A 56,440-nucleotide genomic window follows, 5' to 3' on the forward strand; every position below is an offset into this window, starting at 1 on the left:
ACTTCGCCGGGTGGCTCAGTGCCGCGGCGAGCAGCTCGTGGGTGGGGAAATACCGGTGCTGCACCTGTTCGAAATCCTGAAGTCCCAGGTACTCGGTGTAGTTCGGCAGCCCGCTGGTGTGCTGCAGGAGGTGCCGGATGGTGATCTTGGTGGCGTCGATGCCCTCTCCGCGCACGATCCCGGGCAGGTACTTCTCGATCGGCGCGTCCAGTTCGACCTTGCCCTCGGCCACCAGTTGCAGGACCGCGACCGCCGTGAACGTCTTGGTGTTGCTGCCCGCGCGCACCCTGCCGTCACGCGGGACCGGGACCTGGCGGTCGATCCGTGACGAGCCCGCGACCAGCGACGTCGTCCGCCTGCCGTCGGACACGGCGGCCAGCGCGGCGGGGAATTTCTCCTGACGCACCAACGAGTCGAGGCTCTTCCGCAGCTCCGCGCCCTTGGCAGGAGCCGCGTCCGCCGCCGTCGTCCACGCGGCGCCCATCAGCCCCGCCACTGTCAGGACCACCACACCCTTGCGTACCGTCATTCGCACTCCCTCTCCGACGAAATCGACACTGACAACATTGGCCGATGCGGAGGCGAAGATCAGCAGTGCAGGCTCCCGAATCCGGGGTGGTGCTGGCGCTACCCCACGAAAATTTTCGACCCGAATTCGTCCCACCATTGTCCGCGCGGGACGTGGCTGGGCTAAGGTCAGTCCGGTAAGTGGACTAGACCACCCGAGGCCGGGAGGCGACGATGCCCCTCGACGAACAGCAGACCTGGGCACTACTGCGAGAGCTGGACGAACCCGGCCACTGGGAGGTGCCGCACGACTTCGACGGACCGGCAGCACGGGCCCGGTTCGAGCGGCTGGCCGAACGATTCGAGCGACTGTTCGACTGTTCCTGTGAAGTCGACCGCCATGTCCAGGACGCCAGCCACCTCGGCCGGATCGTGATCCCGGCGGACGCGACCGCCGCGCTGGACCAGGTGACCGTGACGGTCAGCAACTTCGGCGGTCTCGTCGCGGTGACACTGGGAAACCCGGGCAGCTACGACGAAGACGAGGAACGCGAGTTCTTCCCGGCACAGGTGCGAAGACAGGTCGAAGACGAGCTGGAAGCGCTCGGCTACCTGCCCGTCTCCGAACACCCGCTGTGGACCAAGTACACCGGGATCAGCGGATTCGACGCGCTTTATCCGCCGGATAGGCCACCTTCCTGGTGGGACCGGTTCTTCGACTACCTCTAGACGAGCACGCCGACGAGATCCGCCGCGTTCGGCGCGCTGACGAGCACCTCGTCGAAGGGGAGCCCGGCGACCGCGCGATCGATCTCGATCCGCAGCCCCGGCACACCCCGGCGAGCCGCCACCAGCTGACGCGTCCCTGTCCCCAGCCCCCAGTAACCCACCTTCAGCACTCCGCTGATCAGCACCCCGGCCCGTCCCCCGCGCGTCCGTCGCACGGGCTCTTCGACGAGCTCGACGGCCTTGATCGCCGACGACGGCACGACCACTTCGTCACGCCATACGGCCAGCCGCTCCCAGGACGAGAACCTCACCCGCACTCCGCCATCGGCGATGTCGATCGTCGCCATCATGACCACCTTCCCCTGCATAGCCAGCTGATGTAGTTGTTATAGTAACTGTATAGCAGATATCCTGACCGGGTGTTGCTGACTCTCGACCTCGACAGCGAGGTTCCGATCTACCAGCAGATCCGCGATCGGATCGTCGAAGCCGTCGCCGACGGCACGCTCGCCGAGGGCAGCGCCCTGCCCTCCACCCGTCAGCTCGGCGCCGACCTGGCGATCAACTTCCACACCGTCAACAAGGCCTACGACCTGCTGCGGACGCAGGGGTTCATCCGCATCAACCGCAAGACCGGCGCGGTCGTCCGGCGGGACGCGACCTCCGGTCCGGCGGAGGACGGTTACGCGGACGAGTGGCAGGAGCGCCTGCGCACCCTGCTCGCCGAGGCCGTCGCTCTCGGCGTGGGCCCGCGCGAAGTGACAAGCCGCTGCGAAACGGTGTTGGACTCCTTCGCGGTGAGCGCGCGGCGATGACCTGGCTGTACTTGGCCTTGATCGCGTTCACCGCGGCGGCCTTCGCCTCCGCGCCCGCGCTCGCCCGGCCGACACTCCCCTTCGGCGTCCGGATCCCTGCCCGGCGTTCCGGCGAGGCCGTCGTCCTCCTCGCCCGGCGTCGCTACAACCGGGGTATCGGCACGGGAGCGATCGTGGCCTGCGTCGCGATTCTCTTCGATTGGCTCACGCCCGAGGTCGTCCTGCTCGTTCTCGCCGGCATCTACTCCCTGCTCGGCTGCCTGGCCCACCGCTCGATCGCCACCGCGAAACGCGAGGAAGGCTGGTATTCCGGCACGCGGCAGGCAGTCGGCACCGACACCTCGCTGCGCTCGGATCCGGTCCGTCCACAGTGGATCCTTCTGACGCCCGCCGTCGTGCTCGCCGTCGCCACCGTGGCCGGCGGATGGTTCACCGGGGCGACGGACTTCTCGACGGTCTTCGCGCAGATCCTGGTCATCGTGCTGACCTCGCTCATGACCGTCGCGATCTCACGGGCCAGGCCGGAGATCGACGCCGCGCAGCCGTCGGTGTCGGCGTCGCGGTACCGGGAGTATCTGCACGGCGTGCTCGCACTCCTGCTGATCTCGGCGGGCTGCGTCAACGCGACCCTGCTCGTCGTCTCGCTTCAGCTGTGGGGTGTCGTCGATACGACGGTGCCGGTGACGATCGTGGCGTACCTTCCCCTCGCCGCCGCGTTCATCGCGTGGATCGGTTTCACCGTGCGGGCGGGCGACGCCGGGCACCGGTTGCCGCGCGCCGGCGACGAACCGGAGACCCGCTACGAACAACGCGACGACGACCGCCACTGGTACGCGGCCGGGATGGTCTACCTGAACCGGAACGATCCGGCGCTGCTGGTGCACCGGCGGGTCGGGACGTACTGGACGCTCAACCTCGGGCATCCGATCGCGTGGGTCGTCCTCGCCGCGGTCGCCGTGGCCGCGGTGCTCACCGGATTCGGCGTCGTGACCCTCCCGGCGAAGGGCGGCTGACGGTACCCTGGCCGTGGGTGAGGGACCGTGGCCGTTGTGCCGGACTTCGTGGGAAAGCAGGCGCTCGACGCCTGGCTGTCCGGGCACGACGCGGGACTGTCGCTGCAGGGCCCCGATCCGGACAGCCCGCATCCCCTCCTGAACGGTCTCGTCGTCGCGCAGGTGCCCGCCGCCGGGACACGACTGCCGCGGTGGAGCGTGGTGACCGTCTGGATCACCGGCGGCGGTGACCCGTCCGGCGTCCGCGAGCCGCGGCGCCCACTGCCGAACCTTCTGGAAGACCAGGCCGAGGGCTGATCACCGGGTGTGATCGGTGGTGCCGGGGCCGCTCGTTACCCTGAAGCAATGACGTCGCAGAAAACCCCTCAAACGATGAAGCCCGCGACAGCGGCGAAGAAGCTGGGTGTGTACCTGGAGGCAACCCCGGCGGCGTTCCAGGAGGGTGTCGTCTCCCGCGACGAGCTGAACGCACTGCAGACCGAGCCGCCCGAGTGGCTGCGGGACCTGCGCCGCAACGGTCCGCATCCGCGTCCGGTCATCGCGGCGAAGCTGGGCGTCTCGATCAGCGGTCTGGCGCGCGGCGGGATCACCGGCGCCCTCACCACCGAGGAGATCGACGCGGTCAAGTCCGAAAACCCCGACTGGCTGCAGCGGGAGCGCGAGACCCAGGCCGAGGTCCGCAAGGAGGAGGCGCGGCTCAAGGCCGCCCGCACCGAAAGCTAGCCGCGACGACGGGGCTTGCCGAGCCGGCAGGGGTTGCGAAAGCCACTTTCGCAACGTTGAAGGTTGCGAAAGTGGCTTTCGCAACCTCTTCTTCGGTCGGCCCCGCTAGTTCGGCGATCGCGTCGCGAAAGCCACTTTCGCGACGTCTGATGTCCCGAAAGTGGCTTTCGCGACACCCTCCGTGACCCGGCGCGGGCGGAGGCTAGCCGCGACGACGGGGCTTGCCGCGTTTCCCGCCCTGGGGAGCGCGGCGATTCCCCGACTGCGGCTTCCGGCCGCCGGCCTGGGGACGGTTGCCCTTGACCGGGGCCTTCTTCGCCGGCGCTTGCTTTTCCTGGGCCTGCTGCCGACCGCGCGTGCTGTTGACCGTCCGGCCGCGGACGATCCCGATGAACTGCTCCATCAGGTCGGTGGTCTCGTCGTCCGGCCAGGACAGCGCGACCCCGGATTCCGGAGTGCCGGAGATCGGACGGTAGGTCAGGTCACGCCGATGGTGCAGCCGCGCGAGCGACTGCGGGACGATCAGGAGCCCGACCCCGGCGGCGACCAGCTCGATGGCGTCCGCGGTGGTGGCCGGCCGCTCCAGCGCGGGCTTCCCCGGCGGCGTGTCCCAGTCCAGCGTGTCGTCGAGCGGGTGCAGCACGATTTCGTCGGCGATGTCGTCCACGGAGACCTCGTCCGCGGCGGCGACCAGGTGGTCTTTCGGGACCACTACGACCGTCGTCTCGGTGTAGAGCGGGATCGCGTGCAGGCCCTCACGGTCGATCGGGAGCCGCAGCAGGACGGCGTCCACCTCACGCTCCCGGACGAGCCCGACCGCCTCGGCGGCCGTCGTCTGGACGAGCTCGAGCGGGACGTCGGGTGACCGCTCGTCCCAGATCCGGACCCACTTCGAGGGCGTCACGCCGGGGACGTACGCGAGCTTGAAGGAGGCGGGGGTGTCCGGGCCGGTCATGGAGGCAAGGTTACCGAGGGTTGGGCACCTGAAGTACATGAAGGCCCCCTTCCTTGCGCTAGACGCAGTGAAGGGGGCCTTCATGTACTTGGAGAGGTAGTCAAGGCCTCCTTGGGAAACCCGTATTTGCTGACCCGCTGGTGTGGCCGCGGCCAAGTGTGGAGGATTCGGGACGTTGTGCGTCCTGAATCCTCCACAGTCGACCCCGTTGGTGAGGGAGACGGGGCAGTGAAGCTAGTGCCGGCTGTCGTCTTGGGCGAGTGGGGAAGATTCCGGCCGTCCAACGTCCAGGATCTTCCCCACTCGGTCGTCCACCCCGGGGCGTAACCGGCACGATCAAGGGTTCAAGACCAGGACGGCCACCGCCACGATGAAGGAATCGGGACACTCAACGTCCAAATTCCTTCATCGTCATCCCACGACAACCGGACTCTCGCTCCCACGCAGGTCGGACGTAAGTACACAAATGCTGGTTCGCCTTCACTACCTTCAGGGTAGGCAAGGAGGCCTTCACGGACCCCGACCCGCGATCAGCCACAGCCAAATGTCCAGTAAGTACTTAAGGGTGGCACCGCACTCACGTGATCGAAGACGGAACTCGCGTGATCAGAGGCGGAACACCCCGAGTGCGGCCTCCAAACACGCGAGTCACGTCTCTGATCACGTGAGTCACGCCTCCGCTCACGCCGCGCCTATGTGTCCAGTCCGTGAAGGCCTCCTTGAGGGACCTAGAGTCCCTCAAGGAGGCCTTCACGGACTTCGGACCAGCGAAAGAGGACGCGGTGGCGCTAACCGTCTGCGCCACGCACGAGACCCACTACGGAGCCCAGGGCGCGGAGACCGCCCACGTGACGTCCTGGTCGTACGAGACCGGGTTGTCGAACGGGTGGCCGCCGCCGCTGGTGGCGACGTAGACCTCCTCGGCGTAGTGCCGCATGTTCGTCCCCAGTTCGTTCACCGACGCCAGCCGCACGCCGCCGGCGCCGGGCTGGGCGCAGAACGTCGCGTCCTTCCGGAACAGGTCGGTGTTGTCGTTCCCGTTCAGCCGCACCCGGAAGTCCGCGTGCCGCAGGAAATTGCCCGGATAGTTGCGCGCCTCCAGCGAGTAGCACGACGGATCCGCGAGACCGCGCCGTACGACGAACGTCGCGTCCGCCTTCAGCAGAGCCGCGCTCCCCGCGTTCACCACGTCCGTCCGCGCGAGGCCGTCACGATGCCGCAGGAAGCGGTCCGTGAAGCCGGGTGTGGTCACCTTGAACGAGCGTGCCTGGTCCAGCGGCAGATCGGCGCCACTACGCCAGAGCGGGATCGTCGCCGCCCACGTCGTGTCCGCGGCGAAGCTCGACGGCGTGTCCCACGGGTTCGGCCCGCCGCTGCGCGCGAGATAGACGGTCGCGGCGTAGTGGCGGATGAAGGCACCGGGCTGGTTGAACGACTCCAGTGCTGTTCCCCCGGCGCCTTCCCTCGCGCAGAACGTCGCGTCCCCGGCGAACTGCGCCGAACCGTCGTTCGCGTCCTTGCGGATCCGCGACGACGCGTGGCGCAGGAAGTGCCCGGGGTAGTTCCGCGACTCGAACGACAGGCACGACGCGTCGGCCAGTCCCTGCCGGGCCCAGAACGTCGCGTCCTTCTTCCCGAGGTCCGCGCTGCCTTCACCGAGGACGTCCGTGCGGACGAAGTCGTCCTGATGCCGCAGATAGCGATCCGTGTATCCGGCCGTCGTGACCCGAAGCGACAAGAGTTCGCTCCGGCCGACCTCGGTGCCCTTGGCGATGGCGAGCACCTTCTGGTTGATCTCGCGCACCCGCGCTTCGGTCATCTTCAGCACACGGCGGTCGTAGGTGTAGAAGCCGTTGACCTCGTTCTCGACGTCGTACGGTTCGGTGTAGACCGACGCGGAAAGCCCCCGTCCGTGCACGAACCGCCCGACCTGTTTGGTGATCTCGACGTACCGGTTCGTCAGCGACGTCTCGTCCGGATACAGCGCGCCGTACGCGAAACCCTTGCCCGGTTCCCATTCGTGCCCGGTGACGCGTCGCCCGAGGCCGCCGTACTCCCCCAGCACCGCGATCCTTCGCGCGTCGGGTTGCCTCGTGCCGGTGGAGACCTGGTACGCGTGGTCGTCGATCACGTCGCCGTTGCCCGGATCCGGATCGGACACACAGCAGTTCGACCCGGAGTTGTGGTTGATCAGCCGGGTGTCGTCGATCGAGCGCACCAGATCCACGATGCGGCCGGCGTCGTATTCGCCCCAGCCCTCGTTGAACGGCACCCACTGCACGATCGAGGTGATGCCCTTGTGCTGCTCGATCATCCGCCGCAGCTCGGATTCGTAGCTCACGTGCCCGTTCGGGACTTCGTCGATCGAGTCGAGCGACGGCATGTCCTGCCAGACCATCAGCCCCAGTTTGTCGGCGTGGTAGAACCATCGCGCCGGCTCGACCTTGATGTGCTTGCGGACCATGTTGAAGCCCAAGGCCTTCTGGCGTTCGAGGTCGAACCGCAATGCCTCGTCGGTCGGCGCGGTGTAGATGCCGTCCGGCCAGTAGCCCTGGTCGAGCGTGCCCAGCTGGAAGACGAACTTGCCGTTGAGCAGCGGCCGCATCACGCCTCCGACCATCGCCTTGCCCAGCGAACGCATGCCGAAGTATCCGGTGACGACGTCGCCACCCGGCAGCCGCACGCGCAGGTCGTAGAGGAACGGGTCGTCGGGCGACCACAGCCGCGCGTTCGGCACCGGGACCCGCAGATGAGACCCGACGGCACCGGTCGCGGTGCCGACCACTTGGCCGCCTGAAAGCACTTCGGCGGTCGCTTGCTGCCCGGGAGTGCCCTGGACGACGAGGGCGAGCGCGCCGCCGGGGACGTCGGGAGTGGTGTCGAGCCGCGTGATGTGCTCGGTCCGGACCGGTTCCAGCCAGACGGTCTGCCAGATCCCCGACGCCGCCGTGTAGAAGATGCCGCTGGGCGACTTGCGCTGCTTCCCCACCGGGTACCGGCTGCCGTCGACCGGCGACGCGACGCCGACGACGATCTCGTTCTCCCCCGCCTTCAGCGCCGGGGTGATGTCGAAGGAGAAGGCGTCGAAACCACCGGTGTGGCTCCCGATCGACGTCCCGTTGACCCACACCTTGGTCTCCCAGGTGACGGCGCCGAAGTTGAGCTTCACCCGGCGACCGTCCCAAGTGGACGGAACGGTGAACGTCCGCCGGTAGAACATGTTGTCCTCATGCCGTTTGATCCCCGAAAGCATCGACTCGATCGGGTAAGGCACGAGTACGTTTTCGCTCAACGGCCTGCCGATCGGCGGCGAATTCAGATTCTGCGCGCCGGTGAAACCCCAGGTTCCGTTGAGGTTGAGCCATTCCGAGCGCACCAGCTGCGGGCGCGGGTACTCGGGCAGCGCGTTCGACGGCGAGACCTGGTCCGTCCACGGGGTCGGTAGCGGTACGGGAGCGGCTTGAGCGACGGGAACGAGTGTCGTCGCGGCGGCCAGCAGACCGGCCACGACGCTCAGTGCGCGCGCGGTTCTTCGGTGCATGCGATCTCCCCTATCTCCTGGCGGTCGTGCGCGCCAGTGACCGCTGCAGAACAACGACCACCAGCAGGAACGCACCGCTGACCACCGACTGGTAGTTGCTGTCGAGAGTTCCTATCTGGTTGATGACGTTCTGGATGACCGTTCGGATGCCCACGCCGATGACCGTTCCGAGAATCGTGCCCATCCCGCCGGTCAGCAGGGTGCCGCCGATGACGACGACGGAGATGGCGTCCAGTTCGAGGCCGACGCCGATCACCGTGACACCGGATTGCAGGTAGGCCGCGGTCAGCGCGCCCGCGAGCCCGGAAAGCACCCCACTCATCACGTAGACGGTGACCTTGGTGCGCGCCACCGGCAGCCCCATCAGCTTCGCGGACTGCTCCGAGCCGCCGGTCGCGAACACCGCTTGCCCGAACCGGGTCCGCCGCAGCAGGAGCCCGCCGATCAGGCACAGCGCCGCCGCGATGAACACCGGATAGCCGAACCCGAACAGCGTGCCGCGCCCGAGTTCGACGAACGCCTCGCCCTCCGGGATCTTGTACGTCGTCGCACCCTCCGTGGTGATCGCGAGCAGCAGCCCGCGGGCGAACAGCAGCGATGCGAGCGTGACGATGAACGGCGCCATCCCGGTCTTCGCGACGAGCAACCCGTTGATCAGGCCGATCAGCCCGCACACCGCCAGAGGCAGCAGCAACGCGACGAGGAAACCCCATTGCGACCCGTAAGCCGCGAGGACCCCGCCGAGCGCGTAGACCGACCCCACCGAGAGGTCGATCCCGCCGGTGATGATCACGAACGTCATCCCGAGCGCGATGATCGCGAGGAACGAGCTCTGCAACGCGATGTCGCGCAGGTTGTCCAGGCTGCCGAAACGCGGGAACAGCAGCCACGCGACGGCGACCATGAGCACCAGCGCGATCGCCGCGCCCTGTTTCTGCAGGACCCCGGTCATGAGCTCGCGCCGGGTGGAGTCCTGGGCGGCCATCGTGGGCGCCGCGGTCATCGGCTGCTCCGTTCCCGTGCGACGTACACCGCGCCGACGATGATCGCGGCCTGGATCATCTGCGCGGTCGAATCCGGCAGGTTGTGCTTGATGAGCGTGGCGCGGACGAGCTGCATGAGCAGGACACCCATCACCGTGCCGAGGATGCGGACACGGCCGCCGGTCAGCGGGGTGCCGCCGACCACGACCGCGGTGATCGCGGACAGTTCCATCAGCAATCCGGCGTCCGCGGGGTCGCCGGCGCCGAGCCTGGCGGTGGAAAGCACCCCGGCCAACGCCGCCAGCAAGCCGCAGATGGCGTAGACGCCGATGAGGACCCGGTTGACCGGCAGCCCGGCGAGCACGCTGGCCCGCCGGTTGCCGCCGATGGCGACGAGCCGCCTGCCGAACGCCGTCTTCCCGACCAGTGCCGCCACCAGCACGGCCAGTACGGCCGCGATGAGCACGCTCACCGGGATCCCGAGCACCTCGCCGTTGCCGAGCGCGAGGAAATCCGGATCGTGCAACTGGATCAGCTGACCGTCGGCGAGGACGAGCGCGAGCCCGCGCCCGCCGACGAGCAAGGCGAGTGTCGCCACGATCGGCTGGATCCCGACTTTGGCGACGAGCACCCCGTTCAGCGTCCCCGCGGCCAGCCCCGCCGCGAGCGCGACCGCCACCGCCGGCAGGGTCCCGGCGCCGAGGTACAGCGGGACGAGCGCGGCCGAGAGCGCCATCACCGCGCCCACCGACAGGTCGACGCCTTCGGTGCCGATCACCAGCGCCATCCCGAGCGCGACCACCAGTACCGGCGCGGCCTGGATGAGCTGGGTGCGGAAGTTGCCGACGGTCAGGAAGTTCGCCGTGAACGCGATGTTGAACAGCACGAGCGCGACGACGGCGACGTAGACGCCGTACTCCTGCAGCCACCGCGCCACCCGGGTCCGGTCCACCGTTTTCGCCGTGTCCGTCATGGTGGGTCCCGGTTCCTCCGTTCTCCGCTGGGTACTGGTCATTCCGCGCCACCTGAAGCGATCGCGGCCAGTACGTGGTCCTGCGTCAGCTGCTCCCCCGCGAGTTCCCCGACCACCGCACCGTCCTTGAGCACGACCAGCCGGTCCGCTCCGTCGAGGAGCTCTTCCATCTCCGACGAGATCAGCAGGACGGCGAGCCCTTCTTTCGCGAGTTCGTCGATGAGCGCCTGCACCTCGGCCTTCGCGCCGACGTCGATACCCCGGGTCGGCTCGTCGAGCAGCAGCACCTTCGGCTCGGTGCAGAGCCAGCGGGCCAGCAGTACCTTCTGCTGGTTGCCGCCGGAAAGTTCGGCGACCTTCTGGTCCGGGCTCGACACCTTGATCCGCAGGCGTTTCACGAACGTGTCGACGATCCTGTCCTGCCGGGCCCGGCTGACCAGACCGAAACGGGACAGCTTCGGCAACGCGGCGAGCACGATGTTCTCCCGCACGGACAGATGCGGGATGATGCCTTCGGTCTTGCGGTCCTCGGCGAGCATGCTGACGCCCGCGCGCATCGCGGCCGCCACATTCCCTTGCGGCACTTGCTTTCCGCCGACGAGCACCGTGCCGCCCGAGAGTGGCAGATCGCCGACGATCGCCCGCGCGGTCTCCGTGCGGCCGGAGCCGAGCAGCCCCGCGAGACCGACGATCTCGCCGGGTTTGATCTCCACCGAGACACCGCCCAGCCGGTTGCCGCTGGTGAGGTTCTCCGCGCGCAGCACCGGTTCCCGGCCCGCCTCATGGTCGCCCTCGAAGGCCGTCGCGCCGTGCGAGCGGATGTCGCCGACGCTGCGGCCGAGCATCATCGACACCAGTTCCAGCCGCGGCAGGTCGGCGAGCGGTCCGGTGTGGACTCGCCTGCCGTCCCGAAGCACCGTGACGCGTTCGCAGATCCGGTACAGCTCGTCCATGCGGTGGCTGACGTACACGATCGCGATCCCGCGTTCGTGCAGCCTGCCGATGACCTCGAACAGCGTCTCGACCTCACGCGGTTCCAGCGAAGACGTCGGCTCGTCCATGATCACGACGTCGGCGTCGACCGAGACCGCGCGGGCCAGCGCGACCATCTGCTGCGCGCCGACGCCGAGTGTCCCGAGTGGACGGCGGACGTCGGCGTCGATGCCGTAGTCCGCAAGCAGGGCCGCCGCGTCGGAGTTCATCCGCGCCCAGTCGACCAGCCCGAACCGCTTCCTCGGCTCACGGCCGAGGTACACGTTGCCGGCCACGCTCATCAGCGGGATGAGGTTGACCTCCTGGTAGATCGTGGAGATCGCGCCTCGCGCGTGGATCGTGCCGGAATCCGGCTTGTGCACGCCGGTGAGCACCTTGATCAGCGTCGACTTGCCGGCGCCGTTCTCGCCCACCAGCGCGTGCACCTCGCCCGGCCGCAGCGCGAACGACACGTCGTCGAGCGCGCGCACCCCGGCGAACGTCTTCGTCACGCCTTCGACCTCGAGAACCGGTTCCATCGTCAGTACGCGTTTCCGAGCTTCTGCGCGGCGTTCGCCGAGTCGTACTGGTCGTCGGAGATCACGACGGTCGGCGGGATCTCCTTGCCCGCGGCGAAGTCCTGCAGTGTCGAGAAGGCGAGCGGACCGAAACGCGGGTTGGACTCGATCACCGCGTTGTAGCTGCCGTCGGCGATGAGCTGGACGGCGTTGCGGGTGCCGTCGATCGAGACGATCTTGACGTCCTTGCCCGGTGTCTTACCCGCGGCCTTGAGCGCGGTGACCGCGCCGATGCCCATCTCGTCGTTCTCGGCGTAGACCGCGGTGATCTCGGGGTTGCTCTGGATGAGCTGCTCCATGACCGCCTGCCCCTTGGACCGGTCGAACTCGCCGGTCTGCTCGGCGACGACCTGGATGCCCGTGGTCGCGGCGATCTCGTCCTTGAACCCCTTCGTGCGGTCGGTGGTCACGTTGTTGCCGGACGCGCCGAGCAGGATCGCGACCTTGCCGGTGCCGCCGGTGGCCTTCACCATCTCCTGCGCCGCTCGCTTGCCCTGCTCGACGAAGTTCGAGCCGATGAAGGTCAGGTAATCGGTGCACGGCTGCGACGTCACCTTGCGGTCGATCGTGATGACCGGGACCTTCTTGGCCTTCGCCGCGTCGAGGGCGGGCTGGAGGCCGTCGGAGTTCAGCGGAGCCACGATGAGCAGCTGCGCACCCCGGTCCAGCAACGACTTGATGTCGCTGACCTGCTTGTTGAGATCGCTCTGCGCGTTGGTGACCAGGAGTTTGTCGTCCGGGACACCGAGTTTCTTCGCTTCGTCCTTGATGGACTGTGTTTCGGCGATCCGGAACGGGTTCGCCTCCTTCTCCGACTGGGAGAAGCCGATGACCGCGTTCTTCACGTCCACCTGCGGGTAGCCGGTCTTCTCGCGGGCGCAGCCCGGCCCCGCGGCCTGGTTCGGCGCCGCCGAGGCGGCGGGACCGGCCCCCGACGGGGCGGATTGCTGGGTCTCACGGCTGGTGCAGGCCGTCAGCGCGAGCGCGAGGCCGGTCACCAGGAGCAGGGTGCGGCGGATGGGCAGGGACATCGATCGCTCCTCGGGGAAGTCGAGTACACGGATCTGCGGTGACCCATGTCACTCGTAGGGACGATGCCAGATTTACATCGTTGGTACAACGTTGTAAATCCGCCGTTCGCGCGGCTAGGCTGTGCCGGATCTGTACCGGAGCACTGCGGAGGGGAGCGAGGGTGGCCACGCTCAAGGACGTCGCCAAGCTTGCGGGCGTCTCGGTCAAGACCGTGTCGAACGTGGTCAACGGCTACGACTTCGTCAAGCCGGAGAACCGCAAACGCGTCGAGGAGGCCTTGGCCTCGACCGGATACCGGCCCAATCTCGGTGCCCGCAACCTCCGCCGTGGGCGCACCGGATTCCTCGGGCTGATGCTGCCCGAGCTGAGCATCCCGTACTTCGGCGAGCTGGCCGGTCTGGTGCTGCAGGCGGCGCAGGAGCACGAGTGGAACGTCCTCATCGAACAGACCCTCGGCACCAGGGAACGCGAGCGCAACGCGCTGTCCGCGCTGGGCCCGCATCTGATCGACGGCGCGATCATCAGCCCGGAGGCGTTGCACACCAACGACTTCGAGGATCTCGCACCCGGTGTCCCGCTGGTGATGCTCGGCGAGCACGTCGTCGACGTCCCGATAGACCACGTCGGTATCGACAACGTCCAGGCCGCCCGGATCGCGGTGCGGCATCTGATCTCGCTCGGCCGCCGCCGGATCGCCGCGATCGGTGCGCATCCGCAACGCCATACCGCCGCGCAGCGGCTTGAGGGCTACCACTCCGCGCTCGCCGAGGCAGGGCTCGCGCCCATCCCGGAACTGGTCCTGCCCGCGCTGCGGTATCACCGCGCCAACGGCGCCGAAGCGATGGCGCATCTCCTCGCTCTGCCGGAGCCGCCCGACGCTGTCTTCTGCTTCAACGACCTCCTCGCCATCGGCGCCCTTCGCGCCGCGGCCGAACGCGGCGTCCAGGTGCCGTCGGACATGGCGATCGTCGGTTTCGACAACAACGAGGAGAGCGCGTACAGCCTGCCGTCCCTGACGACGATCGCGCCGGACAAGGCTGCGATCGCGCGGGCCGCCGTCGATCTGCTGCGCCGTCGTATCGCGGGCGGGAGCGACCTCGAACCGGAAGACGTCCAGACCCCCTTCTCGCTCGAAATCCGGAACAGCACCATCGCTTGACCCCCGCATTTCGTCCTCTGAATGCGGTAGTTGCGTGCACAAGGACCGCATTCAGAGGACGAAATGCGGGAGGCGTGGCATGGTGTGTCCGTGAACCGGGCCCTGGCGGTGCTGACCCTCGTCGCGTACGTGACGTTGCCGCTCGGCTCGGCCAAGTACGAAACGCTCGTGCTGCCGACGCTCCTCGCCGGACTGGTCTACGCGGCGATCGCGATCGTGGGCTTCCCCTGGGTGCAGAAACACGGACGCGCGTGGGCGATCGCGTACGTCTGCGTTCAGTTACCGCTCGGCTTCACCCTGTTCTCGCTTTCGGGCGCCGCCGTCGGGGCGGTCCTGCTTCTCGTGGTCCTCGTCTGCCACACCGTGTTGCTGCTGCCCCTGCCGGTGGCGTTCGGGGTCGCGGTCGTGATCCCGCTCATCCACCTGCCGATGGCGCCGATGGACGGCCTCCGCGAGGGGCTCGGGACGCTGGCGGTCATGGTCTTCGCCGCCGTGGTGACCGAACTGGTCGTGCGGGAGAAGCGGGCGCGTGAGGAGCTGGCCGAGGCGCACGAACGTCTTCGCGACCACGCCGCCCAGGCCGAACAGCTCGCGACGATCCAGGAGCGCAACCGGCTCGCGCGCGACATCCACGACGGGCTCGGCCATCACCTCACGGTCGTCCAGATGATGTTGCAGGCCGCCCGCGCGGTGATCGGCACCGGCGACACGGAGCGGGCCGACGGGATGCTCGCCAAGGCACAGGATCAGTCGCGCGAGGCGCTGGCGGAGGTCCGGCGCTCGGTGTCGGCGTTGCGGGAGCCGCGCTCCGAGCCGCTCACGGACGCGTTGCGGACGCTGACGGACGAGGCTTCCGCGGCGGGTGTGCCGACCGGGTTCGAGGTCAAGGGCACCGCACGGGACACCCGCCCCGACGTCGAGGAGTCGCTGTTCCGGGCGGCACAGGAGGGACTGACCAACGTGCGCAAGCACGCGCGTGCCAAGGCCGCGACCGTGGTGCTCGACTACGCGGTCGCCGATCTCGTCCGCCTCGAAGTCCGCGACGACGGTCTCGGGATCGCCCCGGATTCCCCGTCGGACAAGGGTTTCGGTCTTGTCGGGCTCCGCGAGCGGGTCGCCGGCCTCGGCGGCCGGGTCTCGGTCGACTCCACCGAAGGCCAGGGCCTGACACTCACCGTGGAGGTGCCGGGATGACCGTCCGCGTGCTGATCGTCGACGACCAGGCGTTGTTCCGCGAAGCCTTGGCGACCCTGTTGGAAGTCCAGCCCGAGATCGACGTCGTCGGCGAGGCGGCGAACGGCGAGGAGGCCGTGCGGCTCTGCGCCGAACTCCGCCCCGACGTCGCGTTGATGGATCTGCGGATGCCCGTGCTGGACGGAATCGCGGCCACCGCGCGGCTTCGGGCCGAGCAGCCCGGCGTGCGCGTCTTGGCGCTGACGACGTTCGACGACGACGAAGACGTGTTCGCCGCGTTGCGCGCGGGCGCCGTCGGCTATCTGCTGAAGGACGTCTCGTCGACGCGGCTGGTCGAAGCGCTGGTGGCGGCCGAACGGGGCGAATCGGTGCTGCAGCCTTCCGTCGCGGCGAAACTCGTCGCGAGGGTGGCCAGGCTCCCCGCCGAGACACCCAGGCCGTCGGCGACACCGCTTTCGGAACGGGAACTGGAGGTCGTCCGGCTCCTCGCGGACGGCCGGAGCAACCGCGAGATCGCCAAGACGCTGTTCCTCGCCGAGGGCACGGTGAAGAACCTCGTGACGAGTGTCCTGTCCAAACTCCAGGTACGGGATCGCACCCAGGCCGCCCTGCGCGCGAAGGAACTCGGCCTGTTCTGAGCGTTGCGTACCTACTCCGGTCGGAAGTCCGTGAGTAAAGGCGTGACTCGCGTGATCAGGGACGTGACTCGCGTGACTGAACACCGGTCACATGACCTCGCGCATGACTTCCGGCACCTGCCCTCGTGCCCCGCCGCGGCCGAACATTGCTCCCGTCGCAACGACCGAGGGAGCCGGAAATGAACCACACGACCGAACAGAAGACCCGCAAGCAGGCTGTCCTGCACTTCACGCGCCACGCCATGGAGATGCTGATCTCGATGGTGGCCGGGATGATCGTCCTCGAACCGGTCTGGTCGTTCCTGTGGCCGGGCCTCGCCGGGAACGTGACCGCGAACGCGCTGGTGATGGCGACGAACATGTCACTCGGCATGGCGCTGTGGATGCGGATCCGGCGCCACGGCTGGGCTTCGATCGCGGAGATGTCGGCCGCGATGTACGTGCCCTATCTGCTGTTCCTGCCGTTCTTCTGGACCGGCCTGGTCTCGGGATCGACCCTGATGACGGCCGGGCACGTGCTGATGGTGCCCGCGATGCTCGCCGCCATGTTCCGCCGTCGCGCCGAGTACGGAGCCTGACCATGCGATCCTTCGTCCGTGTCACGCTGACCGTGCTGGCGTTCACCGTCGCCGCGCTGGCCCTGCCGGTCACACTCGGTGCCGTCACGCTCAGCGCCAGCTTCGAGAACCGCTACACGCAGAGAACCGACGGGGTCGCGCCGCCGCCGACACCCAAGGCGCACGATCCCGCCAAGCCGACCGCGGTGGTCGTCGTCGGGAACGAAGGCGCCGTCGTCTCCGACGCGCTCGCACCGTACGAAGTCCTGGCGGCGTCCGGCGCGTTCAACGTCTACACGGTCGCGCCGCAGGCCCGGCCGGTCACTTTGACCGGCGGGCTCGATCTGAGCCCGGACCTCGGTTTCGCCGATCTCGATCGGCTGCTCTCGTCGAAAGCCCCGGACGTCGTGGTGGTACCCGCGTTGCCGGATCTCGGCGAGCCGACCACGCGGCCGGTGACCGAGTGGCTGAAGCGGCAGTCGTCGCGGGGCTCGCTGATCATGAGCGTCTGCAACGGTTCGGGCGTCCTCGCCTCGGCCGGGCTCCTCAACGGGCGGCAGGCCACCGCGCACTGGATCCGCATCGGCGGGTTCGACGACGAATTCCCCGCCGTCAACTGGATCCGCGGCACGCGCTACGTCGACGACGGGAACATCGTGACCACGGCGGGCATCCTCTCCGGGATCGACGGGGCGCTCCACGTCACCGAGCGGTTCGCCGGCACCGAGACCGCCCGGAAGGCGGCCGAAGCCGTCGGCTGGGCCCACTACTCCCCCGGTTCGAGCCGGCCGATGACGCAGAACAGCTTCGACGCGGCGGACACCGTCGTCGGGTTCAACACCGCGTTCCGGTGGGACAAGCCGATGCTGGGGGTCCTGCTGACTCCCGGGGTCCGGGAGCTCGAACTCGCCGCGGTGTTCGACACCTACGGCCAGTCGCTGGCGGTCGAGACGACGGCCGTCGGTCTCGACGGCGCGCCGATCCGGTCCCGGCACGGCCTGACCTTCGTCCCACGCGGCACGCCGACGGCTGAAGACCGGCTCGTCGTGCCCGGCGCGGACGCCGCCGCGAGTCACGCCGCCGATCGGTACTCCGCGCTCTCACCGGTGTACCTGCACGCCGGGCCCGGGTTCCCGTTCGACGCCGTGCTCGAAGACCTGGTGCACACCACCGACGCCGCGACCACGCGGTGGACGGCCAGGACCTTGGAGTACGAGACGGGGCATCTCGCGCTGGACGGCGAGGCGTGGCCGTGGACGATCACGCTGCGCCCGTTCGGGCTGGCCGTCCTCGGGCTGCTCGTGGCCTTCGGGATCCGAGCCCTCTACCGCATGATCCGGAGGACGTCGCCGACCGGGCGGCGAGGGGTGGTGGACCCCGGGAAGCCGTAGCCCAGGCGGAAAACGGCCTGCGGGTGCGCGTTCTCGCCGAGCAGCGATCGGAGGACGGCGCGAGCGGACGGGATCTCCATGGGCTGCGAGTAGAACGACGCGCTGAGGCCGAGCGAAGTCGCCGTCAGCAACGCTCGCTGCATCGCCCGTCCGGCCCGGATCTGGGCGAGCGGCCCGTCGGTCGGTGTCGTCAGCACCGCGACGACCGGATCGCGTTCGAACTCCCGGGCCTGCTCGCTCTCCCCGTGATGCCGGACGGGCAGCAGGCCGCCCGACGGACGCGGTCCGCCCGCGTAGGCCGGGACGCCGTCGTTGCCGCCACTTTCCCTGGTCCACGCCCGGAGTTCCGCCTGGAAGCGGTCGTCGAGGGTCTGCAGGTGATCCGCCCGCCGGATGAGTCCCGCGACGGCCTCCAGCAGACCCACCTCGTCGAGCAGGACCAGTTTCGCGCCCTCGTCCCCGGCGGCCCGCCGCACCGCGTGCCGGGCTCCGGCGGGCACCGGGGTCGAGGCGAACGGCCGCCGGTTGCTGTACCGCACGCGGATCGACGCCGCCAGCCGCTGCTCCGCCGCGCTCGCCCGGTGCCGGGGCCCGATCCCCACCCTGGCCAGCAGTTCCGGCCGGTCTTTCTCCGGCAGGAACTCCACGTCGCAGGAGCGTCCCGCGACGGCGATCGCGAGTTCGAGGTTCAGCAACGCCGCGCCGCAGGACAACCGCGCCTCACGACGGTCCGGGTCGCAGACCTCGAGTACGCGATCCTCGTCGAGGACTACGCCGATGACGTCCGATCCGACTTCGAAGAGCCACGGCTGGGTGTTGTGGGGTGACGGTGCCCGGACGGCGGCCTCCAGCGCGGCGGTGACGACCGGTGCTTCGGTGAGGATCATCGCGGCTCCCTAGCCCGTGGAGGTCACCTCAGCCTTTCGCGCGGGAGCCGGGGCCGGAAGTGGCCGTGGTCCTTTCCGGATCGGGACCTTCGGCCCTCAGTCACCCGCCCGCGGGCCGGGGCCGGTCTCCCGGACGACGCGGTAACGGGGGTTCGCGCTCACCCGCGACTCGACGTCGCCGGGCAGGCCGTCGAGCGCCGCCTGGATGGCCGCGAGCCGGCCCTCGGTGTCGGAAGTCTCCTCGAAATGCCGGTAGTCAGCCTCGCTCGCCCAGCTGACCAGGTTGACGACCCGCGTCCCGTCCACGCTCGCGTGGAACCGGGCCGAAACGTAACCCGGGTAGAACCGCACCCAGCGGTCCTGGATCTCGGCGAACGCCTCCACCAACGCCGCCTGGGTCTCCGGCCCGTCGACCGCGTACTCGATGATCGAGTAGAAACCCTTGTCCTCACTCATGTTCACTCCTCGAAGCCGATGATGAACCCAGCCTTCACCCTCGACCTCGGTGGAGATCAAGAGTGACCTGCCCGACATTTCGGGCACATTGCTCCGGCCGGGCCTGGTGGGCGGACGTCGGCTCGGCGAGGATCGCCCGATGCGCGACAGCAAGACGTTCGGCCTCATCGCCCGGGGCGGGCTGGTCTGCTACGCGGTCGTGCACCTGCTCGTCGCTTGGCTCGCGGCGCAGGTCGCGCTCGGCGACCACGCGAAGGCCGACAAGGCGGGCGCCCTGCAGATGGTCGTCGCCGAAGGGGGCGCGTGGCTGCTGTGGCTGATCGCGGCCGGTCTCGCCGTACTGGCGATGTGGCAGCTCGGCGAGGCGATCACCGGGCACCGGCACGTCAAGACGCGCCGGCGGACCGTGCGCAGGATCGTCAGCGGGATCGAAGTCGTGCTCTACGGCCTCGTCTCCTACAGCGCGGTGAAGATCGCCCTCGCGGGCGCCGACGACGGCCAAAGCTCTCTCGTGGCCGGGATCCTCGCGAAGTCCTACGGGCCTCTCCTCATCACCCTCGCCGGAGTCGCCGTCGTGGCGGTGGCGGTGTTCCTCGCCCAACGCGGCTTCCGGAAGACCTTCGTGCGGGAGCTCGATTTCGGCGGTGCCACCGGGACGGCCAGGACCGTGACGATCCGGCTCGGGCAGATCGGCTGGATCGCGCTCTCCGCCGCGTACGGCACCATCGGCGTGCTGACCGTCGTCGCCGCGATCACCTTCGACCCGGCCAAGGCGAGCGGCCTCGACGCCGCGTTGAAGACGCTCTCCGCTCAGCCGTACGGCGGTCCGATGCTCCTCACGCTCGCGGCGGGCATCGCCGCGTTCGGTGCCTTCGCGCTACTGGACGCTCGTTTCCGCAAGATCTGATCTGCCCGGCGAAGCGACCTGTGGCACCGTGAACGACGTCGGGAGGTCGTGATGGCAGGTGTGGTCGAGTCGATCCGCGAGCAGGGCGAGGACGCTCGTCAGGCGCGGATCGTCGAAGTGCTGGTGGAGGCCTTCGAAGATCTCATGCGCGCGGACGCCGACGCGTTCCGCCGCAAGTTCCGCAAGATGGCCGCCGCCCCGTTCGCCTTCTACCGGGGCTCGGCGTGCCTGTTCTACGCGGACATGGCGCACGAGGACGATCCGTGGTCGAACGCCGAGACCGGCCGCGTGTGGATCCAGGGCGATCTGCACGCCGAGAACTTCGGCAGCTACATGGATTCGTCCGGGACGCTCGTGTTCGACGTCAACGACTTCGACGAGGCCTATCTCGGCTGCTTCACCTGGGACCTCAAACGGCTGGCCGCCAGTGTCGCGCTGCTGGCGTGGAGCAAGGCGATCTCCGACGACGACATCGAGGCGCTGATCGGCACCTATCTGCGCGCCTACGTCAAGCAGGTCCGCGAGTACGCCGAGCGACCCGGCGACGAACTCGTCCGGCTCCAGCTGGACAGCACCGAGGGTGTCCTGCACAACGTCCTGCTCAGGGCCCGGCTCAAAACCCGGATCGATCTGCTCGACGAGCTGACCACCGTGGAGGACTACGACCGCAGGTTCCGGCACGGGCCGGGCGTCCGCGTCCTCGACCAGGCCGAACGCGAAATCGCGATCCAGGCCTTCGAGTCCTATTTGGACACCATCCCGGAGAACAAGCGATTCGGCAGCATCACCTACCGGGTCAAGGACATCGTCGGCCGGACCGGATTCGGGATCGGCTCCGCCGGGCTGCCCGCGTACAACATCCTCGTCGAAGGCCGGACCCAGGCGCTCGAGAACGACGTCGTCCTGTCGATGAAACAGGGGAACGTCGCGGCGCCGAGCCGCATCGTCGCCGAGGAGCGCATCCGCGGCTACTTCACCAACGAGGGGCACCGCACCGCCGTCTCCCAGCGCGCGTTGCAGGCGCACGCGGACCCGTGGCTCGGGTACACCGAGATCGACGGGACCGGGTTCGTCGTCTCGGAGTTGTCGCCCTACGTCGACGATCTGGACTGGTCCGAGCTGACCGAACCGTCGGAGATGGGGCCGGTCCTCGACTATCTCGGCCGCGCCACCGCGAAGATGCACTGCGTGTCCGATTCGGACTCCGAGCAGACGCTGGTCGATTTCCAGAGCGAAGAGGCCATCGCCGCGGTCATCGGCGACCGCGAGGACGAGTTCGTCCGCACGCTGACCGAATTCGGGATGGCCTACGCCGAGCAGTCGCGCGACGACCACCGGTTGTTCGTGGACGCCTTCCGCGGCGGGAAGATCCCCGCCGTCCGGCCCGCCGCTGAGAGCTGACCGGACGACGGGAACGCGCTATTCGCGGAGACCGATGGCCTCGATCGGCTTCGACCGCAGCGCCACGCGGGTGGCGAGGCCGAGCGAGACCAGCCCGAGCAGGATCGCCCCGGCGATGACCCCGCCGAAGACGGTGACCGTGCCCGACGGCAGCGGTGTCCCGCGCAGGCCGAGGTTCAGCAGCACCAGGGGGATCCCCGCCACCACGGTGCCCAGCAGGGCCGCCACGCCGACCGTCGCCAGTGCTTCGAAGCGCATCATCCGCACCACCTGGCGTTTCGTCGTGCCGATCAGGCGCAGCAGGGCGAACTCCCGCGAGCGCTGCGCCGTGCTCATCACCAGCGTGTTCGCCACCGAGATCACGACGTAGCCGAGGATCACCCCGACGGCGACCAGGTTCACATAGAACTGGGCGTCCTGCTGCCCGTTCGCGGGTGCGGCCACCGCCGATCCCGGTGTCACGGCCAGCCCCGGATACCGGACCGCGAGTTCGTTCAGCGCGGCGGTCACGGCGGCGGCATCCGCGTCGGGTTGCTGCCGCACCAGCACCGCATCGTCCATCCGGTCGCCGGTGTGCGCCCTCGCGAGATCGGCGGGCAGCACGTACCGGCCGAAAGCCTGCTCGCGGGTGTAAGTGGCGACCAGCCGCAGTTTCGCCGGAGCGCCGTCACCGAAGAAGAACTCGACCTCGTCGCCGACCTTCTTCTCGTACCAGTCCGCTTCCGATTCGCTCATCGCCACGGTGTTCCCGGTCAGGTCGGTGATCTTGCCCGACACGACACCCGGATCGACGTTCCCGCGGACCTGCGCGCCGTCCAGTCCCTGCGCCGCGTACCGCTCGACGCGCAGTTTGTCCTGCTCCTGCACCGTGTTCAGCACCTCGGTGCGCACCACGGGTGTCGCGGCGGAGACACCGGGGACACGCCGTGCCGCCTCGGCGACCTCCGGGGACAGTCCGCCGGTACCACTGGCGAGCACGTAGTCGGCCGTGGTCGACTCGACGGTCTCCTCCTGGCGTGCCGCGGCAGCCGAGGTCTGGCTGTAGAACATCGTCAGCGCGAACGAGACCGCCAGCATCACCGGCGTCACCGCGGCCGCCAGCCGTCGCGAATTGGCCTGGCTGTTCGCGGCGGCCAGGTAGCCGCTGATCCGCGAAGTCCGGTTCAGCACCGGGCCGACCAGCCGCGTCATGAGGGCGACCACCTTCGGGCCGAGCACGCCCAGCCCGATCACGATCACCAGCGCCGAACTGCCCGAAGCCGCCAATCCCGCCTCGCCGCGCACGAAAATCGGGACCATCGACCCGGCGAGACCGGTCACCACCAGCGCACAGCCGACGATGAGGCGCACCCGGCCGAGTTCGCGCCGCTCCACCGCGGCCTCGCCGAGTGCCTCCACCGGGCGAATCGACGACGGCCGCCGCGAAGCCGACCAGGCGGCCAACCGCGCCGTGCCCAGGCCCAGCACCAGCGCGGCGACGAGCGGGATCGGGCTGATCGCCAGTTCGAAGTCCGGCGGGATCACTCCGATGGCACCGAAGGCGTTCCGCAGGCCGAAGCCCACCGCGACCCCGAGACCGCTGCCCAGGACCCCCGCGACCGAGGCGACGATCATCGTCTCGGCGCCGATGAGCTTGCGGATCTGCTGCGGTGTCGCCGCGATCGCCCGCAGCAGGGCGAACTCCCGGCGGCGCTGGTTGATCACGAGCGCCAGGGTGCTGGCCACGACGAACACCGCGATGAGGAGCGCGAACCCGCCGAACGATCCCGCGAGCGCCATCAGCAGCATCCGGGTCTGGCTGACGTCGAGAAATTCGACCGTGCTGCGCTCGACCCCGGTCGCCACCGTCACCTTGTCGCCGACCGCGGCGCTGATCTTCTCGGCGAGGTCGCCCGGCGTGACACCCGGCTCCGCCAGCACGCCGATCGCGTGTGCCTGTCCGGGGATCCCGGCGAGTTCGGTGGCCTTCTCCGGCGAGAAGAACAGCGCGGACTGCCGGGTGAGGCCGTCGCCCGTCTTCGGGGCGGCGATCCCGGAGACCCGGAACTCGACCGGCGCCGAACGGACGGCGATCTTCACCCGCTGCCCCACGGTCACGCCGCTCCGTGACGCGAGGTCCGCGTCCAGGACCACCTCGTCGGCACCGGCGGGCGCGCGGCCGTCACGCAAGGAGAACGGCGCCAGCACGGCGGCGTCCCAGTTGTGACCGAGCGACTGGCCGCCTTCCGGCCCGGTCAACGGCCGCCCGTCGGCGGTCACCACGGTGGCCGGGAAGCTCTGCTCCGCCACGACACCACGCACGCCGGGCACCGCGGTGATCGCACCGGTGAGCGTCACCGGCACCGTCGCCTGCTCGGCGACCTGCTGGCCGTCGAGCGCGCCGGTCCCGGGCGGTGCGACCGTCTGCCCGCCGCCCACGACGACCGCCGCGTCGGCGTACCGCTGGGTGGGGACGCCGGCGCGCAGTCCGGATTCCATCAGGACGCCGCAGCCGGCGACCAGCGCCGTCCCGCACAGGATCGCGACGAACGCACCGACGAAACCGCTCAAGCGGGTTTTCGTCGTCTGCCAGGCCAAATCCCACATGACGTCACCACTCCCCGAGGTGGGTCATGCGCTCGGCGACCCGTTCCGGCGTCGGCGCCGGGAGGTGGCCGGCCAGCTTGCCGTCGGCGAGGAAGAGCACGCTGTGCGCGGCCGACGCCGCGACCGGGTCGTGGGTGACCATCAACACGGTCTGCCCCATGCCGTCCACAATGGAGCGAAGGAGGTCGAGGACCTGCTTCGCGGTGCGGGTATCCAGTGCCCCGGTCGGCTCGTCGGCGAGGACGACCTCCGGCCGGGTGACCAGCGCGCGGGCGATCGCGACCCGCTGCTGCTGGCCACCGGACAGTTCGGACGGACGGTGTTCGAGCCGCTTCGCGATCCCCACGCCCTCGACGATCTCGCGCAGCCACTGCGGGTCCGGTTTCTTCCCGGCCAGCCGCAGTGGCAGCGTGATGTTCTGCAGCACGTTCAGCGACGGCAGCAGGTTGTAGGCCTGGAAGACGAACCCGATGCGGGTCCGCCGCAGCTCGGTGAGCGCTTTCTCCCGCATCCTGCTCAGTTCCGTGTCCCCCAGCAACACCCGGCCCGAGCTGGGCTTGTCCAGCCCGGCCGCGCAGTGCAGGAAGGTGCTCTTGCCCGAGCCCGACGGTCCCATCACCGCGGTGAACGTGCCCCGGCGCACTTCGACGGTCACCCCGTTCAAAGCCGTGACCGCGCCGTCACCGGATCCGTAGACCTTGCTCACGGAGTCCAGCGACAAGGCGCACGCGCCCCCTGAATTCATCGTTTCCCCTTAGCGGTGGTGATCTCTCTCGCCAAAACCTACGGGCGGCGAGGGCCGTGATCGATCCCGCGTGAGGGAAGACTCGTGGTAGCGCTGGCACCACCATGAGACGGTCAGGCCGGTCTGCGACCGGTGTGACCGTTCGCCTTCTCCAGCGCGTGCGCGATCCCGAGGGCGCGAAGATCCGTGTGATGCGGGGTGACCACCTGGACCCCGATCGGCAGCCCGTCGGCGGTGAACCCCGCCGGGACGGCCGTGGCCGGGCATTCCGTGGCCGAGATCAGGTAGGCCGCGCGCATCCAGTCCAGATAGTTCTCGACCTCGGTCCCGCCGACGGTCTTCGGGTACTCCAGCTCCGCGTCGAACGGAAGTGCCTGGCTGGCGGGAAGAACGACGGCGTCCACATCGTCGAAGTAGGCACGTACGCGGTGGAACAGTTCGGTGCGCAGACGGTTGGCGGTCGCGATGTCCGCTCCGGTGAGCGCGCGTCCTTTCGCGACGTTCCAGCGGACGGTCTGCTTGACCTTGTCCGGCTCGCTGTCGACGAGGTCGCCGGCGGACTGCGCGTAGTTCAGCGCGCGGAAGGTCTGGAACACCTCCTCGGCCCCGGTCAGATCCGGGCAGCCGGAGACGACCTCGGCGCCGAGCCGGCGCAGCAAGTCCACTTGTCCTTCCACGACCGTCGCGATGTCGGCGTCCACGGGCACAAGGCCGCCCAGATCGGGCGAGACCGCGATCCGCAGGCCGTGCAACCGGGTCGGCAGTCCGGCGGTGAACACGCTGCCGGGCTCGGCCAGCGACAGCGGCGCGCGATCGTCGGGGCCTGCCTGGACGGACAACAGCAGTGCCGTGTCGGCGACCGTGCGTCCCATCGGGCCTTGCACGCCGAGGGTGAACCAGGCGTCCTTGGCCGGCCAGGTCGGCACTCGCCCCGGACTCGGCCGGTGGCCGACGACATTGCAGAACGAGGCGGGATTCCGCAGCGATCCGCCCATGTCACTGCCATCGGCCAGCGACGTCATCCCGGCCGCGAGCGCCGCGGCGGCGCCTCCGCTCGAACCGCCCGCCGAACGGTCCGGCGCGTACGGGTTGCGGGTCACACCGAACACCGGGTTGAAGGTGTGCGAACCGGCGCCGAACTCGGGCACGTTCGTCTTGCCGAAGACGATCGCCCCGGCCGCGCGCATCCGGGCGACGACGAGTTCGTCGGCGTCGGGAACGTTGTCCGCGAACGCGGGCGAGCCGAAGGTGGTGCGCATCCCCGCCGTCGCATGGAGGTCCTTGATCGCGAGCGGAAGCCCGTGCAGCGGCCCGAGCGACCGACCGGCGGCCCGTGCCTCGTCGGCCGCCGCCGCGGCGGCCCACGCCCGCTCCTCGTCGATACTGACGACGGCGTTCAGCACCGGGTTCACCGCCGCCACGCGGTCGAGGGTGGCGTCGAGCAGTTCCCTCGCCGACAACTCTCCGGAGGCCAGCAGTTCGGCCTGAACGGTGGCCGGCAGATCGTTGATCGCGCTCACGACGCACACCATCGCACCCGATGGCCCTTTCGGACAAGAAGCGGCGGGGAACTGCTCGTTATCGCCACATCCGTGGCCGATTCTGGCTCCAGACGGACCACGGTAGGGAAATCCTTCAGTGCGCCAACAGGTTCCTCCAATAGGCGCGGCACCCCCGCCTTCCTACCTTGGGACGAACGTTGCCGGGGAGGGGCGCAACGTCGACCGCCCGTCACCGTTCAAGGAAGAGCGCGCATGACAGCATCCACCGCTCCATCCAGGACCACCTCGTCCCAGACCCGCCGGCTCGCGATCGGCGCGGGTGCCGGGACCTCGCTGGAGTTCTTCGACTTCTCCATCTACACGGTCGCCTCCGCGCTGGTCTTCCCGAAGGTGTTCTTCTCCGGCGACACCGATCCCTGGTTCGCCTCGTTCATGAGCCTGGCGACCTACACGATCGGCTACGTCGTCGCGCCGCTCGGCGCGGTCGTGATGGGCTGGGTGGGCGACCGCTACGGCCGCCGTCGCGCCATGCTCATCACCTTCTACCTCATGGGCGCGGCCACCGTCCTGATGGGACTGTTGCCCGGCTACGCCACCATCGGGGTCGCGGCGCCGTTCCTGCTCGTCCTGTTACGCCTGGTGCACGGTTTCTCCCGGGGTGGTGAGCTGGGCGGGGCGTCGGTGCTCGCCGTCGAGCACGCGCCGCCGTCACGACGGGCGGCGTTCGGCGCCTTCGTCGCCTTGGGCTCACCGCTCGGCGCGCTGCTGGCGAACCTCGCCTTCGTGCTGATCTTCTATTTACCGCAAGGGGTCATCACCAGCTGGGGCTGGCGGATCCCGTTCATCGCGGGCGCGGTCGTCCTCGCCATCGGTGTCTGGGCGCGGCGCGCGCTCGAGGAATCGCCCGTGTTCCACGAGCTCGCGGCCAGCAAGCTGGACGAGAAGATCGTCAAGATCCCGATCTGGAACGTCATCCGGGACAACTGGGGCAGGCTGCTGCTCGCCGCCGGCGCGAACACCGGGCTCAACGGCGTCATGTTCGTCCTGGCCGGATTCATGCTCTCCTACGCCGCCGGTCCCGCGCCGAAGGGCCTCGGACTGGACATCCAGGACGTGCTGTGGTGCACGTTGCCCGGCCTCGCGATCCACGCGGTGACGGTCGTGCTCGGTGCCCGGCTCTCCGACCGGCTGGGCCGCAAACCGGTGATGCTCGCGGCGTCCGTCGCGGTGCTGGCGTACATGTTCGCGCTCTTCCCGATCGCGCGGGTCGGCACGCTGACCGCCTGGGCGCTCGCCATCGCCGTCGGTTTCGCGCTCACCGGGTTCCTGTTCGGCCCGCTGATCACCTACCTGACGGAACTGTTCACGCCCGAACAACGGCAGTCCGGTGCCGGGCTGGCGTACCAGATCGGTGCGGTACTCGGCGGCGGCCTCGCGCCGTCGATGGCGAACCGGCTCATCGAATGGACGGGCACTTCGACGTCGGTCGGCTACTACCTGGCGGGCGGGATGGCGCTGACCGTCGTCTGCCTGCTGGCCCTTCCCGAAACCGCACCCGTGAGGACCCACCGATGAACGACGAACTCACCGAACTCCGGCGCCGCGTCGAGGTGCTGGAGGCCGAGGCCGAGATCCGCCGTGTCCAGGCCCGCTACATGTTCCTCTGCGACACGCCCTGCCCGGAGTACGGCGTCACCGACGACGACCGGCGCATCGACCTGATCCTCGAGCTCTACGCCGAGGACGCCGTCTGGGAAGGCGTCGGCGAGCACTACGACGGGCAGTTCGGCCGCGCGGTGGGCAAGGACGCGATCCGGGCGCATTTCCAGCGGTTCTGGGGCGAGAAACGCGACCCGGCGCTGGTCCTCAACGCCCATTACCTGACCTCGGAACAGATCCACGTCGACGGCGACCGGGCCGACGGGCAATGGATCCACGTCCAGCCGTGGCTGTACGCCGACGGGACGGGGCTGCTGCGGTCGAGCAGGCTCAACAACGCGTTCCGGCGTGAGGACGGGCGTTGGCTGATCACCCGTACGCGGACCGAGAACGTCTTCATCGCGCCGCTGCCCGCGGGGTTCGCTTCGGACTTCCCCGCGACTTCCGTACTGATGGCTTGACCTGGCACCGCACTCACGTGATCGAAGCCGGAACTCGCGTGATCAGAGGCGGAACACCCCGAGTGCCGCCTCTGATCACGCGAGTCACGTCCCTGATCACGCGAGTCACGCCTTTCCGCTCACGCCGCGCAGTCCGGAATTCCCGCTCGCACCTAGACGGTGACCTGGTGCTGAAGGACATCGCGCACCAGAGTGCCGAGGCTGTCCGACTCGGTCTTGGCCTTGATCCGGGCCCGGTGCACATCGACGGTCTTCACGCTCGTGCCCAGCCGCCGCGCGATCAGCTGGCTGGGCAGGCCGTCGATCACCAGCCGGAGCACCTCCCGTTCGCGCGGGGTCAGCGTCGCGATCCGCTCGGCGACGGCCTTGCGGCACGCGGCCTCCGAGAACCGTTCCGCCGCGACCACCAGTTGCGCCTGGACGACCTCCAGCATCCGCTGCGGCTCGTACGGCTTCTCGAGGAAGTCGACGGCACCCAGGCGCAGCGCCCGCACCGACATCGGGATGTCGCCGTGTGCGGAACAGAAGATCACCGGGGCCGGGAATTCACGGGCGACCAGCTTCTCCTGCAGTTGCAGGCCGCTGAGCCCCGGCATCCGGACGTCGATGATCAGCACGCTCGGCTCGTCGGGGTCGAACTCCTCCAGGAACGTCGGCCCGTCCGGGTAGACGAGCGCTTGAATCCCGACGCTCTCCAGCAGGAACACCAGGGATTGGCGGATGGCCTCGTCGTCGTCGACGATGTAGACCACCGGCGACGTCTCGCCGCCGGACGCGGAATCGGTGGTGACCATGAAGAGCTCCCTATCATGAATCCCCGGCGAGCACCCGCTCCGCCCAGCACGCGTGCCCGAGCAGTTCGTTCTCCCCGCCGTGACGGCCGACGAGTTGCAGGCCGAGCGGCAGACCCGCCGCGTCGGTGAATCCGGGAATGGTGACCACGGGCAGGCCGAGCGCCTGCCAGCCTCGGCTCAGCACCGGGTTCCCGGTCGCCTCCAATCCGTGTGGCGCCGCGCCGGGCGCGGCCGGGCCGAGGACAACGTCGAACACGTCGGCCAGCCGGTCTGAGCCCTCGGCGATGGTGGCGCGGGCGGTTTCGTATTCGTCGACCGAGGTCGCGGCGCCGGCCTGGAGCAGCTGTGCCAAGGGAGCGCTCAACCGCTCGGCCACCGCGAGTTCGGCGGCCCGTTCACGCGCTGCCTCATAGGCCATCACCACGGGATGCGCGGCCGTGAGCTCGACCATCAACTGTTCGTCACGGAACGGCTCGACGGTCGCCCCGGCGTCTTGCAGACGCTTCGCCGCTTGGGTCAGCGCATGCCGCATCGGTGCTTCGACGACGTCGAGCGCGTCCGCGGACCACACCAGGATCCGCGGCGGACGTGGTTCCCGTGCGGGATCGCCGGTCAGCGCGGACCACGCGAGCGCGAGGTCGGCGGCCGTGGCCGCGAAGACGCCGTGGCTGTCCAGGCTGGGACTCAATCCCGTCACCCCGGTGGACGGGTACCTGCCGTGGCTCACCACCAGCGACGCGACCCCGCAGTACGACGCCGGTCTGGTGACCGATCCGGCGGTCTGCGAACCGAGCGCCAACGGCACCTGCCCGGACGCGACCGCGGCGGCCGACCCGCTCGACGAGCCGCCCGGGGTGTGGCCGAGGGCCGCGGGATTCCGGGTCGGGCCGGGCGCGAAGAACGCGAACTCGGTGGTGACCGTCTTGCCGAGCGGAGCCATTCCGGCCGAGCGCCACGCGGTCACGATCGCCGCGTCCGAGGTCGCCGGAGCGGCCTCCGCGCGCAGTGTCGAACCGCAACGGGTGGGCACACCCGCCAGATCGATGATGTCCTTGACCCCGAGTGGCACACCCGCGCCCGGCAGGAAGTCCGTCCGGTCGACCCAGGCGCGCAGCTCCGCGTCCGTTTCGGCGATCCGGGCGAGCGCGCGTCGCGAAGCCGCCTCCGGAGTGGTGCGCCCCTGCCGCAGGTCCTGGACGAGTTCCCGCAGCGACCACGGGCGCCTGAGGTTCACTCGTCCTCCCAAGCGGCGTCCGCTTCCCAGTAGTCGACGCCGCCGGCGCTGACCGCGTGCCGCCACTCGGACGTCCGCTTCAGCCTGGGTTCGACCCGCGCCGTCACTTCGTCGGCGGCGTCGGGACCGTCGGCCGGGGCCTGCCAATGGACCCAGTTCAGCTCGCGGCCCTCGGCGTCGTGCACGAACAGATCCACATGGCGCCAGCCGTACCCGTGGTTGTCGTTGTAACACATCAACGTGGTGCGCTCGCTCATGGCGCGATCCGGTGGAATTCGCGGCGGAAGTAGGCGAGTCCCCCTGCGTCCTCGTCGACGAAGACGTCCTCGACCTCGACGAAGAGCACCGTGTGCGTCCCTTGGGTGAACTCGGCGCCGACTCCTCCGATGAGGACGGCGGCCGCGTCGCGGACGACGGGGATGCGGAACCTGTCGTGGTCCCAGACCTCGAACCGGAACCGGTCGAGCATCGGCACGTCCGTCGCACCGGCGAACTGCAGGGCGAGGTCCTCGTGCTGGGCGGCCAGGACGTTGATGGCCATCCTGCCGTTGGTCCGGAAGATGTCGTGCGTGTAGCTCGACTGGTTGACGCAGACCAGCAGGGTCGGCGGTGAGTCGGTGACCGAGCAGACCGCGCTCACCGTGATGCCGGCGCGGCCGCTGACGCCGTCGGTGGTGACGATGTTGACAGCCGTCGAAAGGTTCGCCATCGCCGCGCGAAACCGTCGCTGGGTCGTGGTCAGCTCATCGGGCATACCTCGACGCTAGAGCCGGGGCCGAAACCGGCGATATCCCGACTTCCACCGCGCCGCCTGAGGATTTCCCTTACGTGTCCAACGGCAGCGCGAACCCGAACCGCGAGCCCCCGCCGTCCCGCCGCTCGGCCCAGATGCTCCCGTGCTGCCGGGTGATGATGCGGTGGCTCAGCGCCAGCCCGATCCCGCTGCCACCGGGTTTGCTGGTGAAGGACTCGGCGAACGGATCCCTGGCGACGCCGCGGCCGTGATCGTCGACGGTGAGAACGCCGACCCCCTCCTTGGCTTGAGTGCCCACCGTGATCCGCCGCTGCGGGGGTTCGCATTCGGTGGTCTCGTCGATCGCGTTGAGGCAGAGGTTCATCACCACCTGCCCGGTGAGGACGCGTTCGCACCGCACCAGCACCGGCGCCGGATCGAGCCGGACCTCGACGGCGACGGAGTTCGGCGCGGCGCTCAGTTCGATGAAGTACAGGCACTCCCGGACGATCTCGTTGAGGTCGACCACCTGCTCGACCTGTTCCAGGTGCCCGACGAAGGACCGCAGCGAACCGACGATGTCCTTGGCCCGGTCGATCTGGCGGGCGACGCTGTCCAGGCCGTAGCCCATCTGCTCGCGGACGTCACCGCCGTCCGCCATCGTGGCGGCCCGCGCGCGGATCCCCGCGATGAAGTTCGCGGCGGCGGCCAGCGGCTGCCCGAGTTCGTGCGCGATCGCCATCGCCATGTCCCCCATGGCGTTGTAGCGCGCCAAGTAGTTCTCGTGCCGCAGTTCCAGCTCTCGCCGTGCTTCGCCGCGGACACGCTCGGACACGTCGTGCAGGATCATCAGATACGCGTCGACCTCGGACTCGGAAAGCCGCTCCAGGCTCCCTTCCAGCCAGGTCGAGCTCTCCCCCGGCAACTCCAGCTGCACCGGCCCGACCGGATCGGCACCGGCGACCACCTCGGCCCAGCGCACCGGCCTGCCGCCCAGGTACAGCCGCGCGTACGCGGTCAGCGGCTCCCCCGCCAGCCGATCGTCGTCGCCGGTCAGGCCGAGGAACGTCAGGGCGCTGTCCGTCGCGAACCGCACCGCGCCGGCGGCGTCGAGCATGAACGCCACGGTCGAAGTGTGCCGTGCCAGCGCGTCGACGTACGACGTCGTCAGCTTCAGTTCTCGTTCGATCTCCTCCGCGCGCTGGATGTCGCGGAACTGGACCATCACCGCGGGCCCGCGCTCCAGTTCGACCCGGATGGCGACCGCGTCCGTGGGGATGACCCGGCCGGATTTGCTCCGGTAGTGCCACACGATCCGGCTCGAACCGTGTTCCACCGCCGCCTGGAGCCACGCCCGTCCGATCACCCGGTCGTACTGCTGGGCGGAGCTGCTCATGTGGTTGGCCTTGAGCGGGCGCAGCTCGGAAAGACTGAATTCGAGCATCTCGCACGCGGCGGGATTGGCCCACAGGATGTTCTTGGTCGCCGCGTCGTGGACCAGCACGCACGCCTTCGAGGCGTTCATCATCGCCACGAAGTCGCCGGTGGCCAGCTCGGGCGCGATCGGGTCGACCTCCACGGCCTCAGCATAGGAGTTCGCCGCCGGGCCCTCCGGTAAGGATTTCCCCTACCCGTCTGCGTGGGAATCCCCGGCCGTCGGCAGGCAATGACCAATGGCCACACGCGGCGGTGATCCCTAGCGTCGGAGACATCTTCCCTACGACGCGAGGAGCGCCCGATGGCCCAGATCCAGGAGAGCCCGGCCGTGACACTTGACGATGTCCTGGCCGAACTCCTCGAGCGCCGTCAGGAGTTCCGGGACCAGAGGTACGTCTCGCGCGACTTCGTCGGGCGGCTCAAGGCGGCAGGCGTCTACCGGTCCGCGACGCCCGAACGGTTCGGCGGCAGGCCCCTGCCCCCGGCCGAATTCCTGCGGATGGTGGAGCGGATCTCCGTCGTCGACGGATCCACCGGATGGGTGGCCAGCTTCGGCTCCGCGTTGGTCTACCTCGCGGCGCTACCCGTCGAGACGCAGGCCGAGCTCTACGCCGACGGTCCCGACGTGTGCTTCGCCGGTGGTCTCTTCCCCGTCCAACGAGCCGAGCCCACCGCCTCCGGCTTCCTGGTCGACGGACGCTGGAAGTTCGCGAGCGGCTGCATGGGTGCGGACATCCTCGGCGTCGGGATCCCAGGCGACGACACGACCGCCGGAAAGCCCCGCACCGCCCTGGTGCGGCCCGAGCAGGTCGAGATCGTCCAGGAGTGGGACGTCGTCGGGATGAAGGGCAGCGGTTCCTTCGACCTGGTCGTCGACAAGGTCGAGGTGCCACGCGAATGGACGTTCATCCGCGGCGGTGAACCCACCATCGACGAGCCGTTGTACCGCTACCCCACCCTCGCCTACGCCTCCCAGGTGCTGGCGGTCGTCGGCGCGGGTGTCGCCCGCGCGGCGCTCGACTTCGCGATCGAGGTCGGCAGCGGACGTTCGGGTGTCACGGGCGCGCCGAAACTCGCCGACCGCGCCTACTACCGGACGGGACTGGCCGAAGCCGAGGCGACGATGCGTTCGGCGCGCGCGTACTTCTACGAGGTCACCGACGAGGCGTGGCAGACCGTGCTGAGCGGCGATCCCGTGGCGCCGCACCAGAACGCCCACCTCCGGCTGGCCTCGACCCATCTCGCGAAGACGGCCGCCGACACCGTCAACCGGGTCATCGGCCTGTCCGGGACGGGCGCCATCGCCAACGACCACCCGCTGCAATGGCTGCTCGGCGACGCCCTCGTCCCGCAGCAGCACGCCTTCCTGGGTCCGGCCATGTACGACGCCGCGGGTGCCGTGCTGATGGGCCATCCGCCCACCGTTCCCGGCTTCCAGTGACCCACCACCGACCGCTGACGAGGAGTTGGACCACCACCATGAGCGATACCCCGCTGCGCGTGCTGTTCTGCATCGGTATCAACCAGAACTTCTTCGACCTGCCCGAAGGCGGCGTCGCCGCCGGCGACGTCTGGACCGCCTTCGTCGCGCTGATGGACGGCATCAAGGGCCTGCCCGGCGTGGACTTCATCGGCGACATCGACGACGACTCGCATATGGTCGGCCCGTCCGACGGGTGGCCGTGGACCTGTTACCTGCTCTGCGACGTCGACACGCAGGAGACCGTCAAGAAGGCGTGCGACTTCCTGCGCACCACCCCGGTCGGCGACAGCCCGTGGAAGCTGTGGAAGTACGCCAAGATCGAAGCGCGCATCGGTCGCGCCCTCACTCCGCGCGAATACCGGGGCTGATCGCGATGACCGACTTCACCGCCGCCACCGTGTACGACCTGCCGCCCGCGGACCTCGTCCTCGGCGACCGGGTCGCCGGCCGGATGTACACCGACCCCGCGATCTTCGACCAGGAGATGACGAAGATCTTCGAGCGGTCCTGGATCTGGGTCGCCCACGAATCGGAACTGCCCAAGGCCGGCAGTTTCAAGTCGACCCATGTCGGACGGCATCCGGTCATCGTCACCAAGGACCGCAAAGGCGAGATCCGAACGCTCGTGAACCGCTGCCGCCACCGGGGCGCGTCGCTCTGCGAGAAGAAGAGCGGCCACGCCAACGGATTCACCTGTCCCTATCACGCCTGGTCCTACGGGCTGGACGGCAAACTGCGCGGCATCCCGTACCCCGACGGGTACGAGGGCGTGATGGACAAGGCGGATCTCGGCCTGAAGACCCTGCGCACCGAGTCCTACGGCGGGATGATCTTCGCGACCCTGGACGCCGACGCCGAGCCGCTGGTCGACTTCCTCGGCGACGTCAAGCCGTGGATCGATCGCTTCATGGCGCAGGGCGGCGGCTATCCGGTGAAGGTACTCGGCACCCATCGGTTCACCTACCGGGGCAACTGGAAGATCCAGCTGGAGAACACCACCGACGGGTACCACTTCCCCATCGTGCACCGCTCCTGGATGGCCTCGGTCGACGCGGAAACCGCCGAGATGATGTCGTTCATGACCGATCCGACGGCGGTCACCCACGATCTGGGGAACGGCCACTCGGTGATGCAGATGGTTCCCGAACACTCCGATCTGGAGGCGGACGACGGCAGCGAACCGCTCCAGCCGCGGTTCGACGGCCTGGTCGCCCAACTCGAAGCCGCCGGGGCGGACGGGGCCGAGATCCGCAGGCTCGTCCGTGCCGTGCACGGCACGGGGTTCAACCTCAACCTGTTCCCGAACGTGTCGATGTCGATCTCGTTCTTCCGGGTGTTGCGGCCGATCAGCGTCGACGAGACCGTCATCGAGCACGTCGCCCTCGGCAGTGACGGCCCGGCCGAGATCGTCGGGCCGGTCAACCGCGAGCGGCTGCGCGCCCACGAACATTTCCAGGGTCCGTTCGGGTTCGGCACCCCGGACGACTCCGAGGGCTGGGACCGGGTGCAGCGCGGCGCACAGGGCGCGCCCGAACTGCCGATCATGGTCAACCGCGGTCTGGGGCGCGAGAAGCCCTCCCCCGAGGGCTGGCCGACCAGCCATGTCACCGACGAGACCGGGATGCGGGCGGCGTACGCCCAATGGAAGCGGATGATGAGCGATGACTGAGACCCTCACCGATCCGCGGGTGGTCCGCGCGATCGAGCTGGCCTGGCGCGAGGCCGCGCTGCTGGACGCCAAGGAATACGAAGCCTGGCAAGGGCTTTACGCCGACGACGCGCGGTACGTCATCCCTATCGAACGCGACGCCGAGGATTTCGACGACGTCCTCAACATGGTCCACGACGACGCCCGGATGCGCGGGTTGCGCGTGCGGCGGATGACCGAGGGCTACGCGATCGCCGCGGTGGACTCGGCGATCACCGTGCGGACCGTCTCGCGTTTCATCCCCACGGACGTCGACGACCGGTCGGTCACGCTCAAGGCCGCCCAGATCATCGTGGCGTACAAACGCGGCCGTCACGACCTCTGGGCCGCGGACGTCGACTACGTCGTCCGTCTCGGCGCCAGCGGCGACGAAGACCGCTTTGCCCGCAAGGTCGTCCGGCTGGTCAACGCCGACGAAGCCGTTCCCGCCGCGGGATTCCTGCTGTGAGCGGCTCCGCGCCGGTCGCCGTGATCACCGGCGGGGCGACCGGGCTCGGCGAGCAGATCGTCCGGCGCCTGCACGGCGGCGGCCACCGCGTGGCGATCGCCGACCTCGACGAGGCCGCCGCGAAACGGCTCGCGACCGAGTTGGACCGGACCGGGGCGCACGCCCAGAGCTATCGCGTAGACGTCGCCAGCCGCCCGGACATCGACCAGCTGCTCGCGTCGGTACTGGGCGATTTCGGCGGCGTCCAGGTGCTGGTCAACAACGCCGCCCGCACCCAGGCACGACCGTTGCTGGAGATCACGCCGCAGGAGCTCGACGAGGTGATGGCGGTGAACTTCAACGGCACCTTCCACGCCTGTCAGCTGTTCGGCGCGCACATGGCCGAAGCCGGATACGGCCGGATCGTCAACCTGGCCTCGCTGGCCGGGCAGAACGGAGGCACCTCGACCGGCGGGCACTACGCGTCCTCCAAGGGCGCGATCCTGACCGCGACCAAGGTGTTCGCCCGCGAGCTCGCCGCACGGGGAGTCACCGTGAACGCGGTCTCCCCCGGACCACAGGACAGCCCCATGGTCCACCGGATCGTCGGTGAGGAGAACCTCGCGAAGCTGACGGCGGGCATCCCGGTCGGACGCCTGGGCAGCATGACGTTCATCGCCGAGATGGTGGCGCTGCTCGCCTCCCCCGAAGCCGCCTCCGTCACCGGCGCCTGCTGGGACGCGAACGGCGGCCTGTTCATGCGCTGACCAGGAGGCATCCAGATGACGAACGTCCTCTTCCGCGTCGTCGAAATCACCGAGGAGACACCGGAAATCCGTACCCTGCGGCTGGTCCGGCAGGACGACGAGCCGCTGCGCGTCCGTTACCGGGCCGGTGCGCACGTCGACGTGGTCGGCCCGACGGGGGTGCTGCGGCAGTATTCGCTGTGCGGCGCCCCCGACGACCCGCGTTCGATCCTGATCGCGGTCAAACGGGAACCGGCCTCGCGCGGTGGATCCGTGGCGATGCACCAGGTCTCGGTCGGCGACCACCTCAAGATCAGCGAGCCGCGCAATCTGCTGGCCGTCGCCGAAGACGCCGACCGGCACGTCCTCGTCGCCGGCGGTATCGGCATCACGCCGTTGCTTTCGATGGCCTACGAGCTCTACACCTGGGGCAGCGAATTCGAGCTGCACTACTTCGCGCGCTCGCGGGAAACCGCGGCGTTCGTGGAACTGCTGGAAGAACGGGTCGAGTTCGCCGACCGGATCCGGCCGCAGTTCGGCGTCCCCCGCGCCGGACATCCCGCCGTGCTGCGGACGATCGCCGAGGGGCTGACCCCGTCGACCCACGTCTACACCTGTGGCCCCGACGGTTTCATGCGACAGGTCGGCGACGTGCTCGGCCCGGTCGTCGGCGCGGACCACGTGCACGTCGAACATTTCGAAGCCGCCGAGGTGGACACTTCCGGCGACCGTCCCCTCACCGTCGAACTCGACACCGGCGAGGAATTCGAGGTACCGGCGGGGAAATCGATCTTGGCGGTGCTCGAGGACAACGGCATCGAGGTCTTCAAGTCCTGCGAGGAAGGGATTTGCGGCTCGTGCGTGTCCGGCGTGCTCGAAGGCACCCCGGATCATCGGGACAACTGCCTGACCGCGGCCGACCGCGAAAGCCAGATGGCACTCTGCGTTTCGCGCGCGCTCACCGACCGGCTCGTCATCGAGCTGTACTGAGCGACCACCGTTTGGGCGACCACCGTTTGGCGAATAGCCGGGCGACGGGCGCCGCTGGCAGGCTGGGCCCGGTCCGCTCCGCCGAGAAAGGGTGATCCCCGGTGACGCGTCCCCTGGTTCTGGACCCGAACGGCCAAGACATCCACGCCGAGAACGAACGACTCCGCGAACAAGGCCCGATCACCCGGGCCGAGTTGCCGGGCGGTGTCGTGGCGTGGTCGGTGACCGGCTACGAACTCCTGCGTGACCTGCTCAGCGACCCGCGTGTGTCCAAGGACGCCCGGCAGCACTGGCCGGCGCTGGCCGAGGTCAGCGCGGACTGGCCGTTGCTGGTGTGGGTCAACGTGCGGAACATGTTCACCGCTTACGGCGCCGACCACAAACGGCTCCGCTCGCTCGTGACGCAGGCCTTCACGGCACGCAGGATCGCCACGCTGGAGCCCTGGATCACCCGGATCGTCACCGATCTGCTGGACGGGCTCGCGGCCCTGCCCGCCGACGAACCCGTGGATCTGCGGGAGAACTTCGCTTATCCGGTGCCCATCGAAGTGATCTGCCACCTGTTCGGCGTACCGGACTCGGCCCGCGGCAGACTGCGGCACTCGGTCGACGTCTTCTTTCGGACTTCGGCGAGCCAGGAGGCGATGCTGGCCGCGTACCAGGACATCCATTCGATCTTCACCGAGCTCGTCGCCGCCAAGCGGGAGAACCCCGGCGAGGATCTCACCACCGCGCTCATCGCCGCACAGGACGACGGCGCCCGGCTCGACGAAACCGAACTGATCGACACCCTGATCCTGTTCATCTCGGCCGGTCACGAAACCACCGTGAATCTCCTCGACCAGGCCATCACGGCGCTGTTGACCCATCCCGATCAGCTCGCACTGCTGCGCGCGGGGCAGGTCTCTTGGACCGACGCGATCGAGGAAACCTTGCGGTGGCAGGCTCCCGTGGCGAACCTGCCGTTGCGCTACGCCGTCGAGGACATCGCCGTCGCCGATGTGGTCATCCGGCAGGGCGACGCGATTCTGGCGGGCTACGCCGCCGCCGGCCGGGACCCGGCACTGCACGGGCACGACGCCGACGCGTTCGACGTCACGCGGAAGGACAAAGCGCATATCGCGTTCGGGTACGGCGCGCACTTCTGCATCGGCGCGCCGCTGGCCCGGCTGGAGGCGGCGATCGCCCTTCCGGCCCTGTTCGAGCGTTTCCCGGACATGACCCTCGCGGCGTCGCCGGACGCCTTACGGCATCTCGACTCGTTCATCTCCAACGGCCATCGATCGCTGCCTGTCCGGCTCAAGAACCCGAGTTCAGACTCGTAGTTCGGGTGTCAGCACGCTGCTCCGCTTCAGTCCCTTCGTCACCAGCCCGGTGTGCACGGAAACCGCGAGCCGCGCCCAGTCCGATTCGGCGACGAACCGGTGCAGGGTCTCGAAATCGGGCAGCGTCACGTCGGCCATCAGCTGATGCTCCCCCATGGTCGCCGCGGCGTACCGGACGTACGGCGAGGCGAGCAGCTCCCGGCCGAGTTCGTCCACATCGGACGGACGGCTGCGGATCCACAGCAAGGCCTCGATCGGGAGGCCGAGCACCGCCGGTTCGACGACGGCGCGGATGAACATCTCCCCGCTCCGGCGCAGCGATTCCACCCGGCGGCGCACCGTCGACTCCGACACCCCGACCAGCCGGGCGAGCTCCTCGTGGGTCCGCCTGCCGTCCTCGCGCAACGCCCGGACGAGCGCGCGCTCGTCCGGGGTGAAGACGTCACCGTCCGGATGCCGGGGTTGCGGCGTCAGCTGGGGAAGTTCGCTGAGTTCGGCCACTTCCGCCGCGGTCAGGATCCCCGGCTGCCATTCGTGCACAGTGCGGTAGTACTTCGTGATGGGATCCGCGGTGAGCTCGTGGAGTCCCGGGGTCGTGGCGATGTCCTCCGACAGGTAGGCCGCGAGCCGCTCGCGCGAGCAGCACACCTCGGCGGCGACCTCGGCCTGCCCGGTGAGCAGATAGCAGAAGCTCGCCTCGGCGCGGCGGGCCAGCGCGGTCGCGGCCGTCCTGGCGAGCCCGGCGGCGCATTTGGCGCGAACCAGCATCGGCACGCCGTAGGGCGTCACCGCCATCACCGTGACGATCCCGGTTTCCAGCAACCGCACCCCGCGCCGGGCCACGGTGCGTTCGGGGGCGCCGAGCGCTTCGGCGATACGCCGCCACGACGCCCGGCCGTCCACCTGCAGGGCGCCGATGATGCGGAGGTCGAGTGGATCCATCCGCCCATGATGTGGCCGATTCCGCCAGATGTCGAGCGAGTCTTGTCGAACCCGGTCAGGTCGGTGTCGCACTCGCGTGATCGAAGCCGGAACTCGCGTGATCAGAGACGGAACACCGAGTGCGGCCTCCAATCACGCGAGTCACGTCCCCGATCACGCGAGTCACGTCCCCGATCACGCGAGTCACGTCCCCAATCACGCGAGTCACGTCCCCAATCACGCGAGTCACGCGCCTGATCACGCGAGTGCGGGCAGCGTCACCGTCCGCGGAACCGTGCGGCAAGCGCGGCCACCGGCGATCGCCGCGCCCGCACCGGAAGCGCGCCGGAGGTGATGTCCTCCAGCAGAGTCGCCACGGTCTCCCGCGCACAAGTGCGGTTCGCGCCGATCCCGCCCGACGGACCGCGTTTGATCCAGCCGACCACATACGCGCCACTGCGCCCGTCGACGCGACCCGCGGTATTCGGGATCGTGCCGCGGTCGTCGTCGAACGGAAGCCCGGGCACCGGGACACCTCGATAGCCGACGGCGCGGACGACCTGACCGGCGGCGATCTCCACCGGCCCGTCCTGCCCTGTGACGCGCAGGCCGCGCACCTGGGTGTCGCCGACGATCTCGGCGGGCGCGGAGTGGAACCGCAGGACGATCCGGCGAGCGTCCGAACCCGGCGCAACGGTCCAGTCGACGGACTCCCGGCCGAGGTCGCGCAGCAGCGCCGCCTTGCCGGTGCCCGCGTCGATCGCGGCCGTGGTGCGCGGGTCGGCGTCATCGACGACGAGCGGCACACCGGCGCGTCCCGCCAGCGCGAGCAGCTCCGGTGACGTGTAGGCGGCGTCCTCCGGTCCGCGCCGGGCGAGCAGTACGACCTCCCGGATTTTGCTGGTACGCAAGCGTTCCAGTGCGTGCGGGGCGATCGTCGTGCCGGCGAGGTCATCGGGGTCGGCGGTGAGGATCCGGGCCACGTCCAGCGCGACGTTCCCGGTGCCGACCAGCACGACACGCTCCGCGGACAGGTCGACCGCGTTCGCGGGCACGTCCGGATGGCCGTTGTACCAGGCGACGACGGTGGTCGCGGCGATACTGCCGGGCAGATCCTCGCCGTCCAGGCCCAGCCGGCGCGCGGACGAGGCACCGACCGCGTAGACGACGGCGTCGTGCCGTTCGGCCAGCTCGTCCACCGACACGTCGCGGCCGATCTCGGTGCCCAGGCGCATCTTCAGCCGTGGATGCTCGTGGAGACGCGAGAAGGTCTCGCCGATCCGCTTCGTGGCGGGGTGGTCCGGGGCGACGCCGTAGCGGACGAGCCCGCCCGCGACCGGTAGCCGGTCGATCAGCGTGACCCGCGCGTTCGTGTGGAGGAGCAGGTCCTCCACCGCGTACATCCCGGCCGGGCCGGTGCCGACGACGGCGATGTCCGGCGGCGCGAAGTCGCTCGGGATGGCCCGGTCGAACGTCGGCGGGCTCCACCGGTGGAAGTTCGGCGCCGGATCCACCGAGGCGACGGGCTCGCGGTCGGCGTAGAAGGCCGCGTTGATTCCCGCGTAGACCTGCAGCGGTCCGGTCAACAAGTCCGCCGGGAAGATGGCGTCCACCGGACAGGCGTCCGCGCACGCCCCGCAGTCGATGCACGTGTCCGGATCGACATAGAGCATCTCGGTGGTGCCGAAATCGGGCTCGTCCGGCGTCGGGTGGATGCAGTTGACCGGGCAGACCGACACGCAGGTGGCGTCGTTGCAGCAGGTCTGGGTGATCGCGAAGGCCATGTCAGATCAGGTTCGCCCGCTTGTAGAACACCAGTGCGGGGCGGGTGAGCAGGCCGCACGAGCCGAGGAACTCCATCAGTCCGGCACAGCTCGACCGCATCATCGACTTGTGGTGCTCGTTGGCCTTCGCCTCGCGCAACGCGCGCTTGGTGTCGAGTCCCGCGTTCTTGTACACGTCGCGGTTGATCATGCTGCTGACGATGAAGTACGAAGCGATCGCGATGACCAGCGCGTCGATCCGGCGGCGCAGGAAGCCCGCGCCCTCCAGCTGCTCACGCGTCTCTTCCCTGGCGAACTTCATGTGCCGGGACTCTTCGACCACGTGGATGTTGTTGATGGTGCGCACGAACGGGACCACGCGCTCGTCGCGCATCCAGTCGCGCTGCATGACGTCGAGGACCTCCTCGGCAACGAGGATCGCCGCGTACGCCGCTTCGCCGCTGGCCGTCGCCTTGAAGATGCGGCCGAGTTCGACAGCGAGCTTGCGTGGGCGATACGGCGGCGCGCCGAGCTTCGCCGCGCCGCGGGCGAACATGATCGAGTGACGGCATTCGTCGGCGATCTCGGTCAGCGCCCACTGGAACGCCGGATCGGTCGGGTCCTTGGCGTAGAAGTCGCGGAGCACCATCTGCTGCAGGATCATCTCGAACCAGATGCCGGTGCTCGCCACGGAAGCGGCTTCCTGGCGCGTGAGCTCCTTCTGCTGCTCCGTGCTCATCTCGGCCCAGTAGCTCGTGCCGTAGAGCGTGCTCCACTCCGGGCTGGCACCGTGGAAGTCCTTGTCCAGCGGTGTCTCCCAGTCCACCTCGGTGGCCGGGTCGTAGGACAGCATCGCGGACGAATCGAGGAGCCGCTGCGCGGTCTCGTGGCGGCCTGCCCCGGCCGTTCGTGGCACATCGGTGCTGGTCATACGGACCTCCCTGACGACGTCGACAGAGTGCGCGGCTACCTGTTACCGCGATTCACTGTTACTCAAGGTAACATATACGAGCAGTCCACGAAAGAAGGGGAAATCCGCCCATGACCGCGCCCCGCCGCATCGCCACCTTCGACCACGACGGACTCGTCTTCGATGTCCGGGACACCGGACCGCTCGACGGCGACGTCGTCGTCCTGCTGCACGGTTTCCCACAGACCGGCGCCTCCTGGGCCGACACCGCCGCCCTGCTCCACCAGCGGGGATACCGCACGATCGTGCCCGACCAGCGCGGCTACTCACCCCGCGCACGCCCGCGGGGCCGCTTCGCCTACCGATCCAGCCGTCTGGTGGCCGACACCGTCGCCCTCATCGACACCCTCGGCACCGGGCCGGTCCACCTCGTCGGACACGACTGGGGTGCCGTCGCCGCCTGGTCGACCGCGGCCCGGCGACCCGACCTGGTCACCTCTCTGACCACCGTGTCGGTCCCTCATCCCGGGGCGTTCCTCCGCGCGATGCTCGGCAGCGACCAGCTCGTCCGGTCGTACTACATGTTCCTCTTCCAGGTCCCCTGGCTGCCCGAACTCGCCATCCGGAGCCGGCCACGCGTACTGGAACGCACGCTGGCCGGCACCGGGATGACACCCGCCCAGATCGACCAGGTCCGCCAGGACATCGTTCGCGGCGGCGCCCTCACCGGCGGCTTGAACTGGTACCGCGCGATGGTCTTCAACCACCCGGCCGCCCTCCGCGCCCGGGTCACCGTGCCGACCACCCACGTCTGGAGCGACGGCGACACCGCCCTGTCCCGGCGCAGCGCCGAACTCGCCGGCCAGTACGTCGACGCCGCCTACCGGCTCGAAATCCTGTCCGGCGTCAGCCACTGGGTGCCTGAGGAAGCGGCCACGACCCTCGCCGCCATCATCGACCGCACCGCCACGGACGCCGCTAGTCGACCGGTGTGACCTCGGCCATCTCCGACCACGCGTCGCCGTCGAGGTTCTGGTAGTTGATCCGGGGCTTCTCGGCGACGACGGTCGCCATGAACGGGAAGAACTCCTGGGCGTGCTGCGTCGCGACGTGCGCGTCACCGGCGGCGCTGTCGGCGAAGACCTCGACGAGGACGAATTCGTTCTCGTCGCCGGCGTTCTGGTAGTAGTCGAACGAAATGTTGCCAGGTTCGCTACGCACCTGCTGCGTGTAGCGGTCGATACCGGCGAGCCATTCGGTGCGCTTTTCGGGACGGATCTGTGCTTTGAGAACGATCAGGATCATGGTCCGAGTATCGCAAAGCGGGCCTTCACGCGCTCCGCTCCGAGGCCGCCGACGGCCGGATGAAAGACTGGCGGCGTGATCACCCGGCTCCGGTCCAGTTGGTCCGCGATCCGGTACCTGGCGGTCGGCGCGGCCTCGTCCATCGTCTCCTGGTTCGTCCTCGTCGGCATGCTGTTCGTGTTGATGATGTGCCCGTTCGGTGTCGGGATCCCGGCGGTGCCGCACGCGCTCAAGCTGATCAGGTACCCGGTCAACTTCGAACGACGGCGATCGGCGCGCCTGCTGGACGAGCCCATCCCCGAGCCGTACCGATCCGGGAACCCGGTGACCGACCCTGCCTCGCGACGGGATCTGGCCTGGCTCGTCTTCCACGCCGCCACCGGTTTCATCGTCGGCATCTTCGCCATCGCCTTTCCGCTCGGCGGGCTCCGCCAGATCCTCACGGCGTTCATCTGGCCCATGGTGCCCGGCGGAGTGGAAAGCTCGCTCGGGTTCATGGTCACGTCGTGGCCGCTCGCGGCGCTCAGCGCGGTCACCGGCGTCGGCATGATCGCGCTCCTGTTCTTGTATCCCCGCTTGGCCCGCTGGCAGGCCGCCATCGCGCGCAGGCTGCTCGCGCCGGCGCCCGGGGTGGTGCTGACCGACCGCGTCGTCGAACTGGCCGCGTCGCGGGCCGCCGCGCTGGAGGCCCACGGCGCCGAACTCCGTCGGCTGGAACGCGACCTGCACGACGGGACCCAGGCGAGGATCGCCGCGGTGGTGCTGCAGCTGGGGATCGCCGATTCGCTCTTCGACAAGGATCCGCAGCGGGCGCGGGAGCTGCTCGGCAAGGCGCAGGACACCGCGACCGGCGCGCTCGCCGAACTCCGGACCGTCGTGCGCAGCATCCATCCGCCGCTGCTGACCGACCGCGGCCTCGACGGCGCCGTCACCGCGCTGGCCGACCGCTGCCCGGTTCCGTGCACTGTGGACGTTCGCAGCCGCAGTCGCCGTCCCGCCGCCGTCGAAGCGGCCGCCTACTTCGTCGTCGCCGAGATGCTGGCCAACATCACCAAGCATTCCGGCGCCGAACACGCCTGGATCACCCTCGACGGCACCGCCGACACCCTGCTCATCGAAATCCGCGACGACGGCTACGGCGGCGCCGACGAAGCCGCGGGCAGCGGCCTGTCCGGGATACGCAAACGCGCCGAGGCCTTCGACGGGACCTTGAAACTGTCGAGCCCATCCGGTGGGCCGACCGTACTGAAAGTGGAGTTGCCATGCGGGTCGTGATCGTCGAGGACGACGCGCTACTGCGCGAAGGCCTGGTGATGCTGCTGAACACCTCGGGCATCGACGTCGCCGCCGCGGTGGACGATGTGGACGAGTTCCTCGAACTGGTCACCAAGGACCGGCCCGACGCGGTGATCACCGACGTCCGGCTGCCGCCGACCCACACCGACGAAGGCCTCCGCGCGGCCGTCAAGGCTCGGAAGATGTATCCCGGGCTGCCTGTGCTCGTGCTTTCCGCGCACGTCGAAACCGGCTACGCGGCGGAGCTCCTGGCCGACGGCAAGGGTGCCGTCGGGTATCTGCTCAAGGAGCGGGTGGGGAAGGTCGAGAAGTTCCTCGACGCGCTGGACCGGGTCGTCAAGGGCGGGACGGCGATGGACCCCGAGGTGATCACCCAGCTGATGGCGCACCGCCGGGCGACCGATCCGCTCGAAGGGCTGACCGCGCGCGAACGCGAGGTGCTCGGGCTGATGGCGGAGGGCTACAACAACACGACCATCGCGGAACTGCTGGTGGTGAGCGACGGCGCGGTGCACAAGCACATCCGGAACATCTTCGCGAAGCTCGGATTGCCGGAGGACAGCGGGCATCGGCGGGTCTTGGCGGTGCTGGCTTACTTGGGCGGCAAGGGCTGAGGCCCTCGTAAGTGGCAAGGTCGAGTGGGGAGGATTGGGACGTGAATGTCCCGATTCCCGCATCGTCGAGGGCCACACGGGTCTCGGAGCTTGATCAACGGAGGATTTGGGACGTTGAGCGTCCCAAATCCTCCGTTGATCAAGGTCTTGCCGGGTACCCGAGCGCAGTGGACCGGAGGTCGCGCAGGCTCGGGCACTATGGCCTTCGGCCGATGGAACTTCGCCAGCTCGCCCCACCCAGGGCCGCCCGGAATCCGCAGCATGGCGACATCCTGGCGACGCCCGCGTAAGGTCCCGAAGCGGAGGGTGTTGCGAAAGCCACTTTCGCAACGTTGAAGGTTGCGAAAGCCACTTTCGCAACGTCAGCGCCTCGGTCCGCCAGGCGCGGTAGCGCTGGCACCACCCCACGACGGGGGTCACTCCCCTGGTCCCCCGATCCGCCGGACCATAGCGTCTTTCCCATGAACGACACCAAAAACGCCGGCGGCGCGCTCGTCACCGCCTCCCTCTGGCTGGTCCTCCTCGTCAGCTCGGCCACCAACGCGATCGGCCAGTTCGCGGGGCTGGACTGGACTTTCCGCACGATCGCGGGCGCCGTCGCGGTCGTGTGCATCGTGTTGCTGATCGTCCGTTACGTCGCCCGGCGCAGGGCCTGAGCGCTCGGCCCGCCCGGAAGTCCGGGCGGGCCGAGCGCTTTCAGGACACCTTCGGCGTCGCGCGCACGCCGTGGTGCATGTACGGCTCACCGGTCGGCAACGTGTAGAACGTGACCGGCATCCAGGTCTGCGCGCCCGGTTCACGGCAGACGTAGAGGGAGTCGGTCACCGGGACCAGGTCGAATTCCATCGTCTTCTCCGGCATCAGCTCGGCCAGCGGGCCCGTGGCGGTCTGCCGCAGCCGGAGTCCGTCCTTTTCGGACAGTACCTCCATCAGCACCCCGGCCCGCTCGTAGACGCCGACGTGCCTCGAACCGTCGACGGTGACCGGAGGCGAGGGCGGCGTCAGCGGCCGCGGCATCGCCACATCCGCCAGTTCGGCGAAGATCTCCCGGTACAGCTCCTCGAACAGGTCGCGCGTGTTGCCACCATTGGTGAGCAACGTGACGGCGAGCCCCTGATCGGGCAGCAGCCGCAGGAACGCAGACTGCCCGATCGTGTTGCCGTCGTGGCCGACGACCCGTCGTCCGCTCCACTCGTCACGGATCCAGCCGAGGCCCCAGGAGTCACCGAGCGAGTGCTTGTCGGGGAGGTCGGCGTGCTTCTCGGCCATCGCGGTGGCGGACGCCGTGGTCAGGATCCGCTCACCGGACGGGGTGAGCCCTCCGGTCAGATGCAGCCGCGCGAAGCCGAGCACGTCCTTGGCGGTGGCGGTGATCAGGCCCGCCGGGCCCATGTTCCGCGGCAGGCCCCAGACCGGCGCGGGCTTCGGGTCTTCGTCGGCGCCACCGACGTGCCCGACGGCGGCACGGAGCAGCAGCGCTTCCTCCGGCAGCGTCACCGTGTGGGTGAGACCGAGCGGGGCGAACAGTTTCTCCCGCATCGCGGCGTCCCAGGTCTGCCCGGTGAGCTTCTCGATCACCCGGCCCATGAGCACGAAACCCGAGTTGCAGTAAGAGAACGTCTCGCCGAGAGGATGGTTCTGCGCGGCCTGGTCGAGGATTTCGACATAGCGTTCGAGGCAGTCGTCGCCCCGGCCGGTGTCGGTGAAGACGTCGCCGTCGATCCCGCTGGTGTGCGTCAGCAGATGCCGCATGGTCACCTGCTTGGCGACGTCCGGATCGGCGAGCCGCAGCTCGGGGACGACGTCGGCGATCGGCGCGTCGAGGTCGAGAAGGCCCTCGTCGACCAGCTGCATGACCACGGTCGCGGTCCACACCTTGGAGATCGAACCGATCTGGAACACCGAATCCTCGGTGACCTCGACCCCGGTCTTCGTGTTCAGCATGCCGTAGGAGGCCAAGACTTCGGCGTCGTCGCCGACCCGTGCGATGCCCAGCGCCGCACCGGGAACGCGATGCTTGCGTGCCAACTCGGCCAGACGGCGACGCCAGTGTGCCGCTTCGATCGGCACTCGCGACACTCCGTCCGCGGGCGCGGCGTACTGCTCGACCCACTCGAGAACGCGCCGGTTGAAGTCAATGCGCTGCGAGGGCGGCCCGTCGAGGATGAACAGGTGCGAGGCGTCCGGGTACAACACCAGCCGCGACGGGACACCCCGTGCGCGCAAGGCACCGAACCACTGCTCGGCTTGACCGACCGGGCACCGGTCGTCGTTCGAGCCTTGGACGACGAGCGTCGGCGTCCGCACGTCGGCGACGCGGGCGAACGGCGAGAAGCGCTCGTTCGCCTTGTCCCAGGCCGGACCGCCGAGCTCACCGACGGCCAGGTAGTGCCCGGCGTCGGACGTGCCTCCCATGCTGGTGAGGTCGCTGACGACACCGCCGGCCACAGCGGCGGCGAAGCGGTCGTCGCGGCTCGTCAGGTAGCAGGTCATGAACCCGCCGTAGCTGTAACCCGCCACGGCGAGCCGATCCACGTCGGCGACGCCTTCGGCGACCAACTGGTCGAGGGGTTCGAGGAAGTCGGCCGCGTCGGCGACCCCCCACGCGCCCACGGCGCCGGTGTAGAAGTCCTCGCCGTAGCCGTCGCTACCACGCGGGTTGAGCAGCAGCACCGCCCAGCCTCGCGCCACGAGTTCCTGGTGATAGAGGTGGATCGAGTCGGCCGCGCCGTTCCAGGCGTTGTGCGGTCCGCCGTGGATGTCGAGCAGCAGTGGCGCCGCACCGGATCGTGACGGGTCCCGCAGGAGCCAGCCGTGGACGACCGTGCCGTCGCCGATGGTGAATTCCCGTTCCTCGTGGCGGAAAAGCTCGATGTCGGACTCGCCGTGCTTCGTCCGCACGTCGACCGCACCGGTGGCCGGGTCTACGACGGTGACTTCGCCGAACGACGTGCCCGTGGCCAGGACGACCACGGCCCTGCCGCCCGCGATGTCCATTCCGGACACGACGCGGTCCGCGCCGGCCAGCACCGGTCGTGGCGTCCCGCCCGCGGTGTCCACTTTGTACAGATGGGTGCACCCGCGGTCCCGGACGCCGAACAGCACGGCTCCGTCCTCGGTCACCTGCGGGAGGGCTCCCGGATAGCCAGGGCCGCCGGACATCACGTTGCGGTCCAGCGCGGCGGCCAGATCGGTTGGCTCGCCGCCGTCCAGCGGCACCCGCCACAGCCCCAGGTGCCCGACCTCGGTATCGGGCCTGCCGACCACCAGCAGCGCGGTGCCGTCGGCGGTCCAGCCGACCGTGCCCGCCATCCCTTCGCCCGAGCCGATCAACCGCGGCTCGGAGGTCTTCGTGGTCACATCGAGCACGTAGGCACCGGAACGGAACGTCAGATCCGCGTCACCGTCACGCCCGGCGGAGAAGGCCAGCCGGGTTCCGTCGGGCGACCAGGCCGGTTCGCCGGCGTGCCAATCGCCGAAGGTCACCTGCCGGACTTCCCGGGTGGCGACGTCGAGGACGTGCAGATGCTTGCGAATGGTCTTGATCAGTCCGGCGCCGTCGGCCTTGAAGTCCAGCCGGTCGGCCACCACCGGGGCGTTCGGCGCGAGTTCCCCGCCCGCCAGGTCGACCGCGGCCGAGAACGCGATCTTGGCGCCGTCCGGGCTCCAGACCGGGGCGCCCGCACCCAGCGGGAGTTCGGTGATCCGTTCGGCCTCCCCACCCGACGACGGCAGGAACCACACCTGCGGCGGTCCGTCCTGGGCACGGAGGAACGCGATCCGTGTGCCGTCCGGCGCCCATTTCGGTGCCATGTCGGCGGTTCCGCGCGTGAGCTGACGCGCTTCGCCGCCGGTCGCGCCGACCTCCCAGAGCGTGTACACGTTCCGGTCCTCGTCGCGGTCGGCGGTGCGCAGGACGTAGACGATCCGGTCGCCGTCCGGAGAAAGCGAAGGCTGGCTGGGGACGGCGATGTCGTACAGGTCGTCGAGACCGAGACGTCGGGTCATGATGCGCTTGCTCCTCTGGAGATCGTGAGCTGGTGGCTCTCGTTTTCGCTGAAGTGGCAGGCCGCCGAATGACGTCGGTGTGCCGAGTCTTTCGAGGGGTCCGCCTGGAGGCAGAGTTCGCGGCCGGTCCGCACGAGCGGGCCGACCGGACAGCGGGTGTGGTAGCGGCATCCGGCCGGCGGCTGGTGCGGGTCGGCGGGTTCGACGTCGGCGGTCTCGCTCGCGTCACCGACGTCGAGCAGCGAACCGGTCGCCGACGGCGCCGCGGCGAGCAGGTCACGGGTGTACGGGTGCTGCGGGTCGGTGAGCACCTGTTCAGCCGGGCCGACCTCGACGATCCGCCCGAGGTACATCACGGCGACGATGTCGCTGAGATAGCGGATCACCGCGAGGTTGTGCGAAATGAACAGCATCGACAGGCCCAGCCGCCGTTGCACGGACCGGACGAGGTTCAGCACCGCGCCCTGCACCGAAACGTCCAGCGCGGAGGTGATCTCGTCCGCGATCAGCACCTCGGGCCGTCCGGCCAGCGCGCGGGCGAGCGCCACGCGCTGCCGCTGACCGCCGGAAAGCTGCCCCGGCAGGTGGGCCGCCCGCTCGGGGTCGAGATTGACCAGTTCCAGGAGCCGGGCGACCTCGTCCCGGCGCGCGGCGCGGCCGGGCAAGACGCCAGGCGGGATCGCTTCGGTGATCGATTCCCCGATGCTCATCCGGGGGTCCAAAGAGGAATACGGATCCTGGAACACCATCTGCAACGGAGGACGCCGAGGTAGCTTGCGCACGTCCACGCCGCCCAGCAGGACCCGTCCGGCGCTGATCGGCGAAAGCCCGACGGCGGCGCGGGCCAGCGTCGACTTCCCGGAGCCCGATTCGCCGACCAGCCCGACGACCTGTCCGGAAGGGACGGTCAGGCCGACCCGGTCGACAGCGGTGAGCCCGCGCCTGCCGCCGTACCGCACGCTCACCGCGTCGAACACGAGATCGCTCACTCCGCACCTCCGGCGGTCACGGTTTCCTTGGCGGGCTGGGAAAGCGACGCGGGATACCAGCACGCGACCCGATGGTCGGTCTCCACGCGCTCCAGCACCGGGTCTTCGAGACGGCAGCGGTCGGTCGCCGCCGGACACCGGTCGGCGAAAGCGCAGCCGTTGGGCACGCGATCCGGCTCCGGTGGGCGACCGGGGATCACCGCCAGCGGAGCCTCACGATCGGTTTCGAGGTCGAGCGTCGCGGCCATCAGGGCCCGCGTATAGGGATGCCGCGGCGTCGCGGCGGACGGCAGGTCCTCCACCACCCGGCCCGCGTACATGACCAACATCCGTTCGCACGTCTGGGAAACGACCGCGATGTCGTGGCTGATCAGGATGATCGCCGTGTCCCGCTCGGCCCTGGTCCGCGCCAGCAGGCGCAGCAACTGCCGCTGCACGGTGACGTCGAGTGCGGTGGTCGGCTCGTCGGCGATGATGAGCTTCGGGTCGCCCATCAGGCCCATGCCGATCATCGCGCGCTGCCGCATCCCGCCGGAGAACTCGTGCGGATACTGCCGCGCACGGCGTTCGGCGGCCGGGATCCGCACCGCGCGCAACCGGTCCACGGCCCGCTCGAAGGCCTTGGCACGCGGAAGTCCCTGGTGCTGCTCGGCGACTTCGGCCAGTTGACGGCCGATCCGCCTGGTCGGGTTGAACGACGTCATCGGATCCTGGAACACCATCGCCAGCGAGGTGCCGAGCAACCCGCGCAACTCCCGTTCCGGCGTCGTCAGCACCGGTTTCCCGGCGAATTCGAGCTTGTCCGCGGTGACCACGGCCGGCGCTTCGACTAGCCGTGACACCGCCAGCCCGGTCAGGCTCTTGCCCGAGCCCGACTCGCCGACGACCCCGATCGCCTCGCCCGCGCGGACGGTGAAGCTCACCCCGCGCACCGGAACGGTCCAGCCCGCCGGACGCGGGAACGCCACCTGGAGGTTCTCCACCACCAGCACCGCGTCGTCGCGGGCGTCGGCGGCGGCCTCCCTGGCGGGTGTGACCGGCCGCGGCGCGAGCTTGCGCAGCCCCGTGCGGACGCCGATCACCCCGGCGACGGTCTCACCGACCAGGTTGAAGGCGAGCCCGGCCAGCACCACGGCCACACCAGGCGCGAGCGCGGCCGCCGGGTTGACGTAGATCCCGTTGAGCCCTTCGCCGAGCAGCCGACCCCAGTCGTAATCCGGTGCCTGCACGCCGATGCCGAGGAACGACAGCCCGGAGAAGGCCAGCAGGGAGGCACCCGCGCCGATGGTCGCGTTCACCACCAGCGGTTCGCCGATGTTGGGGAGGATGTGCCGGAGCAGCAACCGTATCCGGCCGACCCCGGAGATCCGGGCGGCGGACACGAAGTCCTGCCCCGCGACGGAGGCCGACAGTGTCTGCGCGAGCCGCGCGAACGCCGGTGCCAGCGCGAACCCGACCGCGAACACCGCGCCGTGCGTCCCGACCCCGAAGATGACCGAGAAGAACAACACCAGCAACAGCCCGGGGAACGCGACCGCGATGTTCACCGCCGACGTCACGAGCCGTGCCGCGGGACGCGGCAGCAGCGAGGGCAATGTGCCGAGCACAAGCCCGGTCACCACTCCGATCACCGTCGCGAGCACCGCGAGCAGGACCGAAAGCCGGGTCGCGACCAGGACGCGGAAGAGGATGTCGCGGCCGAGGTCGTCGGTACCGAGCCAATGCGCAGCCGACGGTCCCTGCCCGATGGCGTTCGTGTCGATCGCGAAAGCGTTGTCGTGCCACAGGATCGGGGCGAACACCGCGAGCGCGAGCACCAGCGTCAGCAGGGCCGCCGCGAACGCGCCCACCGGGGTGCGGAGGGCCGCGAACCATTTCGCCATCTCAGGTCTCCCGGATCGTCGAACGCGGATCGAGGACGGCCAGCAGCACGTCCACCGTCAGATTCACCAGCAGGACCCCGATGCCGTAGACGAGCACGATCCCCTGCACCAGCGGATAGTCCTTCTGCAGGATCGACTGCGCGATGGTGGAACCGAGGCCCGGCCAGGCGAAGACGTTCTCCACCAGCACCGTCCCGGCGACCATGCCGGTCAGCATCAACCCGCCCATGGTGAGCGTCGCGGTCAACGCGTTCGGCAAGGCGTGGCGCAGGTAGACCAGCCGCGCGGGCAGCCGCTTCGCCCGCGCGGTGCGGATGAAGTCGTTGCCCAGCACGGAAAGCGTCTCCACCCGGACGATACGGGCGAGTACCGACGCCGGGCCGAGCGCCAACGCGATGACGGGGAGCACGAACGAACTCGCGTCCGCGTTCCCCGCGACCGGGAACCACCCCAGCTGGACCGAGAAGAACGCGACGAGCGCCACCGCGAGCAGGAACTCCGGGATGGCCGCGAGCAGCACGGTCGTCGAAGTGAACGCCAGCTCGCCGCCCCGCCGTCGTCCACCTCGGGTCAGCACGGCGAACAGCAGGCCCAGCGGGATCGCGACCGCGATGACCACCGCGAAGGCGGGCAACGCCAGTTCGAGGGTGGCGGGCAGCCGGTCGCCGATCACCTCGGAGACCGGCTGCCCGCTCGTCATCGATGTCCCGAAGTCACCGGTGACCAGCCCGCCGAGGTAGTGGACGTACTGCAGCCACAGTGGATCGTCGAGGCCGAGCGCCGCCCGCCGCGCGTTCACCAGCTCGACCGGCGCGGTCAGTCCGAGCGCCGCGCGGACCGGGTCACCGGGGATCAGCTGGATCATCAGGAACGCCGTGGTGATCAGGACCCACAACGAGATCGCGAACCGGCCGAGGCGGCGCACGGCGAACGACAGCCACGGGCTGCCGCGCAATCCGGCCGGGGCGACCGCGACGGCCATCAGCTGTACATCCGGATCGACGACGGCTCGACCGAACCGAAGATGACCTTGAACCGCGCGTTGCTGCCGAAGGTCGGGATGACCGAGTTGACGTAGGGCACGACGTCCAGCCGCTCGATCAGCGCCTGTTCCGCCGCGAGCCAGGTCGCGCAGCCCGACTCACCGGACATCTGCGCCGCCTGCGCGGCCTGCGACGTGTACTTCTCGTTCTCGATGTGGGCGAAGTTCGTGCCCGCCGGCGGTTTCGGTCCCGAGACGAACGGGCCGACCTGGCTCGGCAGCAGCAAGGTCACCGGTGCCAGCGAGATGTCCCACTCACCGGTGTTGAAGAGCACCTGGCTGGTCCCCGGGCTGTCGAGACCCTTGAGCGTCACGTCGGCGCCGACGGCCTTCCACGACTGCTGCATCAGTTCCGCGGCGGGCGCCATCGTCGGCCCGAGTTGTGTGCCGTAGATGGCGGTCAGCGCGAGCCGTTTGCCGTCCTTGACCCGCACCCCGTCCGCTCCCGGCTTCCAGCCGGCCGCGTCGAGGGCCGACTTCGCGGCGGCGACGTCGAACGCGGGGAGCTTGCCCGCCACCGCGTCCCCGGCGCACGCCCTGGGTTCGGTGGTGACCATCCCCTGGCTGGGCGCCCCGGAGCCGCTGGTGAGCACCTTGCCGATCTGGACGAGGTCGAGTGCCTGCACCAGTCCGCGACGCACGGCCAGGTCGCCACCCGCCCGGCCGGGCGCCTGGTTGAAGAACATCTCGCCCATCGGCACGACCTGCTCGCCGTGGAACAGCTTCTGGGCACGCAGCCGCTGCTGGTCCTGGCCGGTGATCCGGGCGCCGTTGAGCTCACCGGACAGCAGCAGGTTCGCGGCGGTCGTCATGTTCTGGATGACCCGGAAGGTCACCTTCTCCGGCAGTCCTGGCTGCTCACGCTGCCAGTCCCCCGGCCCCCACGCGTAATCCTTGCGCCGGGTGAGGGTGTAGTGGTCGTTCGGCACGATCTCGGTCATGGTGAACATGCCGGTGCCGTACTTGCCCTTGGCCAGCGCCTGCCGGTCGGTCACGCCCTTGCCGCACACGATCGGCAGGCCGCCGACGTTGCGCAGCAGGAACGCGTCCGGCGCACCGCTGGTGAGCGTGATCTTCCGCGCCGCGTCGTCGGCGGTCGCCTTGGTCCCCGGCGCGACGGTGAGCCCGGACATCGGCGACTTGTTGGCGGGATCGCCGACGAAGTTGACGTTCGCGGCGACGTCGCTCGCGGTCAGCGGAGTGCCGTCGTCGCAGGTGATCCCGTTCCGCAGGGTGAAGGAGGCCGTGGTCGTGGAGGCCTCCCATTTCTCGGCGAGACCGGCGATCGGCTTGCCGGCCTCGTCGAGGTTGATCAGGCTGTCGTAGAGGTAGCGCCCGATGTCGAGCGCGACCGAGAGCACGGTCATCGCCGGGTCCAGCGCTCCCGGATCGGTGCCGATCGCCATCGTGAAGGTCTTGCCCTCGGTCAATTTCTGGTTCGCGGTCCGGTCCTGCCCGGATTGCGACGTCCCCCCGCACGCGCTCACGGTCAAGGCCACCACGCTCGTGATCGCGGCGGTGAGCCGGGCTTTCTTCATGCGGTTTCTCCTACTGTCCCGAGTCGTTGGTTCGCGTCTTGAGTACTTCTGGTCGTGGGGTGGCTGAAGGGGACTTTCACCGCATGCGACGCGGGTGAAGCGCCCTTCATCGCGTGAGGTGAGGGGCGGTCGACGGTGCCAGGGGTCGTGAGTGATTTGGGCCGTTCTAACGAGGGGTAAGGCGAACGTGGCGTAGAGAGTCACTTTTCCGCTTGTCGAGCGTGTCGCGAAAGCCACTTTCGGGACATCAGGTGTCGTGAAAGTGGCTTTCGCGACATGGGCGCCGGTGGGGAGGTGGCCGGCGCGGGCGAGTGGTGGGGTGAGGGCTCCCTTCACCGCATTAGACGCGGCGAAGGGAGCCTTCACCCCACCACCGACTTGCCCGCGACCACGACACATTTGACCTACTCCTCAATAACGACCCGTATCACTCACGAATCACTCACGACCCGACGGTCTGCGCACGGAGGTGATCGACGGCGAGGCGGGCGGCCTCGCCGAGGGAGGAGTCGACCGCGGGCTGGCGGTCGGCGAGGGATTCGGCGCGGGTGAACACCGCGACGGCGTACCGGCGACCGTCCACATGGGTCACCACACCCGCTTCGTTGCGGACGGCGGGGAGCGTCCCGGTCTTGGCCGCGATCGCGACACCCGCTGGGAAACCGGACGAGATCCGGTGCGGCCAGATCTGCTGCGCCATGATCGTCCGCACGCGTTCGCAGGCGGCCGGGTCGCCCGCGCGGTCGGTCCAGATCGCGTCGAGCAACGCGGTGATCTCCCTCGGCGTCGACGACGTCGTGCGTTCCGGGTCGAGCACCGAGAGCTTCCACATCTGTTCTTCGGTCGCCGCGGCGAAGACGGCTTCCAGGTCGTCGTCCGGTTTCGCGCCGAGATCGGCGATCACGGAGGCGAACAGGTCTTCGCAGCAGC

53 protein-coding genes (2 of these 53 running past the window's edge) are annotated in these 56,440 nt (G+C 69.2%); 25 read left to right on the forward strand and 28 right to left on the reverse strand.

The features are described from left to right. Positions 1 to 529: the 5' end (the start) of a serine hydrolase domain-containing protein gene (locus tag AMK34_RS05570; protein ID WP_073843404.1), read on the reverse strand. The gene continues 608 nt to the left of window position 1, outside the view; 529 of the gene's 1,137 nt are visible here — the first part of the coding sequence; it begins with the start codon at positions 527 to 529; the stop codon falls past the left edge of the window. A 212-nt stretch (positions 530 to 741) separates the two neighbouring features. On the opposite strand from AMK34_RS05570, the gene AMK34_RS05575 reads away from it, so the two are divergent. Continuing rightward, on the forward strand, positions 742 to 1,236 hold the full coding sequence (locus tag AMK34_RS05575) for a hypothetical protein (RefSeq protein ID WP_073843406.1): 495 nt from the start codon (positions 742 to 744) through the stop codon (positions 1,234 to 1,236). On the opposite strand, the gene AMK34_RS05580 is transcribed toward AMK34_RS05575, so the two are convergent. Beyond that, positions 1,233 to 1,583 (reverse strand): hypothetical protein, encoded by a 351-nt coding sequence (locus AMK34_RS05580; protein WP_073844592.1) that lies wholly within the window; start codon positions 1,581 to 1,583, stop codon positions 1,233 to 1,235. The genes AMK34_RS05575 and AMK34_RS05580 overlap by 4 nt on opposite strands. 72 nt (positions 1,584 to 1,655) lie before the next feature. Here AMK34_RS05580 and AMK34_RS05585 point away from each other — a divergent pair, with 72 nt between their 5' ends. From AMK34_RS05585 to AMK34_RS05600, 4 genes are all read left to right on the forward strand, one after another. Next, on the forward strand, positions 1,656 to 2,051 hold the full coding sequence (locus tag AMK34_RS05585; protein ID WP_037338426.1) for a GntR family transcriptional regulator: 396 nt from the start codon (positions 1,656 to 1,658) through the stop codon (positions 2,049 to 2,051). After that, positions 2,048 to 3,064 carry a DUF5808 domain-containing protein gene (locus AMK34_RS05590; RefSeq protein WP_073843408.1) on the forward strand — a complete coding sequence of 339 codons (1,017 nt, stop codon included), beginning with the start codon at positions 2,048 to 2,050 and terminating at the stop codon, positions 3,062 to 3,064. The genes AMK34_RS05585 and AMK34_RS05590 overlap by 4 nt, the downstream gene beginning before the upstream one ends. Before the next feature lie 36 nt (positions 3,065 to 3,100). Further along, positions 3,101 to 3,361, forward strand: coding sequence for a PASTA domain-containing protein (locus tag AMK34_RS05595; protein ID WP_198941631.1), 261 nt, complete (start codon positions 3,101 to 3,103; stop codon positions 3,359 to 3,361). A gap of 75 nt (positions 3,362 to 3,436) precedes the next feature. After that, the gene (locus AMK34_RS05600) at positions 3,437 to 3,787 is read left to right on the forward strand and encodes a DUF5997 family protein (protein ID WP_073843412.1); all 351 of its coding nucleotides are present in this window, start codon (positions 3,437 to 3,439) and stop codon (positions 3,785 to 3,787) included. 202 nt (positions 3,788 to 3,989) lie between these two features. Here AMK34_RS05600 and AMK34_RS05605 read toward each other — a convergent pair whose 3' ends face one another. From AMK34_RS05605 to AMK34_RS05630, 6 genes are all read right to left on the reverse strand, one after another. After that, on the reverse strand, positions 3,990 to 4,742 hold the full coding sequence (locus tag AMK34_RS05605) for a LysR family substrate-binding domain-containing protein (RefSeq protein ID WP_073843414.1): 753 nt from the start codon (positions 4,740 to 4,742) through the stop codon (positions 3,990 to 3,992). 817 nt (positions 4,743 to 5,559) lie between these two features. Beyond that, positions 5,560 to 8,283 (reverse strand): AbfB domain-containing protein, encoded by a 2,724-nt coding sequence (locus AMK34_RS05610; protein ID WP_073843416.1) that lies wholly within the window; start codon positions 8,281 to 8,283, stop codon positions 5,560 to 5,562. Positions 8,284 to 8,293: 10 nt separating this feature from the next. Further along, the gene (locus AMK34_RS05615; RefSeq protein WP_038513096.1) at positions 8,294 to 9,286 is read right to left on the reverse strand and encodes an ABC transporter permease; all 993 of its coding nucleotides are present in this window, start codon (positions 9,284 to 9,286) and stop codon (positions 8,294 to 8,296) included. After that, complete coding sequence (locus AMK34_RS05620; protein WP_037338443.1) at positions 9,283 to 10,239, reverse strand: ABC transporter permease; 957 nt, start codon at positions 10,237 to 10,239, stop codon at positions 9,283 to 9,285. Before AMK34_RS05620 ends, AMK34_RS05615 begins: the two co-directional genes overlap by 4 nt. 38 nt (positions 10,240 to 10,277) lie before the next feature. Beyond that, a complete protein-coding gene (locus AMK34_RS05625) occupies positions 10,278 to 11,750 on the reverse strand; it encodes a sugar ABC transporter ATP-binding protein (RefSeq protein WP_073843418.1) in 1,473 nt (490 codons plus the stop codon). Between the two features lie 2 nt (positions 11,751 to 11,752). Further along, complete coding sequence (locus AMK34_RS05630; RefSeq protein ID WP_038513089.1) at positions 11,753 to 12,820, reverse strand: ABC transporter substrate-binding protein; 1,068 nt, start codon at positions 12,818 to 12,820, stop codon at positions 11,753 to 11,755. A gap of 161 nt (positions 12,821 to 12,981) precedes the next feature. Here AMK34_RS05630 and AMK34_RS05635 point away from each other — a divergent pair, with 161 nt between their 5' ends. The 5 genes from AMK34_RS05635 (at position 12,982) to AMK34_RS05655 (ending at position 17,760) form a co-directional block, all read left to right on the forward strand. Then, on the forward strand, positions 12,982 to 13,980 hold the full coding sequence (locus AMK34_RS05635) for a LacI family DNA-binding transcriptional regulator (RefSeq protein WP_072027016.1): 999 nt from the start codon (positions 12,982 to 12,984) through the stop codon (positions 13,978 to 13,980). Positions 13,981 to 14,070: 90 nt separating this feature from the next. After that, positions 14,071 to 15,174: a sensor histidine kinase gene (locus tag AMK34_RS05640; protein ID WP_073844594.1), complete on the forward strand. Its 1,104-nt coding sequence runs from the start codon at positions 14,071 to 14,073 to the stop codon at positions 15,172 to 15,174. Further along, the gene (locus AMK34_RS05645) at positions 15,171 to 15,812 is read left to right on the forward strand and encodes a response regulator (RefSeq protein ID WP_038513080.1); all 642 of its coding nucleotides are present in this window, start codon (positions 15,171 to 15,173) and stop codon (positions 15,810 to 15,812) included. Before AMK34_RS05640 ends, AMK34_RS05645 begins: the two co-directional genes overlap by 4 nt. A 179-nt stretch (positions 15,813 to 15,991) precedes the next feature. Next, positions 15,992 to 16,390, forward strand: a complete 399-nt coding sequence (locus AMK34_RS05650; protein ID WP_073843423.1) for a hypothetical protein — start codon at positions 15,992 to 15,994, stop codon at positions 16,388 to 16,390. 2 nt (positions 16,391 to 16,392) lie between these two features. Further along, positions 16,393 to 17,760: a DJ-1/PfpI family protein gene (locus AMK34_RS05655; protein WP_073843425.1), complete on the forward strand. Its 1,368-nt coding sequence runs from the start codon at positions 16,393 to 16,395 to the stop codon at positions 17,758 to 17,760. Here the strand turns inward: AMK34_RS05655 and AMK34_RS05660 are convergent. Beyond that, on the reverse strand, positions 17,694 to 18,647 hold the full coding sequence (locus AMK34_RS05660; protein WP_038513071.1) for an Acg family FMN-binding oxidoreductase: 954 nt from the start codon (positions 18,645 to 18,647) through the stop codon (positions 17,694 to 17,696). The genes AMK34_RS05655 and AMK34_RS05660 overlap by 67 nt on opposite strands. A 96-nt stretch (positions 18,648 to 18,743) precedes the next feature. Further along, positions 18,744 to 19,103 (reverse strand): antibiotic biosynthesis monooxygenase, encoded by a 360-nt coding sequence (locus AMK34_RS05665; protein WP_073843427.1) that lies wholly within the window; start codon positions 19,101 to 19,103, stop codon positions 18,744 to 18,746. A gap of 49 nt (positions 19,104 to 19,152) precedes the next feature. Between AMK34_RS05665 and AMK34_RS05670 the strand changes: the two genes are divergently transcribed. Beyond that, complete coding sequence (locus AMK34_RS05670) at positions 19,153 to 20,010, forward strand: DUF1206 domain-containing protein (protein ID WP_073843429.1); 858 nt, start codon at positions 19,153 to 19,155, stop codon at positions 20,008 to 20,010. A gap of 51 nt (positions 20,011 to 20,061) precedes the next feature. Further along, positions 20,062 to 21,411, forward strand: a complete 1,350-nt coding sequence (locus tag AMK34_RS05675) for a DUF2252 domain-containing protein (protein ID WP_073843430.1) — start codon at positions 20,062 to 20,064, stop codon at positions 21,409 to 21,411. A gap of 18 nt (positions 21,412 to 21,429) precedes the next feature. On the opposite strand, the gene AMK34_RS05680 is transcribed toward AMK34_RS05675, so the two are convergent. From AMK34_RS05680 to AMK34_RS05690, 3 genes are all read right to left on the reverse strand, one after another. Then, positions 21,430 to 23,997 carry an FtsX-like permease family protein gene (locus AMK34_RS05680; protein ID WP_083649747.1) on the reverse strand — a complete coding sequence of 856 codons (2,568 nt, stop codon included), beginning with the start codon at positions 23,995 to 23,997 and terminating at the stop codon, positions 21,430 to 21,432. 4 nt (positions 23,998 to 24,001) lie between these two features. Continuing rightward, the gene (locus AMK34_RS05685; RefSeq protein ID WP_073843433.1) at positions 24,002 to 24,742 is read right to left on the reverse strand and encodes an ABC transporter ATP-binding protein; all 741 of its coding nucleotides are present in this window, start codon (positions 24,740 to 24,742) and stop codon (positions 24,002 to 24,004) included. Positions 24,743 to 24,855: 113 nt separating this feature from the next. Beyond that, on the reverse strand, positions 24,856 to 26,262 hold the full coding sequence (locus AMK34_RS05690; RefSeq protein WP_241832691.1) for an amidase: 1,407 nt from the start codon (positions 26,260 to 26,262) through the stop codon (positions 24,856 to 24,858). A 234-nt stretch (positions 26,263 to 26,496) separates the two neighbouring features. Between AMK34_RS05690 and AMK34_RS05695 the strand changes: the two genes are divergently transcribed. Both AMK34_RS05695 and AMK34_RS05700 read left to right on the forward strand, forming a co-directional pair. Continuing rightward, on the forward strand, positions 26,497 to 27,819 hold the full coding sequence (locus AMK34_RS05695; RefSeq protein ID WP_073843437.1) for an MFS transporter: 1,323 nt from the start codon (positions 26,497 to 26,499) through the stop codon (positions 27,817 to 27,819). Further along, positions 27,816 to 28,364 carry a nuclear transport factor 2 family protein gene (locus AMK34_RS05700; protein ID WP_073843439.1) on the forward strand — a complete coding sequence of 183 codons (549 nt, stop codon included), beginning with the start codon at positions 27,816 to 27,818 and terminating at the stop codon, positions 28,362 to 28,364. Before AMK34_RS05695 ends, AMK34_RS05700 begins: the two co-directional genes overlap by 4 nt. A 152-nt stretch (positions 28,365 to 28,516) precedes the next feature. Here AMK34_RS05700 and AMK34_RS05705 read toward each other — a convergent pair whose 3' ends face one another. The 5 genes from AMK34_RS05705 to AMK34_RS05725 all read right to left on the reverse strand — a co-directional run bounded on the left by AMK34_RS05705 (position 28,517) and on the right by AMK34_RS05725 (position 32,704). Continuing rightward, positions 28,517 to 29,158 carry a response regulator transcription factor gene (locus AMK34_RS05705; protein ID WP_073843442.1) on the reverse strand — a complete coding sequence of 214 codons (642 nt, stop codon included), beginning with the start codon at positions 29,156 to 29,158 and terminating at the stop codon, positions 28,517 to 28,519. 13 nt (positions 29,159 to 29,171) lie between these two features. Continuing rightward, positions 29,172 to 30,392, reverse strand: a complete 1,221-nt coding sequence (locus AMK34_RS05710) for an amidase (RefSeq protein ID WP_073843444.1) — start codon at positions 30,390 to 30,392, stop codon at positions 29,172 to 29,174. After that, a complete protein-coding gene (locus AMK34_RS05715; RefSeq protein ID WP_037338477.1) occupies positions 30,389 to 30,649 on the reverse strand; it encodes a hypothetical protein in 261 nt (86 codons plus the stop codon). The genes AMK34_RS05710 and AMK34_RS05715 overlap by 4 nt, the downstream gene beginning before the upstream one ends. Next, positions 30,646 to 31,146 carry a flavin reductase gene (locus AMK34_RS05720; RefSeq protein ID WP_038513041.1) on the reverse strand — a complete coding sequence of 167 codons (501 nt, stop codon included), beginning with the start codon at positions 31,144 to 31,146 and terminating at the stop codon, positions 30,646 to 30,648. The genes AMK34_RS05715 and AMK34_RS05720 overlap by 4 nt, the downstream gene beginning before the upstream one ends. A 70-nt stretch (positions 31,147 to 31,216) precedes the next feature. Continuing rightward, positions 31,217 to 32,704: a PAS domain-containing sensor histidine kinase gene (locus AMK34_RS05725; RefSeq protein ID WP_073843445.1), complete on the reverse strand. Its 1,488-nt coding sequence runs from the start codon at positions 32,702 to 32,704 to the stop codon at positions 31,217 to 31,219. A 159-nt stretch (positions 32,705 to 32,863) separates the two neighbouring features. Between AMK34_RS05725 and AMK34_RS05730 the strand changes: the two genes are divergently transcribed. From AMK34_RS05730 to AMK34_RS05760, 7 genes are all read left to right on the forward strand, one after another. Then, positions 32,864 to 34,003 (forward strand): acyl-CoA dehydrogenase family protein, encoded by a 1,140-nt coding sequence (locus AMK34_RS05730; protein WP_073843446.1) that lies wholly within the window; start codon positions 32,864 to 32,866, stop codon positions 34,001 to 34,003. A gap of 38 nt (positions 34,004 to 34,041) precedes the next feature. After that, positions 34,042 to 34,413, forward strand: a complete 372-nt coding sequence (locus AMK34_RS05735; protein WP_016334550.1) for a hypothetical protein — start codon at positions 34,042 to 34,044, stop codon at positions 34,411 to 34,413. Between the two features lie 5 nt (positions 34,414 to 34,418). Then, positions 34,419 to 35,714, forward strand: coding sequence for an aromatic ring-hydroxylating oxygenase subunit alpha (locus AMK34_RS05740; protein WP_073843448.1), 1,296 nt, complete (start codon positions 34,419 to 34,421; stop codon positions 35,712 to 35,714). Next, positions 35,707 to 36,201 carry an aromatic-ring-hydroxylating dioxygenase subunit beta gene (locus AMK34_RS05745; protein ID WP_038513029.1) on the forward strand — a complete coding sequence of 165 codons (495 nt, stop codon included), beginning with the start codon at positions 35,707 to 35,709 and terminating at the stop codon, positions 36,199 to 36,201. Before AMK34_RS05740 ends, AMK34_RS05745 begins: the two co-directional genes overlap by 8 nt. Next, positions 36,198 to 36,947, forward strand: a complete 750-nt coding sequence (locus AMK34_RS05750; RefSeq protein WP_073843449.1) for an SDR family NAD(P)-dependent oxidoreductase — start codon at positions 36,198 to 36,200, stop codon at positions 36,945 to 36,947. The genes AMK34_RS05745 and AMK34_RS05750 overlap by 4 nt, the downstream gene beginning before the upstream one ends. Positions 36,948 to 36,962: 15 nt before the next feature. After that, entirely contained in the window at positions 36,963 to 37,916 is a 954-nt protein-coding gene (locus AMK34_RS05755; protein WP_073843450.1) for a PDR/VanB family oxidoreductase, read from the forward strand. Positions 37,917 to 38,017: 101 nt separating this feature from the next. Next, positions 38,018 to 39,241: a cytochrome P450 family protein gene (locus tag AMK34_RS05760; protein ID WP_073843451.1), complete on the forward strand. Its 1,224-nt coding sequence runs from the start codon at positions 38,018 to 38,020 to the stop codon at positions 39,239 to 39,241. On the opposite strand, the gene AMK34_RS05765 is transcribed toward AMK34_RS05760, so the two are convergent. The 3 genes from AMK34_RS05765 to AMK34_RS05775 form a co-directional block, all read right to left on the reverse strand. Then, positions 39,230 to 40,183 carry an Lrp/AsnC family transcriptional regulator gene (locus AMK34_RS05765; protein WP_073843452.1) on the reverse strand — a complete coding sequence of 318 codons (954 nt, stop codon included), beginning with the start codon at positions 40,181 to 40,183 and terminating at the stop codon, positions 39,230 to 39,232. The two genes, AMK34_RS05760 and AMK34_RS05765, sit on opposite strands and share 12 nt — an antisense overlap. 257 nt (positions 40,184 to 40,440) lie before the next feature. Then, on the reverse strand, positions 40,441 to 41,946 hold the full coding sequence (locus tag AMK34_RS05770) for an FAD-dependent oxidoreductase (RefSeq protein WP_073843453.1): 1,506 nt from the start codon (positions 41,944 to 41,946) through the stop codon (positions 40,441 to 40,443). Position 41,947: 1 nt separating this feature from the next. Next, positions 41,948 to 42,856 carry an AurF N-oxygenase family protein gene (locus tag AMK34_RS05775; protein ID WP_073843455.1) on the reverse strand — a complete coding sequence of 303 codons (909 nt, stop codon included), beginning with the start codon at positions 42,854 to 42,856 and terminating at the stop codon, positions 41,948 to 41,950. Between the two features lie 110 nt (positions 42,857 to 42,966). On the opposite strand from AMK34_RS05775, the gene AMK34_RS05780 reads away from it, so the two are divergent. Continuing rightward, positions 42,967 to 43,830, forward strand: coding sequence for an alpha/beta fold hydrolase (locus AMK34_RS05780; RefSeq protein ID WP_073843457.1), 864 nt, complete (start codon positions 42,967 to 42,969; stop codon positions 43,828 to 43,830). Here the strand turns inward: AMK34_RS05780 and AMK34_RS05785 are convergent. Further along, positions 43,814 to 44,140: a putative quinol monooxygenase gene (locus AMK34_RS05785; RefSeq protein WP_038513006.1), complete on the reverse strand. Its 327-nt coding sequence runs from the start codon at positions 44,138 to 44,140 to the stop codon at positions 43,814 to 43,816. The two genes, AMK34_RS05780 and AMK34_RS05785, sit on opposite strands and share 17 nt — an antisense overlap. 75 nt (positions 44,141 to 44,215) lie before the next feature. Here AMK34_RS05785 and AMK34_RS05790 point away from each other — a divergent pair, with 75 nt between their 5' ends. The 3 genes from AMK34_RS05790 (at position 44,216) to AMK34_RS05805 (ending at position 46,706) form a co-directional block, all read left to right on the forward strand. Then, a complete protein-coding gene (locus AMK34_RS05790; protein ID WP_073843459.1) occupies positions 44,216 to 45,415 on the forward strand; it encodes a sensor histidine kinase in 1,200 nt (399 codons plus the stop codon). After that, on the forward strand, positions 45,403 to 46,050 hold the full coding sequence (locus tag AMK34_RS05795) for a response regulator (protein WP_038512999.1): 648 nt from the start codon (positions 45,403 to 45,405) through the stop codon (positions 46,048 to 46,050). Before AMK34_RS05790 ends, AMK34_RS05795 begins: the two co-directional genes overlap by 13 nt. 461 nt (positions 46,051 to 46,511) lie before the next feature. Then, positions 46,512 to 46,706, forward strand: coding sequence for a hypothetical protein (locus AMK34_RS05805; protein WP_038512996.1), 195 nt, complete (start codon positions 46,512 to 46,514; stop codon positions 46,704 to 46,706). A 40-nt stretch (positions 46,707 to 46,746) separates the two neighbouring features. On the opposite strand, the gene AMK34_RS05810 is transcribed toward AMK34_RS05805, so the two are convergent. The 6 genes from AMK34_RS05810 to AMK34_RS05835 all read right to left on the reverse strand — a co-directional run. Next, positions 46,747 to 50,058 (reverse strand): serine hydrolase, encoded by a 3,312-nt coding sequence (locus AMK34_RS05810; protein ID WP_073843462.1) that lies wholly within the window; start codon positions 50,056 to 50,058, stop codon positions 46,747 to 46,749. Then, positions 50,055 to 51,047, reverse strand: a complete 993-nt coding sequence (locus AMK34_RS05815) for an ABC transporter ATP-binding protein (RefSeq protein WP_073843464.1) — start codon at positions 51,045 to 51,047, stop codon at positions 50,055 to 50,057. Before AMK34_RS05815 ends, AMK34_RS05810 begins: the two co-directional genes overlap by 4 nt. Further along, positions 51,044 to 52,930 carry a dipeptide/oligopeptide/nickel ABC transporter permease/ATP-binding protein gene (locus AMK34_RS05820; protein WP_073843466.1) on the reverse strand — a complete coding sequence of 629 codons (1,887 nt, stop codon included), beginning with the start codon at positions 52,928 to 52,930 and terminating at the stop codon, positions 51,044 to 51,046. The genes AMK34_RS05815 and AMK34_RS05820 overlap by 4 nt, the downstream gene beginning before the upstream one ends. Position 52,931: 1 nt before the next feature. Then, entirely contained in the window at positions 52,932 to 53,912 is a 981-nt protein-coding gene (locus AMK34_RS05825; RefSeq protein ID WP_038512984.1) for an ABC transporter permease, read from the reverse strand. Next, on the reverse strand, positions 53,912 to 55,510 hold the full coding sequence (locus AMK34_RS05830; RefSeq protein WP_073843468.1) for an ABC transporter substrate-binding protein: 1,599 nt from the start codon (positions 55,508 to 55,510) through the stop codon (positions 53,912 to 53,914). The genes AMK34_RS05825 and AMK34_RS05830 overlap by 1 nt, the downstream gene beginning before the upstream one ends. A 442-nt stretch (positions 55,511 to 55,952) precedes the next feature. Then, positions 55,953 to 56,440, reverse strand: the 3' portion of a protein-coding gene (locus AMK34_RS05835) for a serine hydrolase (RefSeq protein ID WP_073843470.1). The gene runs 415 nt beyond the window's last position; only the last 488 of its 903 coding nucleotides appear in the window; the start codon falls outside the window, past its right edge; it ends in the stop codon at positions 55,953 to 55,955.

Origin of the sequence: Amycolatopsis sp. CB00013 (assembly GCF_001905755.1) — a bacterium.
In the GTDB taxonomy this organism is placed as follows: domain Bacteria; phylum Actinomycetota; class Actinomycetes; order Mycobacteriales; family Pseudonocardiaceae; genus Amycolatopsis; species Amycolatopsis japonica.

Excerpts from the sequence above, each read along its gene's own strand:
- AMK34_RS05675 (WP_073843430.1), top strand. The coding sequence starts at position 20,062 with ATGGCAGGTGTGGTCGAGTCGATCCGCGAGCAGGGCGAGGACGCTCGT.
- AMK34_RS05810 (WP_073843462.1), bottom strand. The coding sequence starts at position 50,058 with ATGACCCGACGTCTCGGTCTCGACGACCTGTACGACATCGCCGTCCCC.
- AMK34_RS05805 (WP_038512996.1), top strand. The coding sequence starts at position 46,512 with ATGAACGACACCAAAAACGCCGGCGGCGCGCTCGTCACCGCCTCCCTC.
- AMK34_RS05650 (WP_073843423.1), top strand. The coding sequence starts at position 15,992 with ATGAACCACACGACCGAACAGAAGACCCGCAAGCAGGCTGTCCTGCAC.
- AMK34_RS05615 (WP_038513096.1), bottom strand. The coding sequence starts at position 9,286 with ATGACCGCGGCGCCCACGATGGCCGCCCAGGACTCCACCCGGCGCGAG.
- AMK34_RS05740 (WP_073843448.1), top strand. The coding sequence starts at position 34,419 with ATGACCGACTTCACCGCCGCCACCGTGTACGACCTGCCGCCCGCGGAC.
- AMK34_RS05580 (WP_073844592.1), bottom strand. The coding sequence starts at position 1,583 with ATGGCGACGATCGACATCGCCGATGGCGGAGTGCGGGTGAGGTTCTCG.
- AMK34_RS05700 (WP_073843439.1), top strand. The coding sequence starts at position 27,816 with ATGAACGACGAACTCACCGAACTCCGGCGCCGCGTCGAGGTGCTGGAG.
- AMK34_RS05720 (WP_038513041.1), bottom strand. The coding sequence starts at position 31,146 with ATGCCCGATGAGCTGACCACGACCCAGCGACGGTTTCGCGCGGCGATG.
- AMK34_RS05820 (WP_073843466.1), bottom strand. The coding sequence starts at position 52,930 with ATGGCGAAATGGTTCGCGGCCCTCCGCACCCCGGTGGGCGCGTTCGCG.
- AMK34_RS05590 (WP_073843408.1), top strand. The coding sequence starts at position 2,048 with ATGACCTGGCTGTACTTGGCCTTGATCGCGTTCACCGCGGCGGCCTTC.
- AMK34_RS05645 (WP_038513080.1), top strand. The coding sequence starts at position 15,171 with ATGACCGTCCGCGTGCTGATCGTCGACGACCAGGCGTTGTTCCGCGAA.
- AMK34_RS05730 (WP_073843446.1), top strand. The coding sequence starts at position 32,864 with ATGGCCCAGATCCAGGAGAGCCCGGCCGTGACACTTGACGATGTCCTG.
- AMK34_RS05695 (WP_073843437.1), top strand. The coding sequence starts at position 26,497 with ATGACAGCATCCACCGCTCCATCCAGGACCACCTCGTCCCAGACCCGC.
- AMK34_RS05665 (WP_073843427.1), bottom strand. The coding sequence starts at position 19,103 with ATGAGTGAGGACAAGGGTTTCTACTCGATCATCGAGTACGCGGTCGAC.
- AMK34_RS05830 (WP_073843468.1), bottom strand. The coding sequence starts at position 55,510 with ATGAAGAAAGCCCGGCTCACCGCCGCGATCACGAGCGTGGTGGCCTTG.
- AMK34_RS05735 (WP_016334550.1), top strand. The coding sequence starts at position 34,042 with ATGAGCGATACCCCGCTGCGCGTGCTGTTCTGCATCGGTATCAACCAG.
- AMK34_RS05625 (WP_073843418.1), bottom strand. The coding sequence starts at position 11,750 with ATGGAACCGGTTCTCGAGGTCGAAGGCGTGACGAAGACGTTCGCCGGG.
- AMK34_RS05715 (WP_037338477.1), bottom strand. The coding sequence starts at position 30,649 with ATGAGCGAGCGCACCACGTTGATGTGTTACAACGACAACCACGGGTAC.
- AMK34_RS05600 (WP_073843412.1), top strand. The coding sequence starts at position 3,437 with ATGAAGCCCGCGACAGCGGCGAAGAAGCTGGGTGTGTACCTGGAGGCA.
- AMK34_RS05765 (WP_073843452.1), bottom strand. The coding sequence starts at position 40,183 with ATGGATCCACTCGACCTCCGCATCATCGGCGCCCTGCAGGTGGACGGC.
- AMK34_RS05825 (WP_038512984.1), bottom strand. The coding sequence starts at position 53,912 with ATGGCCGTCGCGGTCGCCCCGGCCGGATTGCGCGGCAGCCCGTGGCTG.
- AMK34_RS05610 (WP_073843416.1), bottom strand. The coding sequence starts at position 8,283 with ATGCACCGAAGAACCGCGCGCGCACTGAGCGTCGTGGCCGGTCTGCTG.
- AMK34_RS05680 (WP_083649747.1), bottom strand. The coding sequence starts at position 23,997 with ATGTGGGATTTGGCCTGGCAGACGACGAAAACCCGCTTGAGCGGTTTC.
- AMK34_RS05660 (WP_038513071.1), bottom strand. The coding sequence starts at position 18,647 with ATGATCCTCACCGAAGCACCGGTCGTCACCGCCGCGCTGGAGGCCGCC.
- AMK34_RS05775 (WP_073843455.1), bottom strand. The coding sequence starts at position 42,856 with ATGACCAGCACCGATGTGCCACGAACGGCCGGGGCAGGCCGCCACGAG.
- AMK34_RS05620 (WP_037338443.1), bottom strand. The coding sequence starts at position 10,239 with ATGACGGACACGGCGAAAACGGTGGACCGGACCCGGGTGGCGCGGTGG.
- AMK34_RS05755 (WP_073843450.1), top strand. The coding sequence starts at position 36,963 with ATGACGAACGTCCTCTTCCGCGTCGTCGAAATCACCGAGGAGACACCG.
- AMK34_RS05685 (WP_073843433.1), bottom strand. The coding sequence starts at position 24,742 with ATGAATTCAGGGGGCGCGTGCGCCTTGTCGCTGGACTCCGTGAGCAAG.
- AMK34_RS05705 (WP_073843442.1), bottom strand. The coding sequence starts at position 29,158 with ATGGTCACCACCGATTCCGCGTCCGGCGGCGAGACGTCGCCGGTGGTC.
- AMK34_RS05655 (WP_073843425.1), top strand. The coding sequence starts at position 16,393 with ATGCGATCCTTCGTCCGTGTCACGCTGACCGTGCTGGCGTTCACCGTC.
- AMK34_RS05630 (WP_038513089.1), bottom strand. The coding sequence starts at position 12,820 with ATGTCCCTGCCCATCCGCCGCACCCTGCTCCTGGTGACCGGCCTCGCG.
- AMK34_RS05770 (WP_073843453.1), bottom strand. The coding sequence starts at position 41,946 with ATGGCCTTCGCGATCACCCAGACCTGCTGCAACGACGCCACCTGCGTG.
- AMK34_RS05605 (WP_073843414.1), bottom strand. The coding sequence starts at position 4,742 with ATGACCGGCCCGGACACCCCCGCCTCCTTCAAGCTCGCGTACGTCCCC.
- AMK34_RS05575 (WP_073843406.1), top strand. The coding sequence starts at position 742 with ATGCCCCTCGACGAACAGCAGACCTGGGCACTACTGCGAGAGCTGGAC.
- AMK34_RS05745 (WP_038513029.1), top strand. The coding sequence starts at position 35,707 with ATGACTGAGACCCTCACCGATCCGCGGGTGGTCCGCGCGATCGAGCTG.
- AMK34_RS05780 (WP_073843457.1), top strand. The coding sequence starts at position 42,967 with ATGACCGCGCCCCGCCGCATCGCCACCTTCGACCACGACGGACTCGTC.
- AMK34_RS05795 (WP_038512999.1), top strand. The coding sequence starts at position 45,403 with ATGCGGGTCGTGATCGTCGAGGACGACGCGCTACTGCGCGAAGGCCTG.
- AMK34_RS05785 (WP_038513006.1), bottom strand. The coding sequence starts at position 44,140 with ATGATCCTGATCGTTCTCAAAGCACAGATCCGTCCCGAAAAGCGCACC.